This window comes from Arthrobacter sp. NPDC058192 (genome assembly GCF_042883665.1).
Taxonomy (GTDB): Bacteria; Actinomycetota; Actinomycetes; order Actinomycetales; family Micrococcaceae; genus Arthrobacter.
The window spans coordinates 128,076-175,297 of record NZ_JBHVVJ010000011.1 but is presented as its reverse complement, the minus strand read 5'-3'; the positions used below and the strand labels follow the sequence as shown (position 1 = coordinate 175,297).

At 67.2% G+C, this 47,222-nt stretch carries 46 protein-coding genes and 1 pseudogene (1 of these 47 only partly in view); 15 read left to right on the top strand and 32 right to left on the bottom strand.

Annotated elements, in window-relative coordinates:
- The 5 genes and pseudogenes from ACFVVK_RS12925 to ACFVVK_RS12905 all read right to left on the bottom strand — a co-directional run.
- Positions 1 to 668: pseudogene (locus tag ACFVVK_RS12925) on the bottom strand (hypothetical protein); the annotation flags it as partial.
- Between the two features lie 291 nt (positions 669 to 959).
- On the bottom strand, positions 960 to 1,721 hold the full coding sequence (locus ACFVVK_RS12920; protein WP_390267236.1) for a YqjF family protein: 762 nt from the start codon (positions 1,719 to 1,721) through the stop codon (positions 960 to 962).
- 19 nt (positions 1,722 to 1,740) lie between these two features.
- Positions 1,741 to 2,142 carry a DUF1622 domain-containing protein gene (locus ACFVVK_RS12915; RefSeq protein ID WP_390267233.1) on the bottom strand — a complete coding sequence of 134 codons (402 nt, stop codon included), beginning with the start codon at positions 2,140 to 2,142 and terminating at the stop codon, positions 1,741 to 1,743.
- Between the two features lie 42 nt (positions 2,143 to 2,184).
- On the bottom strand, positions 2,185 to 3,084 hold the full coding sequence (locus ACFVVK_RS12910) for an SDR family oxidoreductase (RefSeq protein ID WP_390267230.1): 900 nt from the start codon (positions 3,082 to 3,084) through the stop codon (positions 2,185 to 2,187).
- A 160-nt stretch (positions 3,085 to 3,244) separates the two neighbouring features.
- A complete protein-coding gene (locus ACFVVK_RS12905) occupies positions 3,245 to 4,144 on the bottom strand; it encodes an MSMEG_6728 family protein (protein ID WP_390267227.1) in 900 nt (299 codons plus the stop codon).
- Between the two features lie 232 nt (positions 4,145 to 4,376).
- Between ACFVVK_RS12905 and ACFVVK_RS12900 the strand changes: the two genes are divergently transcribed.
- Entirely contained in the window at positions 4,377 to 4,913 is a 537-nt protein-coding gene (locus ACFVVK_RS12900) for a hypothetical protein (RefSeq protein WP_390267224.1), read from the top strand.
- Positions 4,914 to 5,061: 148 nt separating this feature from the next.
- Here ACFVVK_RS12900 and ACFVVK_RS12895 read toward each other — a convergent pair whose 3' ends face one another.
- Positions 5,062 to 5,718, bottom strand: coding sequence for a transglycosylase family protein (locus tag ACFVVK_RS12895; RefSeq protein ID WP_390267221.1), 657 nt, complete (start codon positions 5,716 to 5,718; stop codon positions 5,062 to 5,064).
- Between the two features lie 317 nt (positions 5,719 to 6,035).
- Here ACFVVK_RS12895 and ACFVVK_RS12890 point away from each other — a divergent pair, with 317 nt between their 5' ends.
- Entirely contained in the window at positions 6,036 to 7,091 is a 1,056-nt protein-coding gene (locus tag ACFVVK_RS12890) for an adenosine deaminase (protein WP_390267218.1), read from the top strand.
- Between the two features lie 89 nt (positions 7,092 to 7,180).
- Here ACFVVK_RS12890 and ACFVVK_RS12885 read toward each other — a convergent pair whose 3' ends face one another.
- Positions 7,181 to 8,155, bottom strand: a complete 975-nt coding sequence (locus ACFVVK_RS12885) for an aldo/keto reductase (RefSeq protein WP_390267215.1) — start codon at positions 8,153 to 8,155, stop codon at positions 7,181 to 7,183.
- A gap of 186 nt (positions 8,156 to 8,341) precedes the next feature.
- Here ACFVVK_RS12885 and ACFVVK_RS12880 point away from each other — a divergent pair, with 186 nt between their 5' ends.
- Together ACFVVK_RS12880 and ACFVVK_RS12875 are read left to right on the top strand one after the other, a co-directional pair.
- Positions 8,342 to 10,075 carry a SulP family inorganic anion transporter gene (locus ACFVVK_RS12880; protein ID WP_390267212.1) on the top strand — a complete coding sequence of 578 codons (1,734 nt, stop codon included), beginning with the start codon at positions 8,342 to 8,344 and terminating at the stop codon, positions 10,073 to 10,075.
- A 189-nt stretch (positions 10,076 to 10,264) separates the two neighbouring features.
- Positions 10,265 to 11,185, top strand: coding sequence for a glycosidase (locus ACFVVK_RS12875; RefSeq protein ID WP_390267209.1), 921 nt, complete (start codon positions 10,265 to 10,267; stop codon positions 11,183 to 11,185).
- A 518-nt stretch (positions 11,186 to 11,703) separates the two neighbouring features.
- Here the strand turns inward: ACFVVK_RS12875 and ACFVVK_RS12870 are convergent.
- On the bottom strand, positions 11,704 to 12,954 hold the full coding sequence (locus ACFVVK_RS12870; protein WP_390267206.1) for a mechanosensitive ion channel family protein: 1,251 nt from the start codon (positions 12,952 to 12,954) through the stop codon (positions 11,704 to 11,706).
- 166 nt (positions 12,955 to 13,120) lie between these two features.
- Here ACFVVK_RS12870 and ACFVVK_RS12865 point away from each other — a divergent pair, with 166 nt between their 5' ends.
- Both ACFVVK_RS12865 and ACFVVK_RS12860 read left to right on the top strand, forming a co-directional pair.
- On the top strand, positions 13,121 to 13,876 hold the full coding sequence (locus ACFVVK_RS12865; RefSeq protein ID WP_390267203.1) for a hypothetical protein: 756 nt from the start codon (positions 13,121 to 13,123) through the stop codon (positions 13,874 to 13,876).
- A gap of 86 nt (positions 13,877 to 13,962) precedes the next feature.
- Positions 13,963 to 14,829 (top strand): hypothetical protein, encoded by an 867-nt coding sequence (locus tag ACFVVK_RS12860; protein WP_390267200.1) that lies wholly within the window; start codon positions 13,963 to 13,965, stop codon positions 14,827 to 14,829.
- A 118-nt stretch (positions 14,830 to 14,947) separates the two neighbouring features.
- Here ACFVVK_RS12860 and ACFVVK_RS12855 read toward each other — a convergent pair whose 3' ends face one another.
- Positions 14,948 to 15,211: a YegP family protein gene (locus tag ACFVVK_RS12855; protein ID WP_390267197.1), complete on the bottom strand. Its 264-nt coding sequence runs from the start codon at positions 15,209 to 15,211 to the stop codon at positions 14,948 to 14,950.
- A gap of 205 nt (positions 15,212 to 15,416) precedes the next feature.
- Here ACFVVK_RS12855 and ACFVVK_RS12850 point away from each other — a divergent pair, with 205 nt between their 5' ends.
- From ACFVVK_RS12850 to ACFVVK_RS12835, 4 genes are all read left to right on the top strand, one after another.
- Positions 15,417 to 15,734, top strand: coding sequence for an acylphosphatase (locus ACFVVK_RS12850; RefSeq protein WP_390267194.1), 318 nt, complete (start codon positions 15,417 to 15,419; stop codon positions 15,732 to 15,734).
- A 125-nt stretch (positions 15,735 to 15,859) separates the two neighbouring features.
- The gene (locus tag ACFVVK_RS12845) at positions 15,860 to 16,195 is read left to right on the top strand and encodes a cupin domain-containing protein (protein ID WP_390267191.1); all 336 of its coding nucleotides are present in this window, start codon (positions 15,860 to 15,862) and stop codon (positions 16,193 to 16,195) included.
- Positions 16,196 to 16,393: 198 nt separating this feature from the next.
- Positions 16,394 to 17,761 (top strand): diacylglycerol/lipid kinase family protein, encoded by a 1,368-nt coding sequence (locus ACFVVK_RS12840; RefSeq protein WP_390267188.1) that lies wholly within the window; start codon positions 16,394 to 16,396, stop codon positions 17,759 to 17,761.
- A gap of 87 nt (positions 17,762 to 17,848) precedes the next feature.
- Positions 17,849 to 19,207 (top strand): MFS transporter, encoded by a 1,359-nt coding sequence (locus ACFVVK_RS12835; RefSeq protein WP_390267185.1) that lies wholly within the window; start codon positions 17,849 to 17,851, stop codon positions 19,205 to 19,207.
- Positions 19,208 to 19,262: 55 nt separating this feature from the next.
- Here the strand turns inward: ACFVVK_RS12835 and ACFVVK_RS12830 are convergent, their stop codons facing one another.
- The 4 genes from ACFVVK_RS12830 to ACFVVK_RS12815 all read right to left on the bottom strand — a co-directional run bounded on the left by ACFVVK_RS12830 (position 19,263) and on the right by ACFVVK_RS12815 (position 21,590).
- Entirely contained in the window at positions 19,263 to 20,171 is a 909-nt protein-coding gene (locus ACFVVK_RS12830) for an SAM-dependent methyltransferase (protein WP_390267182.1), read from the bottom strand.
- Between the two features lie 114 nt (positions 20,172 to 20,285).
- Positions 20,286 to 20,684 (bottom strand): type II toxin-antitoxin system VapC family toxin, encoded by a 399-nt coding sequence (locus ACFVVK_RS12825; protein ID WP_390267179.1) that lies wholly within the window; start codon positions 20,682 to 20,684, stop codon positions 20,286 to 20,288.
- The gene (locus ACFVVK_RS12820) at positions 20,681 to 20,947 is read right to left on the bottom strand and encodes a type II toxin-antitoxin system Phd/YefM family antitoxin (RefSeq protein WP_390267176.1); all 267 of its coding nucleotides are present in this window, start codon (positions 20,945 to 20,947) and stop codon (positions 20,681 to 20,683) included. Before ACFVVK_RS12820 ends, ACFVVK_RS12825 begins: the two co-directional genes overlap by 4 nt.
- A 58-nt stretch (positions 20,948 to 21,005) precedes the next feature.
- Entirely contained in the window at positions 21,006 to 21,590 is a 585-nt protein-coding gene (locus ACFVVK_RS12815; RefSeq protein ID WP_390267173.1) for a histidine phosphatase family protein, read from the bottom strand.
- 278 nt (positions 21,591 to 21,868) lie between these two features.
- On the opposite strand from ACFVVK_RS12815, the gene ACFVVK_RS12810 reads away from it, so the two are divergent.
- Positions 21,869 to 22,288: an ester cyclase gene (locus ACFVVK_RS12810; protein WP_390267170.1), complete on the top strand. Its 420-nt coding sequence runs from the start codon at positions 21,869 to 21,871 to the stop codon at positions 22,286 to 22,288.
- Positions 22,289 to 22,376: 88 nt separating this feature from the next.
- On the opposite strand, the gene ACFVVK_RS12805 is transcribed toward ACFVVK_RS12810, so the two are convergent.
- The 10 genes from ACFVVK_RS12805 to ACFVVK_RS12760 all read right to left on the bottom strand — a co-directional run bounded on the left by ACFVVK_RS12805 (position 22,377) and on the right by ACFVVK_RS12760 (position 32,450).
- The gene (locus ACFVVK_RS12805; RefSeq protein WP_390267167.1) at positions 22,377 to 23,162 is read right to left on the bottom strand and encodes a DeoR/GlpR family DNA-binding transcription regulator; all 786 of its coding nucleotides are present in this window, start codon (positions 23,160 to 23,162) and stop codon (positions 22,377 to 22,379) included.
- Positions 23,163 to 23,286: 124 nt separating this feature from the next.
- Positions 23,287 to 23,982, bottom strand: coding sequence for an SDR family NAD(P)-dependent oxidoreductase (locus ACFVVK_RS12800; RefSeq protein WP_390267164.1), 696 nt, complete (start codon positions 23,980 to 23,982; stop codon positions 23,287 to 23,289).
- A gap of 16 nt (positions 23,983 to 23,998) precedes the next feature.
- Complete coding sequence (locus ACFVVK_RS12795) at positions 23,999 to 25,306, bottom strand: exo-alpha-sialidase (RefSeq protein ID WP_390267251.1); 1,308 nt, start codon at positions 25,304 to 25,306, stop codon at positions 23,999 to 24,001.
- A 33-nt stretch (positions 25,307 to 25,339) separates the two neighbouring features.
- Positions 25,340 to 26,116: an HpcH/HpaI aldolase/citrate lyase family protein gene (locus tag ACFVVK_RS12790; RefSeq protein ID WP_390267161.1), complete on the bottom strand. Its 777-nt coding sequence runs from the start codon at positions 26,114 to 26,116 to the stop codon at positions 25,340 to 25,342.
- 72 nt (positions 26,117 to 26,188) lie between these two features.
- On the bottom strand, positions 26,189 to 27,178 hold the full coding sequence (locus tag ACFVVK_RS12785; protein ID WP_390267158.1) for an aldo/keto reductase: 990 nt from the start codon (positions 27,176 to 27,178) through the stop codon (positions 26,189 to 26,191).
- 93 nt (positions 27,179 to 27,271) lie between these two features.
- Positions 27,272 to 28,102, bottom strand: a complete 831-nt coding sequence (locus ACFVVK_RS12780) for an ATP-binding cassette domain-containing protein (protein ID WP_390267155.1) — start codon at positions 28,100 to 28,102, stop codon at positions 27,272 to 27,274.
- The gene (locus tag ACFVVK_RS12775; protein WP_390267152.1) at positions 28,095 to 28,988 is read right to left on the bottom strand and encodes an ABC transporter ATP-binding protein; all 894 of its coding nucleotides are present in this window, start codon (positions 28,986 to 28,988) and stop codon (positions 28,095 to 28,097) included. The genes ACFVVK_RS12780 and ACFVVK_RS12775 overlap by 8 nt, the downstream gene beginning before the upstream one ends.
- A gap of 2 nt (positions 28,989 to 28,990) precedes the next feature.
- Positions 28,991 to 29,941 carry an ABC transporter permease gene (locus ACFVVK_RS12770; protein WP_390267149.1) on the bottom strand — a complete coding sequence of 317 codons (951 nt, stop codon included), beginning with the start codon at positions 29,939 to 29,941 and terminating at the stop codon, positions 28,991 to 28,993.
- The gene (locus ACFVVK_RS12765; RefSeq protein ID WP_390267146.1) at positions 29,938 to 30,873 is read right to left on the bottom strand and encodes an ABC transporter permease; all 936 of its coding nucleotides are present in this window, start codon (positions 30,871 to 30,873) and stop codon (positions 29,938 to 29,940) included. Before ACFVVK_RS12765 ends, ACFVVK_RS12770 begins: the two co-directional genes overlap by 4 nt.
- 2 nt (positions 30,874 to 30,875) lie before the next feature.
- A complete protein-coding gene (locus ACFVVK_RS12760) occupies positions 30,876 to 32,450 on the bottom strand; it encodes an ABC transporter substrate-binding protein (protein ID WP_390267143.1) in 1,575 nt (524 codons plus the stop codon).
- Between the two features lie 175 nt (positions 32,451 to 32,625).
- Here ACFVVK_RS12760 and pdxA point away from each other — a divergent pair, with 175 nt between their 5' ends.
- Complete coding sequence (gene pdxA, locus ACFVVK_RS12755) at positions 32,626 to 35,088, top strand: 4-hydroxythreonine-4-phosphate dehydrogenase PdxA (protein WP_390267140.1); 2,463 nt, start codon at positions 32,626 to 32,628, stop codon at positions 35,086 to 35,088.
- Between the two features lie 36 nt (positions 35,089 to 35,124).
- Here pdxA and ACFVVK_RS12750 read toward each other — a convergent pair whose 3' ends face one another.
- The 4 genes from ACFVVK_RS12750 to ACFVVK_RS12735 all read right to left on the bottom strand — a co-directional run bounded on the left by ACFVVK_RS12750 (position 35,125) and on the right by ACFVVK_RS12735 (position 38,999).
- Complete coding sequence (locus ACFVVK_RS12750; RefSeq protein WP_390267136.1) at positions 35,125 to 36,096, bottom strand: sigma-70 family RNA polymerase sigma factor; 972 nt, start codon at positions 36,094 to 36,096, stop codon at positions 35,125 to 35,127.
- A 286-nt stretch (positions 36,097 to 36,382) separates the two neighbouring features.
- Positions 36,383 to 37,462: a glycerophosphodiester phosphodiesterase family protein gene (locus ACFVVK_RS12745; RefSeq protein WP_390267133.1), complete on the bottom strand. Its 1,080-nt coding sequence runs from the start codon at positions 37,460 to 37,462 to the stop codon at positions 36,383 to 36,385.
- A 138-nt stretch (positions 37,463 to 37,600) separates the two neighbouring features.
- On the bottom strand, positions 37,601 to 38,530 hold the full coding sequence (locus tag ACFVVK_RS12740) for an alpha/beta hydrolase (RefSeq protein WP_390267131.1): 930 nt from the start codon (positions 38,528 to 38,530) through the stop codon (positions 37,601 to 37,603).
- A 16-nt stretch (positions 38,531 to 38,546) separates the two neighbouring features.
- Positions 38,547 to 38,999 (bottom strand): SRPBCC domain-containing protein, encoded by a 453-nt coding sequence (locus ACFVVK_RS12735; RefSeq protein WP_390267128.1) that lies wholly within the window; start codon positions 38,997 to 38,999, stop codon positions 38,547 to 38,549.
- Positions 39,000 to 39,219: 220 nt separating this feature from the next.
- Between ACFVVK_RS12735 and ACFVVK_RS12730 the strand changes: the two genes are divergently transcribed.
- Entirely contained in the window at positions 39,220 to 39,699 is a 480-nt protein-coding gene (locus ACFVVK_RS12730; protein WP_390267125.1) for a DUF6325 family protein, read from the top strand.
- A 1-nt stretch (position 39,700) separates the two neighbouring features.
- Positions 39,701 to 39,871, top strand: a complete 171-nt coding sequence (locus tag ACFVVK_RS12725) for a hypothetical protein (protein WP_390267122.1) — start codon at positions 39,701 to 39,703, stop codon at positions 39,869 to 39,871.
- Between the two features lie 86 nt (positions 39,872 to 39,957).
- Here ACFVVK_RS12725 and ACFVVK_RS12720 read toward each other — a convergent pair whose 3' ends face one another.
- Both ACFVVK_RS12720 and ACFVVK_RS12715 read right to left on the bottom strand, forming a co-directional pair.
- Positions 39,958 to 41,739, bottom strand: a complete 1,782-nt coding sequence (locus ACFVVK_RS12720; RefSeq protein WP_390267119.1) for a RecQ family ATP-dependent DNA helicase — start codon at positions 41,737 to 41,739, stop codon at positions 39,958 to 39,960.
- 89 nt (positions 41,740 to 41,828) lie between these two features.
- A complete protein-coding gene (locus ACFVVK_RS12715; RefSeq protein WP_390267116.1) occupies positions 41,829 to 42,686 on the bottom strand; it encodes a PhzF family phenazine biosynthesis protein in 858 nt (285 codons plus the stop codon).
- A gap of 279 nt (positions 42,687 to 42,965) precedes the next feature.
- Between ACFVVK_RS12715 and ACFVVK_RS12710 the strand changes: the two genes are divergently transcribed.
- Positions 42,966 to 43,328 (top strand): hypothetical protein, encoded by a 363-nt coding sequence (locus ACFVVK_RS12710; RefSeq protein WP_390267113.1) that lies wholly within the window; start codon positions 42,966 to 42,968, stop codon positions 43,326 to 43,328.
- Positions 43,329 to 43,429: 101 nt separating this feature from the next.
- On the opposite strand, the gene ACFVVK_RS12705 is transcribed toward ACFVVK_RS12710, so the two are convergent.
- The 3 genes in view from ACFVVK_RS12705 to ACFVVK_RS12695 are tightly spaced (at most 40 nt apart) and all read right to left on the bottom strand, a layout consistent with a single transcriptional unit that may run on beyond the window.
- Positions 43,430 to 44,803 carry an MFS transporter gene (locus tag ACFVVK_RS12705; RefSeq protein WP_390267110.1) on the bottom strand — a complete coding sequence of 458 codons (1,374 nt, stop codon included), beginning with the start codon at positions 44,801 to 44,803 and terminating at the stop codon, positions 43,430 to 43,432.
- Positions 44,804 to 44,843: 40 nt separating this feature from the next.
- Complete coding sequence (locus ACFVVK_RS12700; RefSeq protein ID WP_390267107.1) at positions 44,844 to 46,319, bottom strand: NAD-dependent succinate-semialdehyde dehydrogenase; 1,476 nt, start codon at positions 46,317 to 46,319, stop codon at positions 44,844 to 44,846.
- Between the two features lie 19 nt (positions 46,320 to 46,338).
- Positions 46,339 to 47,222, bottom strand: the 3' portion of a protein-coding gene (locus tag ACFVVK_RS12695) for an iron-containing alcohol dehydrogenase (protein ID WP_390267104.1). The gene runs 367 nt beyond the window's last position; the window shows 884 of its 1,251 coding nt (coding positions 368-1,251); its start codon lies beyond the right edge, outside the window — the gene reads right to left on this strand; its stop codon occupies positions 46,339 to 46,341.

The window sequence follows — 47,222 nt, the reverse complement described above, 5'->3', positions numbered from 1 at the left end:
GCGGCCCGGGAACCGACCTCCCCGGCGGCGACGGCGGCTCCGAGTTCTTCGTGCACGGGCGGTTCCTGCCGCCCGGCCAGGCCCTGGCGCGGCAGGAGCCGCCCGGCGAGGACGAGCCGGCGCCGGGCCTCCGGGGCGCCGATCCGCAAACTGGCCCGCAGGAACTCCACGGTGTTCCGGTACCCGTCATCGGCCGCCGCCACGTCCGCCGCGTCCGGCCCGCCACCACTTCCGGCCGCGGCCGCAACGCCACCGCCGGCGCCGGAACCCGCCCCGCCGGCAGTCCCGGCGCCGGAACCCGCCCCGCCGGCAGTCCCGGCGCCGGCGGCGGCGTCGTCGCGCCATCCGGTGGTCCAGCCCGTGGTCCCCGAAGTGCCGGCCGCGGCCGCGGCTACCGACTGCTTCCGGGCCCGGTCGGCGGCCGCCGCGGCAATCAGCTGCCCATACTCCACCGTGCGCGAAAGCTCCTCGACCTGCCCGGCGAACTCCGCCGCGGCCCGGAAACCCCACGAGCCGGGATCCACGGCAGCCGCCGACACCGCAGCCCGCAGCGTGGTCAGGGCAGCGTCCACACCGGCGAACCGGGCGGAACCGGTGCCGCGGTCTGCCCCGTGGCCCGTGCCCTGCCCGTCGTCCCCGAACGGTATGAAATCCCTGGCGGCTTCCATAAAAACAGTCTTCCAAAGGGGTCTGACAGTTTCAGAACCGGCATCCTGAGGCGCGGCCAGGGCAGCATCGACACCGGAGAACTGGGCCGGCCCCGCACCGGGAGCTGTATCCCGGCCCGTGCCGTGCCCGTCGTCCTCGAACGGTATGAAATCCCTGGCGGCTTCCATACCCCCAGTCTTCCAAAGGGGTCTGACAGTTAATGATGGAAGTGGCTGTCTTGCGGCGGGGCTCTCCGGCTGTCCGGCGCGTGCGCCAGCCAATGCCCGAGCGCGCCCGCCGTCGGGCAACCCTCAGTGAGCGCCATCCAGGACCCGGGGCCGGCCAAACTGCGTGTGGACCCCGGGCGAGAAAAGCACAGATTCGGGCGGCCCGGCGACTTCGATGCCTGCGGCGCGTACTAATTGATCGTCGAGTCGGGTCAGTTGCGCCCGGTATAGGGGCCATGCGCTGTGCGCATTGGGAATATAGACAGTCTTGCCCCTGAACCGGGAGTGCAAACCGAAGCGGGCCGTGAGGTGAACTGAGAGGGGATCGGCCAATTCGACGTCGAACTCCGGGACGACGGCGAAATCGCTCCGGGCGCCGCCACGGAATCGGCGGACAGAAAAGCCGGCGCCCGGCAGCCCGCCCGGCGTCCGCCCTGGCCCCGCCGGTTCCCCACCACTCACGAAGCTTGCGCGCGACCAAACATAGGGAATTCCGGCAGCCCGGGCAGCGAGCACCGGCGCCAACCGCGAGGCATCCAAAGTGAGGAAAACTACTCCGCGCGTGCCGTCCGGCTCCCGGGAGTAAAGGCGAACATTGACCTCTATGAAGCTTCCGAAATACGGCACAGCAGGGCCGCGTCCCAGACCCGCGTCTCGCATCCGGAAGCCGATCAGCCCCACCCACGCGGACCCATCAAAGTTGTCCGGTGCTACACCCCAAGGCATAAACGACGCCGCCACCGGTTCCGGAATGCGCCAGTGCAGGAAGACGGCGTCCATCCACCGCTGGTCCATGATGACCGGGGCCGGAAGTTCAGGCGCTTCGGGCCACGGATGCAGTTGCATGGGCCACGCCCTCCTCGGTTCAGCCGGCCGCAGAAGAGGCCGGAGAAGTGTCAGGTGCACCTTCGCGCTGGCTCTGCCAGGGCCAGCGTCCGGTGATTTCCAGCTCGAGCGAAAAGCTCAGGAAAGTCCGGATGAGCACGATGATGGCCAGCACCCCGACACTTTCGAACGTGGGAGTTACGGCGACGGTACGGATGATGTCGGCCGCGACCAGCAGTTCGAGCCCGAGAAGGATGGAGCGGCCCAGCAATTGCCGGTAGGAGCGGTAGACGGACAGCGGCGCGGAGTCGGCCCGCCGGCGTCTCGGCTGGAAGCCGCGCAGGGCAAGGGGGATGGATATGATGGCGCCGAACACCATGACGGCCACGCCGGCGAAGTCCATGAATGCGCCGACCGTTTCAATGATGTGCTGAAGATCCATGGTTCCCTTCGGAGAAGCGGGCAGTGACATTCAAAGCAAGCCTTACGGGTGCCGGACGCCGGTTCCGGCAAGCATGGCCCGGTAACCTTCCCGGAAGCTCGGGTACTGGAACTCGAAACCGGTGCCGCGAAGCAGCGCGTTGCTGACTCGCTTATTGCCGCCCCGTGACGGCCCGCCGCCCGGCGTCGGTCCGCCGCCCGGCGTCGAAACGCTCGTCGGCTCCAACGCCGGTTGGGGGAGTCCCAACTCGGCGGCCAGGAAACCCAGCACCTGGCCGAGTTCGGCCGGCTCGTTATCCACACCCGCATACAAGGGTCCGGGAATGGCGTCCATGGTGCACAGGTGGACGATTGCGGCGGCGGCGTCGTCGCGGTGGATCCGGTTGGTGAAGCGCGACGCGGCCGGAATCACAGCCGTTCCGCCGCGCACCTGGTCGATCAGCCTCGTCCGGCCTGGACCGTAAATCCCGCCAAGCCGCAGCACGACCGGCGCGATGCCCGTGCCATTTAGACGGCTGAAGAGGAGTTCCTCCGCCTCACGGATGATGCGGCCCGAAAACCCGCCGGGTTCCGGAGTCGTGCGTTCATCGATCCAGCCCCCGGCAGCGTCACCATACACCGCGGTCGAGGAGACAAAGAGGACCCGCCGGACGGCCGCCCCGGAATCCGTTACCGCGTCCAGCACATGTGCGAGGCCGTCAATATAGGCGGTCCGGTAGGCATTTTCCGTCGCGGAGTCTGCGGCTATGGCGACGACGACGGCGGTCGTGTCGGGCGGGAGGGGCGGCAGTTCGCTGGAGCTCAGGTCCGCGGCGACGCCCTCAATTGCAGCCGGAAGCTTCCCCGGCGAGCGGCGCCACCCCACCACGCGATGGCCGGCCGCCGCGAATCGCAGCCCGGCCTCCGTGCCCAGATCGCCGCAACCGGCCAGCAGTACAGTCATGAGCCAAGTCTGCCAGCCATCAGGAGGCGCCGCGGTCAGGTTTCAGTAAATCTTGAAGTGATCTTGACGGCCCGAGGGCGTCGGCCCTGCCGACGGCGGCAGCCGCTCGCCGCCGTCGTCGTCGGACCCGGCGCCAGGGCCCGCGTCGACGACGACCTGGCTACCTCGCCGGAATCGGGAAGAAGACCCGGGGGTCCTGCAGCAGGGCGGGGTAGTCGAAGGCTGCGCGGTCCACGACCTCGTCAACCTGGAAGTTGCGCGCGAACTGCCCCTCCACGGTGATCGGGCGGCCCAGGACCTTGCCGATGGCGAAGGAAGTCCCGCCCCCGACCGGGATGGCGACCACCGAGTTGCCGGGAAGAGTGGTGAACGCCTCTTCCTGCTGCTGGCGCTTGCGGGTGGGCTTCTTGACGAGCTGCTTGGGCGGCAGCTTGCGCTCCTTACCCGGGCGGCGGGATCCCGACTCGGCGTAGACGAACTGGTAGTCGTCGTCGTCGGCTGCCGGCCTTGCCCGTCCAACGGGCGGAAGGCTGATGGTCTTCAGCTGCTCGGGCTCGGTGTCGCCAAGGGGCAGGCGCAGCACCCACATGCGGTCCCCGGCAGGATCCTCCGGCAGAAGCTCGTGCCTCGGCTCGGGCCAGACGTACTCCAGATCCGGGTCCGTGCCCGGAAAGGCCTTGGTGTAGAAACGCGGGTCCTTGGCGATCAGGCGGGACCGGTGGCTGAGGTGGAAATCCGGCTCGCCCAGCCACGGCGGCATCTGAATCTTGGCTGCGTAGTCGGGGTGAGCCGCCTGCGGGGCGAACTCCACGATCTTCTCCCGCGTGCTGTCCTCACCGCCGCGGGCGGTCCATTCATCCACCATGGCCAGGCCGTACAACGTCAGTGCGGGAACATGGCCCATCCACATCCGGACCGCGGGATGCGACCGCCACCCGTACTCCGGAATCACCAGCGCCCGGAGAATCTGCAACGCTTCAACGCGCTGCTTGCCGAGCCGCACGCGGTCCAAGGCCGCAGCGCTCTGCTGGAAATCGGGGAAGGGGAGGAAAGTCTGCATCTCTCCAGTCTGAGGCCACCAGCCAAATGCACCAATTGCGGATGCACTGGGCGGATGCGCTGGTGAGAGTGCTCACATCCCGGAACAAGGCAGACAGGGGTGTTGAAAAGCGGATAAAATAGCATGAACCACGACCTTCGCCTCGGAAGACACGCCCATGCCACAGACAGCAGAACCCCAAACAGCAGAGCCTAAATCAACGGTAGTGCCGTTCGCGCCCCGTTATGGACAAATGCTGAGCCCCGACGCCAACGGAATCGTTGTGCTCGAAGAAGTCATCCTGGACCCGGTCGCAGCCCGCAATGAACAGCACAAGTTCCGCGCGGCAATGGCCGCGTTTGCACTGACGATGCGGCGCCTGATGGCCCTTCGCCTCTTCATCGCCGCTGTGGCAATCGCCAACCTGCCGTTGTTCCTGCTCAATACCGGCTGGGAGATCTACGCAATCTCGTTGGCACTAGTCCTCGGCGTCCACGCCGCAGTGTCCTGGCTGAACCGCCACGAACCAAAGCTCCGTCAGCGCCGCCTCCTGGAGCTGCACCTGCACCGGGAGCGCAGCGCGAATTACCGCAAAGTCCGCGACGCGGTGAAGTACGTGATCGATGCCCCCGCCCGCATGAACGAGAGCCTGTACCTCGAACTGCTGGCAGCCAAGCGGGTCGGCCTGCACCTGGCCATGGGTACCGTGGCCCTGCTGGACACGACTGACGACTCCGCGTGGAAACTCCAGATTGTCCGCGAAATCCCGCAGGTCGCCCTGGCGGCTTGAGTAGTTCGGCGGCTTGACCGGTCCCAGCAGTCAGCGCCTGCCCGGCCGAAATTAGCCGGACCGGCCTTAGCCGAAGCGACGCCGGAGCCCACCCGAAAGGGTGCGCTCCGGCGTCGTTCTTCTTTAATGCGTTTTTTACCCAGGAGCCCTAGGCGGGAAGCTGCAGCACCTGGCCCGGGTAGACCCGGTCGGGGTTGCCGATGGTCGCCGTGTTCGCATCAGCCAGCGAGTGCCAGCCTCCAGCGATGTTGAGTTTTTCGGCGATCTTGCTCAGCGTTTCGCCGCTCCGGATCGTGTAAGTCTGGCCACTCACGGCAACCGGTGCAACGTGCCGGGGTGCCGGGACGGCTGCCTTCGGGGCTACCTGCCGCACCGGCACGCTGGTCTGCGTGGCAACTGCGGCCGTCCGTTGTGGTGTTGTCGCGCTCTGCGGCGCCGCGCCACCGCCGCCGCTCAGGCCAAGCTTCGCGGCACAGGCTGGCCACGCGCCCCAACCCTGGCTGGCCTGCACTTTCTGGGCGACGGCGATCTGCTGTTCGCGGCTGGCGTTCGCCGCGGACCCGGTGCCGCCATGGGCCGCCCACGTACTCGGCGTGAACTGCAGCCCGCCCGAGAAGCCGTTTCCGGTGTTGGTGCCCCAGTTGCCGCTGCTTTCGCACTGGGCGAGCGAATCCCAGACCGAAGTTGTGGTGTTCGCAGGTGCAGCAGCGCTTGCGGCGGTCGCCGACAGTGCGACGGAGGCCATCGAAACAGCCGCCAGGGTGATGCCGCGGCGCGCGGCAGTGCTGTAGGTGGATTTCTTCATGGTTCAGAATGCTCCTGAGGGCCACCAGCGCTCGGTCCGTCCCCGGACGTTGTCGCGCCACTGCCCGCCCCCGACGATTGAGGTCATAGCGGTGTCTACCGGTCGGGCAGTATCTGGTGGTGGTAGCACCGGGCATGCAATACCCGGTTGCCGGGCATGCACACTAGGCTAAAGCAGGTCGTCTACGTTATCAAGCTGTTATTTTTGCGGCTTCTGCCGTTATCATTTCAGCGGCGTCCTCGGCTCGCCTCCCTGACCTCGGCTAGTCCGGAAGTCCGGGGGGTCTATCGGCGCATCACCGGGCATATCCTTACCGGATGGAAACGAACGACGCCGACGCCCAGTTGAATGCCGAAGAACCGGAATTCGCGGAGGTCCCCGAGGAAGTACTCGAACTCCCGGTTGCTGAGCTGCACTTGCACATCGAGGGAACGCTGGAACCGGAGCTGATCTTCGCCCTCGCGGAGCGCAACGGGATCCAACTGCCTTATGCGGACCTGGACGAGCTCCATTCCCGGTACGAGTTCACTGATCTGCAGTCCTTCCTGGACCTCTACTACGCCAATATGGCGGTGCTGCAGACGGAACAGGACTTCGCGGACATGACCCGGGCCTACCTGAGCCGGGCGGCGCTCGCCGGGGTGCGGCATGCCGAAATCATGCTGGACCCCCAGGCGCACCTGTCCCGTGGAATATCGCTGGAAACGTGTGTCAACGGCGTGGCCTCGGTGTTGGCGGGATCCTTCGAAGAGTTCGGCATCTCCACCCTGTTAATCGCGGCCTTCCTGCGCGACCTCTCCGAGGATTCCGCTTTGGAGGTGCTGGAGCAGCTGCTCGCCATGGGGGCCCCGATCGCCGGGATCGGCCTGGACTCGGCCGAAGTGGGCAACCCGCCGGAGAAGTTCCAGCGGCTCTTCGCCCGGGCCAGGGACGCCGGGCTGCACCGGATCGCGCACGCCGGCGAGGAGGGCCCGCCGTCGTACATCATCGACGCACTGGACATCCTGGGCGTGGAGCGGATCGACCATGGGATCCGGTGCATGGAGGATCCGGACCTCGTCGAACGGCTCGTCGATGAGTTCATGCCGCTGACCGTCTGCCCGCTGTCCAACGTCCGGCTCCGGGCAGTGGGGATGCTCGCTGAGCACCCGCTCCCGGCCATGCTCGCCGCGGGCCTGAACGTCAGCGTCAACTCGGACGATCCCGCGTATTTCGGCGGCTACGTGGACGACAACTTCGCCCAGCTGAAGTCCGTCATCGGCCTGTCCGAATTCGACTGCGTGCGGCTGGCGGCGAACTCGATCCGTTCCTCCTTCGCCAGCGAGGAGCGCAAAACCGAACTGCTGGCCGAACTGGCCGACTCCGGGCTCTGACACCACAGTTGCCCTATCGCTAATGGCTGCCAAAAGGGTCGGATAAAACGTCGCGGATAAGAGCCATAAGTGACAGGGCAACGGCCGGCTTAGACGTCGATTGAGTCCATGTGCGGGTAGCGCGCCCCGGCGGTCGTGCCGGCTGGAGCGAGTTCATCCAGCCGGGTGAGGTCCTCGGCGGAGAGTTCGACGTCGGTAGCGCCCAGGTTCTCCTGCAGACGGTCGCGCTTCTTGGTGCCGGGGATGGGAACGATGTGCTCGCCCTGGGCCAGCAGCCAGGCCAGTGCCAGTTGCGCCGGGGTGCACCCTTTTGCATCCGCCATTTCCTTCACCCGGTCCACGAGTTGCAGGTTCCTGGTGAAGTTCTCGCCCTGGAAACGCGGGGAGTGCCGGCGGAAATCGTCCGCCGGAAAGTCATCCGGGGTGCGGAATTGGCCCGTCAGGAAGCCCCGGCCCAGCGGGCTGTACGGGACAAAGCCGATGCCCAGCTCGGCCAGGACCGGGAAGACCTTGGTCTCGGGCTCGCGTTCCCACAGCGAGTATTCGGTCTGCAAGGCGGCGATGGGATGGACCGCATGGGCCCGGCGCACGGTTTCCGCGCTGGCCTCCGACAGGCCAAGGTGCCGGACCTTGCCCGCCTGGACCAGCTCAGCCATCGCTCCGACGGTGTCCTCGATCGGGACGGTCTTGTCCACCCGGTGCTGGTAATACAGGTCGATGTGGTCCACGCCCAGCCGCTGCAGGCTCGCGTCGCAGGCTGCGCGCACGTAGTCGGGGGAGCCGTTGATACCCACCCAGGATCCGTCGGGCCGCCGTTCGTTGCCGAATTTGGTGGCCAGGACCACGTCGTCCCGCCGGCCGGCAATGGCCCGGCCCACCAGCACTTCGTTCGTGAACGGGCCGTACATGTCCGCGGTGTCGAGCAGGCTTCCGCCCGCGTCGAGAAAGGCGTGGATGGTGGCGATGGACTCGTTGTCCTCGCCGTGACCATAAAACTCGCTCATGCCCATGCAGCCCAAACCCAGTGGGGAGACAGTGAGCGAGCCGAGCGTACGGGATTCCATAGGTATCTCCTCAATGTGAATGGCGGGCGGCGGCCTCGGCACCTTTTCCTGCAGCAGGCGGCGCGCAGTGGGCAGACCGCCACTTTAGGCCCATCCAGCCGGGGGCACAACGGGTGCGAGGAGAGTTGACGCGGTTCACCCTCGCCGGAGGATGCGGCGGGCGGCGTCGGGCGGCAGAGTGCACGTATGACGAAGACCGGACAGCGGCAGAGGAACCCGCTGCGCCAGGTGATGCCTGGGCTCGACGTCGCCGCTGCGTACCGGAAGGACTGGCTGGGCAAGGACATCGTCGCCGGGGTCGTCCTGTCCACGTTGCTGGTGCCCCAGGGCATGGCGTATGCGGAGCTGGCGGGGCTTCCGACGATCACAGGGCTGTACACCACGGTCCTGTGCCTGCTCGCCTACGCGGTCTTCGGCCCGTCCCGCATCCTCGTGCTGGGGCCGGACTCCTCGCTCGGCCCGATGATCGCCGCGACGGTCCTGCCCCTGGTCGCTTCCGACGGCGACCCCCAGAAGGCGGTCGCGCTCGCCTCGATGCTCGGGCTCATGGTCGGCGTCATCATGGTCCTGGCCTCGGTCGCCAAGCTCGGCTTCATTGCGGACCTCATCTCCAAGCCCACCATGATCGGCTACATGAACGGCCTCGCGCTCACCATCCTGGTGGGGCAGCTCCCCAAGCTCTTCGGGTTCAAGGTCGATGCCGAAGGGTTCATCGGGGACCTCGTCGGCTTCGTCCAGGGCGTGGCCAGCGGCGAGACCGTGCCTGCCGCGGCCGCCGTCGGGATCAGCGGGATCGTGGTGATCCTGGTCCTGCAACGCTGGCTGCCCAAAGTCCCGGCAGTGCTCATCATGGTGGTGCTCGCGATCGCGGCGGCCTCGCTCTTCGACCTGGCCGATCGCGGCGTCTCCCTGGTCGGGGAACTCCCGCAGGGCTTCCCGCCGTTCACTATCCCTCACGTGGAGTGGTCGGACATCGCGCTGATGATGGCCGGCGCCCTGGGCATTGCCCTTGTCTCGCTGACGGACACGATTTCGACGGCGTCATCGTTCGCAGCCCGGTCCGGCCAGGAAATCAATGGCAACCAGGAGATGATCGGCATCGGCGCCGCGAACCTCGCCGCAGGCCTGTTCCAGGGCTTCCCCGTGAGCACCAGCGGTTCCCGGACCGCCGTCGCGGAACGATCCGGGTCCAAGACGCAACTGACCGGCGTCACGGGCGCGGTGCTGATCATCCTCATGCTCGTCCTCCTGCCCGGCATGTTCCGGAACCTGCCCCAGCCGGCCCTCGCCGCCGTCGTCATCACCGCCTCTGTGTCCCTCGCCGACATTCCCGGCACCGTGCGCCTCTGGCAGCAGAGCAAGACGGAATTCGGACTGTCGCTCGCGGCTTTCCTCGGCGTGGTGTTACTGGGCGTACTGCCGGGCATCGGCATTGCGGTGGGCCTGTCCATCCTCAACGTCTTCCGCCGGTCCTGGTGGCCTTACCAGACCGTGATCGGACGGGTGCCGGGCCTCGAAGGTTTTCACGACGTCAACGTGCACCCGGACGCCAAGCATCTGCCCGGCCTGGTGATCTACCGGTTTGACGCGCCGGTGTTCTTCGCCAACGCCACGACCTTCCGGGACAACATTCGGCGGCTGGCGCGGGCCGAACCGAAGCCGCGGTGGATCCTGATCGCGGCTGAGCCGATCACGGACGTGGACACCACCGCCGCGGACATGTTGCTTGACCTGGACCGCGAGTTGAACAAGCAGGGCACCTCGCTGGTGTTCGCCGAGCTCAAGCACCGGGTCCGGGCCAAAGTGGAAAAATTCGAACTGACCCGCGAAATCGAGCCGCAGCACTTCTACCGCACCATCGAAGCTGCCGTTGCCGCCTATTCCGCCCAAACCGGCGCGCAATGGAGCGCCGGGGACTGAGCGGGGACCCCACCGGGAAGCGGTCCAGGAGCGCTTTTCTACTCGCGGGTAACGTCGAGTTGGTCCCGCCCGCGCCCCTCTCGGCCCTGTCATAGTGGGTCACGACACATAGAGTTAACCGATTCCACTCGCAAAAACCGCCCATTCCTTGGCAAAATGCAGGTGGATCAATTGCTTCTAAGGAGACCCATGGGCGCGAACACCGCGGAAAAGACCAACCTTCGGCTCAAGGCCGTGCTGGATGTCCTGTCAGAGGGGGTATGGACTGGCGAGAAATTGAACGCCGGAGCCGTCCTGGGCGAGGCTATCTCGCGGGTTCCCCTCGACGATCGTGAACGCGAACTCCTGAGCGGCGGCATTCCCCGCGGCCACAAGACCCTCACCACCGCCACGGCCAAGCTGGTCAAGGCCGGCTGGCTGGTCAAGGGCCGCTCCGGCTGGTCCATCACCGACGACGGCCAGCGCGCCACGGTTGCGTTCGCTGACCCCGATGCCTTCGCCGCAGCGCTCGACGCCGGCACCCCGGTTCCGGCGGACACCCCGCTGCCTGCCGCTCCCGCGGTCAAGCCGGCTCTGATCTCTGAAAAGGCTGCGGCCGCCGGCAACGCGCCGGCCGAAAAGGCGCCGTCGAAAGCAGGGAAGGTTGCCGAAAAGGCTGCCAAGCTCGTCGAGGAAGCTGTTGCCCCGGTCGCCAAGGTGGTGCGGAAGCGCAAGGTCGCCGGCCAGGCCGCGGCCGCAGAGGCCACGCCGGCCCAGGCCACGGCGGCGGCTCCGGGAGCCGACACTCCTGCCGTCAGCACCGAAACCATCCAGCAGCCGGAGGCCGTCGCGGTTGCCGGCGATTTCAACATCCTGCTGGGCGCGCCGGCCAACTGGGCGCCGCAGTATGACGAAGCCCAGATGGAACTGGATCAGGTGGACCAGATGTGGAAGATCGCCGCGGAGATTCCGGCCGGCTTCTACGCCTTCAAGATCGCCCTGAACCGTTCCTGGGAAGAGAACTACGGTGCGTTCGGCGTCTTCGACGGGCCGAACCACGAGGTCCACCACGGCGGCGGCCTGCTGGTCATCCACTACGATCACCGCACCAAGGACATCGTCCTGCCGTAGGCGCTGACACGGCTTCGTCGACACTCCTTCGCCCTGGCGACGCGCAGATGCCCCTGCGACACCCGAACTCGGGTGTAGCAGGGGCATCTGCGCGTCACGGGCCACTTGGCGCGTCCTGACCGCGTCCCTGACCCCCTAGAAACGGGTGGGATCCGGCCGGGGCGGCACCGGCCCCGGGTCGGGAATGGGGAGCGGCCCAGGAGCAGGACCGGGACCGGGTTCAGGGCCGGGTGCCGGAACCGGCCCGGGCGGGGCGACCGGGCCGGGCTCCGGCGGGAACGGATCCCCGGGCTCGGGCTGCGGCGTCGTGGGACCGGGTTCCGGCGGAAACGGATCTGGTCCGGGCGGCGGTGGAATGGTCATGGCGGGCTTCCTTCCCTGGCAGGCGTTGCCGATGCGGCGTTGCGGGTTACGCCGTTTCGGTTCCCGCGTCCGATTATCGGCCTCTTCCGGGAAGCTGGGAAGACCCCGACGACCCGTACGGGGAGGCCCGGGGCACTTCCGCGGGGGAGCCCAGCTCAGTTCTGCGAGGCGATGGCGTTGTCACGGTCCTCGAAGACTTCCTGGCCCGGACCGGTGAAGGCCCGGGAGCGCTGGATCGCCTCGATGGAACCGGTGAACAGCTGGGAGTCGTGGGGGTCCGGGTGATGCGGGTGCTCCACCACGGCAGAATCCTTGCGCGCTCGCTGGGACCGTTTCCCGGCGTCGGACGTGGCGTCGGCCGGAACGGATCCTCCCGACGGCAGCGATTCGAGGCGCACATGGGGGAGCGCCGTGGGGTGGTTCAGCTGCAGGAACACCACCAGTTCCTCGCGGATGAGGCAGCGGAGGTCGAAGAGGGAGGCGCTGTCCGCGGCGCTGACAAGGATGCGCACCCGGACAAAGCCGGCCGTGGCGTCCGTGATCTGCAGGACACCCACCCGGTTGTCCCACAGCGGGGTCTCGGCCAGGACCTTCTTCAGTTCAGCGCGCATGGCTTCCACCGGTGCACGCCAGTCGAGGTCGAACTCCACGGTGCCCATGACCTCGGACTGGCGCCGGGTCCAGTTCTCGAAGGGCGTGGTGGTGAAGTACGTCGAGGGCAGGATCAGGCGGCGGTCGTCCCAGATGTGGACCACCACATAGGTCAAGGTGATTTCCTCGATCCGGCCCCATTCCTTCTGGACCACCACGACGTCGTCCACCCGGATTGCGTCCGTGAAGGCCAGCTGGATGCCGGCGAAGACATTGACCAGCGAGGTCTGCGCGGCCAAGCCGGCAACGATTGAGATCAGGCCGGCGGAGGCCAGCAGGCCCGCGCCGAGGGCCTGGATGGCGGGGAACGTCAGCATCATGCTGCCCAGGGCCACCACAACGATCAGGGCGACGGCGATCCGCCGGGCCAGGATCACTTGGGTGCGCAGCCGCCGGGCGCGGCGGTTGTCCGCTACGTCCACCCGATAACGCGTCAGCACCATCAACTCGACGATGAGCAGCATGGCTATCGCCAGCCAGCCCAGGGAAACGATGAGGGCCAGCAGCAGCACGTGGTCCAGCGGACCGCGCCATTCGATGTCCCCCGGAGTGGTGGCCAGGGCCGTCCGCACGGCGATCAGGCAGAGGGAGAAGCGCAAGGGCAGCCGGGCCACGCGGGAGATCTCCCGCAGTTCAGGCTTGTTGCGGTTGAGCTGAAGCACAATCCGGCGGACCAGCCAAGACAGGATGAGCCCGGCCACCACGGCGAGCGCCATGGTCAGGAACGGCATTGCATTGGTGAGGAACTCTTGCATACCTAAGCTCTAGCAAGCTTTCGTTTCCAATTGAAATCGGCGGGATGTCAACATGGGGTCGGTCACGCCGTCGTCTGGCCCACCCAACTCGGGACTTTTGGCCCTTGATCCGGCGCCGGGTCAATCGACAATGATCGAACCAGTTGAGTCCTAGGGGGAGGATGACATGCGTCGACTCGGGGCGATCGGCACGGCAGCATCAGCCGGCCTTTTGGTCGCGGCACTTCTCGGCGCCTGCGGCGCGCCTGCTGCTCCGGTTTCGCCGTCGCCGTCGATGCCCACCGTGCCCCCGCTGACGTCCGCGCCCGCGACCGGCAACGTAAGCGGTATCCCGCCGACCGACCCGTCCTCGGGTCCGGGCACGCCGGCCCCGACGGCGGCGAACTGGAAGGTCGTCAAGACCCCGGACGGGAAGTTGCAGTTCGATTACCCGGCTGAGTGGACCGTCAAGGACCGGAGCGCCGAGGCCGCAGCCGGGGCGGTGTTCCTGGAGGTCCTCAATCCCCACGGAAAGTCGCTGGCCACGCTGCGGACCAATGTGGCCACCGGCGCCGAATGCACGCAACGCATCCCGTACTCGGTGCTCGATCTTGTCCCTGTTCCCGCCTTGGCGCAGCAGGGAGCCACACCGCACTTCATCTTTGAGTTGCGGCTCTACCCTGCGGAGAAGGACCCCATGAAGGCGAACGTCATGGCGTACGGCATCAGCTCGGCCCCCAAGCCGTCCGGGCCGGACGCCTGCCCGATCTTCCACTCCTTCACATGGCCGCCCAGCGGAGCGTCGTTCGGGGGCGTCTACAACCCCTTTGACACCACGCCGGGTAACGAGCCGAATGTGGACACGCCGGAGGCGTACATGAATACCTCCGAGTACCAGAACATCAAGAAGATGGTCACCTCGCTTCGGCCGGCGGGGCAGTAAGGCTGGCCGGGCGCATGAACCCGCGCGTGAAGCGGCAGAAGCCGGCGTTGGCATTGTTCCCCGCTCCGGTTCTCACAGTGCTCCCTGTGCTGACGCTCACGGCCCTGCTGCTGGCCGGGTGCGGCCCGGTACCGGGGCCCTCTGCGACGGGCGGCAGCGCCACGACGCCGGGTGCCACCACAGGAACGACGCCGGCAACCGTTCCGCCTGGGAACTCCACGGGAGCGGGGGCGGGCGCAGAGCCCGGAACCGCGTCGCCGGGACCATCGTCGGGCACCGCGGACAACTCGCCGGGAACATCGCCGGGAACCGCGACGGCGGCAAGCTCACCGCCTGCGGCGGGACCGACGTCGTCCGGGTGGAAGACCTTTACGACGTCGGACGGGACGCTAAGTTTCGACTATCCGGCCGCCTGGACCGTCAAAGACCCCGCCGGGGAAGCGCCCTTGGGCGGCGAGTTCGTGGACGTCCTGAACGCCGCCGGGAAGCAGATGGCGGCGCTGCGCACCAATGTGGTCACGGGCTCCGAATGCGGCGATCAACAGCCCTACCTGCTCATCGATTCGGAGCCGATGCAGGCGCTCACGGAGCCCGGCGCGGCGGACCAGAGCGGACCGCGCTACGTTTTCGAGGGCCGTGGCGATGACAAAGCGGCCAAGGCTTCACCGCCCACGTACGCGTCGTACGGGATCACCATGATGCCGGAGGTGACCGGGCCAACGTCGTGTCCCTTGTTCCAGCTCTTCCTCTGGCCGCCCAGCGGCGCGCTGTTTGGCCAGGCGTACGATCCGGCTAAAAACGCGACGCCGGGGGGTCCGGGGCTGCCGTATCTGGAGAAGGCGAAACTCTACGCAACCACCGCGGAGTACCAGGACGTCCGGAAGATGATCACGTCCCTCCGGCCCGCTGGTTCGGGCAGTGAGACCAGCACGGCGACGAAACCAGCGCCGTGACGAAACCAGCGCCGTGACGAGACCAGCGCCGTAACGAAGCCAGCGAAAGTAGCCGGCTGCCCGGCGCATTACCGGTAGGGAATGGGAAACGCGCGTGGGCAGCCGGCCAGAGGTGCTCTTAGACGGCAGGCAGGTGCCGGCGGCGCTGGCTCACCGGCGACGGCGGTGCGTTCCGGGCGGCGCGCTGCCCGGTCCAGGGATTGCTGCGGACCTCACGGATCAATCCGGTGCCGGCGCACTCGCGCACGGCCATGATGGCGTTCGCGGCCTGGCGTTTGTCGTCGAACGCTGTGGAAATGGCCAACACGGTCCCGTCGGCTGCGAGCAGCCGGAACCGGACGTTTGAATTCGCGTCGGTGAAGATTTCGAATTGTCCAGCCATGGTCTTATCCTTTCGGGCAGCTGTTGCCACCTGGGGCGAGAGCACTTCTTTGTGCCGCTGCCGGGTCTCGGCAGGCTCGCGCAGTGCAGTAACCAGCCTCGCCCGGACTGGAAAGGCCAAAAAAGGGCCAAAGGTCCTATTGTGTCTCGGCGGCGAGATCATCTGAGTTGGACCGGGCCGCCGGGCAGGGCGCTACATTAGGAGCATGACTGACAAGCGCCCCGCGCAGTTTCCGGCGGATTCCGGCGATCCCGTGCGGCTGAGCGCGCGGGTGTCCGGGGTGGTTCAGGCGGTCGGCTTCCGGTACTGGACGGTGCGGAAGGCCGAGGAGCTGGGTCTGACCGGCATGGTCAGAAACAACGACGACGGCTCGGTGGGCATTGTGGCGGAAGGGCCGCAGTCTGTGGTGCTGGAGCTACGGCGCTGGTTGCGCTCGCCGGACGCGCCGGGCCGGGTGGAGGACGTTCAGGAGTCCGTCTCGGCCGCGACGGGGGAGTACGGCGAGTTCCGGGTGGGGTACTGACAGCACGCCCATCCTTCGGGCAGCCGGACTTTTGGTGACTGGGTACTGACTTTCCCGTGATCCAGGACCGGGGTTCGGGGCGAAGGACCCTCGGCATCACGATCCGAGGCGAGTAGCGTGTGCCCATGCAGAAAATTTCGATCGAGGCCTTGGCCCGGCAGCAGATCGCGGCTGCCCTGGAGGCAGAGAGCGGACGGGCTGCCGACACGGTATTCGGTGGCCACGAGAAGGTCCTGCGCCAGACGGTCATGGCGTTCAAAGCCGGGACACAACTGAGCGAGCACCAGAACCCCGGCGAAGCGACCGTTTTTGTGCTCCGCGGCTGTGTGCGCCTGCGGTCCGGCGAAGAATCCTGGCAGGGCAAGACCGGCGATCTGCTGATTGTCCCGGACCGGCTGCACAGTTTGGAGGCCGAGGAAGACTCGGCGATCCTGATGACGGTGGCGAAGCTCAGGACCTGACCCGCCGTACCGGGTCTGCGGGGCCGGCAACCAACAGCCGGACGAGTAGGCGAAGGAGATGCCGAAAGTGAAATCCAAGGATGCCAGGGAGCTCGAGCCTCTGCACCGGGTGGGCGGAGGGAAAGGCCCGGCAAGCGGAAGGAAGGTCCCGGCAGCGGAGATGACCCCCGTCGGGTCAATGCGGAACGAGGGCGGGACATGAGTGCCGCAGCTCCCCTCGAGGAGGTTCCGGAAAGCCGGCGTTGGTGGGCGAGAGCCGCTTTCGCCGCAGTCCTTTGCGCCGCGGCCGTCCCGATTGCTGCTACGAGCTCGGGAGGTGCCATTGTCCTGCTCATCACCTGTATCGGCGGCGTGTTGGTCGCTGTTGCCGCTACCTATTGGTTCCTCATTAGCCGCGGTTTTCTGCGTTGGTGTGCTCTGGGACTGGCAGTGCTGGTCCCGTTGGTTGTGCTGTTCCTGTTGATCCAGGCCGGGCTGCTCTGGGTGGTGGTGGTCTCTGTTGCGTTGATAGTGCTTGCGGTGGCCTGTGCCCGGGCTGCCCTCCGTGAGCGGCGGGCCGACTCGGCGATGATCGAGCACCCGGCCCCCACCTGGCGACACCCCTTCTTGATCATGAATCCACGTTCCGGCGGGGGCAAGGTGGTGAAGTTCGACCTCCAGCGGAAGGCCGAGGAACTTGGCGCCGAGGTGGCGCTGCTGGAGGGGCCGGGGCCCGTGGATGTGGATGCCTTGGCCCGGCATGCAGTGGAGCGCGGGGCGGATCTTCTCGGCGTCGCCGGTGGTGACGGAACCCAGGCGCTGGTAGCTGGCATCGCGGCCGAGCACGACCTCCCGTTCCTCGTGATCAGCGCCGGAACCCGCAACCATTTCGCCTTGGATCTCGGACTGGACCGAGAGGACCCGACGGGCTGCCTGGACGCCCTGCGCGACGGCGTGGAACTCCACGTGGACCTAGGGAAGATCAACGGCCGCACCTTCGTCAACAACTCATCGTTCGGCGTGTACGCCGAGGTGGTGCAGAGCCCTGCGTACCGCGAAGACAAGGCCGGTACCGTGCTGGAGATGCTTCCGGACCTGATTAAGGGCGCCAAGGGCGCGCGGCTTCGGGCGCGGGTGGACGGTGCAACCGTGGACGGCCCGCAAGCGGTGCTGGTGAGCAACGGTCCGTATGGCAGCAACGACCTCGCGGGCCTCGGCCGCCGAACCCGGCTCGACCGCGGGGCTCTCGGTGCCGTGGCGATCTCTGCCGCCAGCACGCGTGAGGCTGTGGGGCTGCTGCGCCGGGCGACGAAGCAGGGGTTGATCCAACGCAACGCAGCGGAGGTGGTGGTCGACGCGGACGTGCCCGAGATCCCCGTCGGAGTGGACGGCGAGGCCCTGCTGATGAGCACCCCGGTGCGGTGCACCATCGAACCCCGCGCGCTTCGGGTAGTGGTGCCGCGGCATCGGCCGGGCGTTCCCCCGGCCCAGCCGGCGCTGGACCTGGTCCGGCTCCGTGAACTGGCCTGGGGGCACCGGGGCGCACCGCCCGTGACGGCGTCGGCGTCTACGCCCGCCGCGGAGTGATCGATTAGAGGCCCGTTCCCGGACCCGACACCCCGCATGTGTCGCCCGGTTCGGTTTCAGCGGGTGCAGTAGGACAGACTAGTTGCCGTGAGCAACTCTCCCCGGGCGGGCCTGGCCGTCGCCGGTCTCAGCCTCGGCACCGCACTGAACCCGCTGAACTCTTCGATGATCGCCGTCGCCCTCGTGGTGCTGCGGGCGGATTTCGGGCTCGACGTCGCCACGGTCACCTGGGTGATCACGGCCTTCTACCTCACCTCCGCGGCCGGCCAGCCGCTCATGGGCCGGTTCGCGGACCGGTTCGGCCCGCGCAAGCTGTTCATGCTCGGCATGGCACTGGTGGCGGTGACGTGCGCGCTTGCCCCCTTCGCGCCGAACTTCGCCTTGCTCTGCGTGGCCCGCGCCTTCATGGCCCTCGGCACCGCCACCGCCTACCCGAGCGCCGTCGTCATGGTCGGGGAACTGGCGCGGCAGGCGAACGTGAAATCCACCCGACCGCTGGGCCGGATCCAGATGGCCAACACCTCAGCCGCCGCCGTCGGACCTGTGGTGGGCGGGCTGCTGGTGAGCCTGATCGGCTGGCAGGCGCTGTTCCTGGTCAACGTCCCGCTCTCGCTCGTTGCCATCCTGCTGGTCCGGCGCTTCGCCCCCGCCGACGAGGGCCGCGAGCGCGGCCGGGTCTCCGAGTTGCTGCGGGACTCGGACATCCCCGGGATTCTGGCCTTCCTGGGCGCCATGGTGCTGGTGATGATGGCGCTGCTGAACGTGCTTCCCGGCTACCGCTGGTGGCTGCTGGGCGCCGGGACGCTGCTCACGGTGTTGTTCGTCTGGCGCGAGCTGAGGTTCAGCCCGCCGTTCCTGGACCTGCGGCTGCTGGGCCGCAACCGGCCGTTGCTGCTGGTCTACCTGGCGTTCGCGGTGTTTAGCGCCGTCTACTACTTCGCGTTCTTCGGCCTCCCGCAGCTGCTGCAAGAAGCTGGCGGGTACAACCCCGGCGTCGTCGGGGTGCTGATGCTGCCGCTGGCCGCAATGTCGGTGGTGGTGACCCCGTTCGCGGTCCGCGCGATCGACCGTTTCAGAGTCAAGCCGGTGCTGATCGCCGGCGTCGTGCTGCTCCTTGTCGCGTCGGGGGCGATGTGGCTGCTGACGGCGTCCTTTGCCATCCCGCTGGTGCTTGCCATGACCGCCCTGCTGGGCGTGCCGTACGGGGTGGTCGGCCTCGCCTCCAGCCAGGGCATGTACCTGTCCACCCGGCCGGAGGAGCGCGGCGTGGCGGCCGGGATCTACCAGACCTGCCGGTACGTCGGCGCGATCACGGCCACCGTGCTGATCGGCATCTTCTACGGCACCGGCGTCAACCAGGCCAACTGGGGCCTCATGGTGTTCGTGATGCTGGGGCTGGGTGCTGTGGTGTTGGTCGTGTCGCTGCTGTGGCGGGAACGGCAATAGCACGACGGCGGCGGGCGGCTGGCGAGCGTACGGTCCAGCTTGCGGCCGGCGGGCGCTACAGCCAGGCCAGCACGAAGCCGCCGCGCTGTGCCGCTGGTTGGGCGGTTGGCTGGGCTGCCGGCCGGGCTGCCGGCAGCTCGGCGTCGGGAGCCAGGGAGATGCGGCGGTCGTAGCGCGAGCACAACTCCTCGACCGGATGTTCGGTGCAGCGCCAGCCCGCCTGTCCAAGGACGCGGGAAGGGTCCGGCGGGTCCGCCCGTGCCAGCAGTTCGCTCATCGGCAGCCCGGTCTGGGCGCTGAACTCGCGCAGCTTGGCTTCGAAGTCCTGAGTGCGGGGCAAAGCCACAGCGCGCTCGATGACGGCCCTCGATCCGGGCGCGGACAACGCCGCGACCTCCTGCAGCGTCAGGAGCTGCGCGTCGGCGTCGAGGTAGGGGAGCAGCCCTTCGATGACCCAGGTGGTGGGCTGGGTGCGGTCGAAGCCAACTGCCTGGAGCAGCTCACCCCAGGAGTGGGAGAGGTCGGCCGGCACGGAGACAAGCTCGCATCCGGGCTCAGCCGACAGGCCGGCCAGCACTTGCGCCTTGAACTCCAATACCGTTGCCAGATCGAGCTCCAGCACGCGCGCGCCATCGGTCCAGGGGAGCCGGTACGCGCGGGTGTCCAACCCCGCTCCCAGGATGACGGTCTGGCGGGTCTGTTCGCCGGGCCGGAGGAAGTCATCGATAAAGCGGGTGCGCATGCCGATGTAGGTCGAAGCCAGCAGTATCGGTTGCTGCAGGGGAGCAGCGTCCAAGGGGTCCGGCCACGCGAGCGGCCAGTCCTGCGACGATTGCGCCCCCTCCACCAGGGCTGCAGCGAAGGGGTCGTCAATCAGCCTGTCCGGCCGTGACGCCTCCACTGCCCGTCCAGCCGCAACCGCCAAGGCCGTCATCGGCAGCCCGTCGCCCTCAAGACCTGTCACCTCTGGACCTCCCCGTTCCTTTTGCCGACCCTTTTGCCGACATCGTTACACACTGTCTCCACACACTCCGGACCCGGAAAAACCTTCTGCTGAAAGCGGATCGGTCGCAGGTGGCTAGCGGGTCCTGCCGGGTGACTGCGTCCGGAGCCCGGCTTCCGCCGCGGCGGCGACAAGTTCGACGTCGTACGCCACCAGAGCGTCCGCCTGCAGTCGAATTGCAGTCGCGAGGTGGATGGCGTCGGCGCTACGCAGCTTCCCGGGCATGGCGGCGGCGTACATGAGATCCGAACGGGCCACATCCACGAGGTTGATTCCGTCCAATACCGCGGTGATCAAATCAACCGGAAGGCCCCGACGATGACCCGCGCAATGCAGTTCGGTGTAGAGAAGCATGGAGGCCACCAGCTGGTCGCCTGCACGGGCTGCTGCCGAGAGATACTGTGCCGCGGCGGCCGAATCGGGTTCCTCCACGATCAACTTGAGGGCAGCGGACGTGTCGACGTAGACGATCAACGGTCACCGCGCAGCTCGGAGACAATCTCGGCAGTTTCAGCGTTGCTGCTGACGCGTCGCAGGACCTGAAAATCGACAACTTCCGAGGCCGCGCACCGCACGCTTCCGGAAAGCAGCAGCCGCTCGAACGGGGAGATGGCGGGCGGGATCAGTGTGGCTGCCACTTCGCCGTTGTTGGTAACGTCGATCGTTTCGCCGTTCTTCACGCGCTCAAGGATCTTACTGCTTTGATTGCGGAGCTCGCGGTGCGGGATAGTGGTCATGACTGCCTCCGTAGCAATCGTAGCACCGACCGGGGAAGATGAGCCGGCGGGAGCGCAATCAGACGACGGCGGTCTGGGACAGCCGCTCGCCGTTGAAGTACTCGAGCTGCCAGCCGTCGACGGGGTGGTGGTGCGCCAGGTTGAGCACGGCGTTGTCGATGCTCACCAGGGTGCGGCCGATCGCGCGGCTGAGGCTCACGCGGAGGAGGGTTCCGTGGGCTACGACGAGGAGGCGGCGGCCGCGGAACTCCTCCGCCAGGGCTTCGAGCGCGGCCAGGCCGCGGTCAGCTGCCTCGTCCTCGCTTTCGGCGCCGCGGAACCCGCCGGGCGTGCGCAAGGCGTCCAGTTCGGTGCCGTCCTGCATGCCCTCGGCCGGGCCGAAGTTCCGCTCGGTGAGCTCCGGGACGCGCCGTGCCACGGTGAGCCCGAGCCCCGCGGCGATCAGGTCGGCGGTTTCCGCGGCGCGGCTCAGCGGCGAGGACACAATCGCGTCCCACTCGTAACCGGACAGGGTGGCGACGGCGTCCCGCGCCTGGCCGCGGCCGACGTCGTTGAGCGGAATGTCGCTGGATCCCTGCAGCCGGCGCTGCGCATTCCAGTCGGTCTGGCCATGGCGGATGAGCGCGAACGTCGTTAGGGTCATGGGTTCCATTCTGCCCTGACCGCGGATTGGCACGGAAAACGGGTGAGTCACCAAGCCCGCAGCAGCGGTCCCGACCGACCGTAATCGCAGCATCTTGACACGATCAGGGACCGGGAATAGCTTCTGCCTTAACGAGGCGATTCGCCCGTTTCTCACTGGTTTTTCACACCGGTTTTTCACAAAACATACTCGGCGCTCGACGCGGGCCGCGGATACCAGGCGGCTGATACTACGCCGGGGGGATCCAATGTCGGTCTCGCGCCAACAAGGAGTCGGAAATGTCTGAAGGTGTTGGATTGATTGAGAGGTTTTACAAGGAAGTCATTGAGAGTGGAAACCTAGCGCTCATTGAAGAACTGGCCGCGGACAACCTCGTAAATCACGAGGCCGGCCTCCCGGGGCAGCCCCCGGGCAAGGAAGGTGTCCGTTACTTCGTCAGCGCCATGCGGTCGGCTTTCCCGGACATCAAGGTCAAAGAGTTCGAGCCCACGCTGTCCGACGGAAATCTGGAGGCGTGCCACGTGGTTCTCACTGGTACACATCGGGGGGACCTGGGCGGCATCCCGGCATCGGGCAAGAGCGTCGAATTCGACTGCACTGACATCATCCGTGTTGAAGACGGCAAAGTGGCCGAGCACTGGGGCACCACGGACAACTTAAGCCTCATGCAGCAGATTGGCGCTGTGGCCGTGGGCTAAACGCAGGCAGGCGCAGTTGTAACAACCACCAACGGCTGTCCACGTTCCCTGCGGAAGGTTGACAGCCGTTCAACGTCGCGAGGTCGCGTCAGGCGGCCTGCGCTGGCGGCAGGTCAACGAGCTGGACTGTCACGCCGGCTTTCCTGAAGAGCGCAACCTGCTCCGGATCCGCGCGGTCGTCGGTCACGAGAATCCAAGGGGCGGGAAGCCGGACCCAGGCATGGAAGGGGCGCTTTCCGAGCTTCGTGGAGTCTGCGAGTACGTAGACAGTGTCACCGCGGCGGGCCATCAGTTCTTTGAGGCGCGTCTGTGCCTGATCGGCCTCGCACAGACCGGCATCGGCGGTGACGGCGTCCGCGCCAAGGAACACCCGGTCGAAACTCATGCGCTCCAGGGTGGCCTCCGCAATGGGGCCCACGAACGTCTGGCTGACCCCGCGGAGGCGCCCGCCGAGGCAGTCCACCTGGATGCCGGGGGAGTCGGCCAGTTCCTGGAGTGTGTTGATGCCCGGCGTGGTGACGGACAGGTTGTCCCTGTCCCGCAGGGCGTGCGCCATGGCACCAACGGTTGAGCCGCCGTCGAGCAGGATGCTTTCGCCGTCCTTGACCTCGGCGGCCGCCCAGAGCGCGATGGCATGTTTTTGTTCAAAGGCCTCGCCGGTGCGCTGCCGCAGGGACGGTTCGGGGTGCGCGCCCAGCGCGACGGCGCCCCCGTAGGTCCTGGCGAGTTTCCCCTGTTCGTTCAACTGGGCGAGGTCGCGCCGGATCGTGGAGGCGGTCACGGCGAAATGCCGTGACAGTTCTTCCACGGAGGTCAGCCCCGTGGTCACGGCAAGGTGGTAGATCTCCTCGCGCCTGGCTTTGGCGGTGGTCATCGCTGGTCCTCCTTCACCTGCTGGTCTGGCATCCGTTGCTGTGCCGGTCGGTACATCGCTGTGCCCATGCTATTCGGAGCCGGCCCGCATGCGTTCACCGCGCAACTGTTCACTGCGGGTCGGTTCATAGCGACGCGCCGCCGCAGATCACGTAGTTCTGTCCCGTGATGGATTTCCCGTGCCGGCCCAGCAGGAAGCCTGCGAGCGCCGCCACATCCTCCGGGTCCACCAGTTGGCCCAGGGCGGGCAGCTTCGGGGGCGTGGCGGCCCGGCCCGGATCGGCGAGCATCGGGGTGTCCGTGGGGCCCGGGGACAGCACATTCACGGTGATGCCGCGGGGCGCCAGCTCCTGCGCCCAGGTCCGGCCCATCCCCAGCAGCGCAGCCTTGGTGGCCGCGTACTGGCTCTTGCCGGGGGAACCGGTGGAGGTCCGGCTGCCGACCAGGAGCACCCGGCCGCCGTCGGGCATCCGCGGAACCAGGGCGTTGGCCAGGCTGCTCGCGGCCGCCACATGGACGGTGAACATGCCGGCCAGGGCGTCGGGATCCAGCTCGCCCAGGACGGCGGTCCGCTGAAAGCCCGCGGCATGGACCAATGCATTCACCGGAGGCAGGTCCTCGACGACGGCGGCCAGCGATGCCGGATCTGCGAGGTCCGCCTGCCGCCACTGGAAGCCCGCCCCGAGCGCGGGCTCGCTCCGGCTCATCCCGGTCACCTGCCAGCCGTCCGCGAGCAGCCAGACCGTGATGGCCTTGCCGATGCCCGAACTGCAGCCGGTAACGACGGCGTGCGGCTTAGCACCCGCTGTTGGCTCGGTCATCGTTGTTCCCCGTTCCCTATTCGGCTTCGCCGGGCGTGCTCGTGCCCTCGTAGGCCCACCGGGAATCCACGCGGACGAACTTGATGGCCTGGCGGAAGTAGGTGTAGGCGATGTTGAGGGCGCCGTCCGGTCCCTGATGGATCGACGGGTAGGAGTATTCGCGGTTCAGCCCGTCGCGGGAGTTGTTGGACAGGCAGTAGCCGTCGCCCACGTCGAGGTTGCGCCGGATGGGCCAGCTGCGGCCCGAGTCTTCCGAGATGGCCAGGGTCATCGGGGACCGCGGCGTGCCCCAGAAGGCGCTCCGGCGGCCTTCCGATTCGGCGGTGGAGCCGGCGTCGGACCCCGGGTCGGACCCCGTGACCACCGGTTCCGGAAGCTGGGCCTGTTCGTCGGCGAGGCCCTCGTCGTCGATCTCGTCATAGAGCGAGAGCCGCCGCTCCGTCGACGCTTCAGCCTGGCTGTGGTTGTAGACCAGGGCCAGCCTTCCGTCCGCGAGGGCGGTGAACTGGATGGAGGAGTTGTTGTTGGGCAATTCGGTGGGGACGGGCTCGCTCCAGGTGGTCCCGCCGTCGCTGGAGCGGGACTCGTAGATCCAGTCCGCCCAGCGGCTCCGGAACAGGGCCAGCAGGGAACCGTCGGCCACCGGCTGGATGTTCATGTGCACGCAGCCCAAGCTGCCCGGCAGGACGTTCTCGCTCCAGGTGGTGCCGGCGTCATCGGAAATCATGACCGCGCTGTCGTCGCTGTTGCCCACCCACTTCTCACCGGGCGTGGTGATGCAGCGGAAAATCGGAATGATCCAGCGGCCGGACGGCAGCACCACGGGCAGCTGCCGGACGAACACGCCGCCGGTCTCGTTCGCGGGGAACAGGGTCTCCACCGGACCCCAGGTGCGGCCGCTGTCGGTGGAGATGCGACGGCGGACCTCGGCGGTGTCCTGGTTCCCGGCCTTCTGCGCCGTGTACAGCAGCCACAGCCGGCTGTCCGGGGCGGCGAACAGGATGGGGTTCTGCTCCGAACGGGTGGCATCGTCGGAGAGCTGCTCGGCCGGTGACCACTGGCGGCTGCCGGGCTCCAGCGTGGAGAACCAGATCGAGATGTCCGGCACGCCTTCTTGGGTGCCGCCGAACCACACGCAGCCGAGCCGGCCGTCCGGAAGCGTGAGGAGGTTCGCCGCGTGGCTCTGCACGGTGGGGGCCGGCAGGTACGAGTACAGGCTGCCGCCGGCCTCCTTCACCGCGCCGTCGGGAGTGATGGTGCTGTAGTCAGCGCGGAGTGAGTCAACTGCAGACGCGTCGGTTGCGGCGGCGTCAGTTGCGGGCATGTCGGTTGCAGGCACGTCGGTTGAAGGCACGGTTCAGTCCTTTGCGGTTGCGGCGGCCAGGTGGGCCTTGGCGGCCAGCTCAAGGTGGGTCAGGTCGGAGGCAATCGTGGTGAACGTGTAGCCCTGGCGCAGCCGCTGCGCGGCGACTTCGCCGGCCGGGGTGTGGATGCCCGCGGCCACTCCTGCGGCGGCTGCCGCGTCCGCGATCGTCTCCAGCGCGGCGTTGAATTCCGTTTCGACCGCGGGGTCGCCCGGGAAGGCGCCGCCCACGGCGATGGCGAGGTCGGACGGGCCGACGTAGATGCCGTCCAGCCCGGGTGTCTGGCAGATTTCCTTGACGTTGGCCAGGCCTTCGGGCGTCTCGATCATGGCGAAGACGAGGGTGGCGGCATTGGCTTCGGCGGGAACCGGGCCGATGCGCAGTGCCGAGCGCATGGGTCCGTAGGAGCGGCCGCCCAGCGGCGGGTACTTGGCCGCCGCGACGGCCGCGGCGGCGTCTTCCGCGGAGTTGACGAGGGGCACGATCACGCCGACGGCGCCGGCGTCGAGGGCCTTGCCGATGGCGGTGAAGTCGTTGGCCTCCACGCGCACCATGCCGACGGCGGTGTGCCCGGCGTCGATCGCCATGAGCCCGTTCAGCACGCCCGAGTAGCCGAGCAGACCGTGCTGCGCGTCGAGCGCGACGTAGTCGTAGCCGAGCCGGCTGATGCGCTCGGTGGCGACGGGCGCGTCCAGCACGGCCCAGTAGCCGACGGCCTGTTCGCGGGCGCGGACCTTGCGGGCGAATTCGGTAGCGAGTTCAGATGTCATGTTCGTCTTCTGCCTTCAGTTTCGGGAAATCAGCGGGGAATCAGTTGTGCGTCAGCGGGGAGCCAGGGCGCGTCAGCGGTTGTAGGCGGGCATCGGGCCGCGGAGCCCGGCGCCCACGGCATCGCACGCCGCAGTGACGTCGTCGGCCAGCGGGCCCTTGGCCACGGCGGCGATGTTGGCCTGCAGCTGCTCCACCTTTGAGCCGCCCAGCAGCATGGAGCCGACGCCGTCGCGGTAGGCGAGCCAGCGCAGGGAGAGCTCGGCGAGGGCGATCCCGGCGTCCGAAGCGATATCGGCCAGGGCGTTGACCGCCTCGAACAGCTGCTTGTCCCAGTACCGCTGGGTGTACATCGCGGCGAGCTTGGAGTCGCCGAAGCGGCCTTCGGAGGGCTTGGCGTCGAAGTTGTGCTTGCCGGTCAGCAGGCCGCCGCCGAGCGGGTTGTAGACCATGGTGTGGACCTGGTGGGTGGCGGCGAACTCGAGGTATTCCTCCTCTACCCGGCGCGCCACGAGGTTGTAGAGCTGCTGCGCCACCACCGGACGCGGGGCGCCAACTTCACGGGCCGTGTGGAGCACGTCTGCGATCTGCCAGGCTGCGAAGTTGGACACGCCCAGCGCACCGATTTTCCCTTCAGCGGCCAGCTCCGCCACCGTGCCCAGTGTCTCCTGCAGGGGAGTGGCCCGGTCCGGCTGGTGGAGGTAAAACAGGTCGATGCTGTCCGTGCCGAGCCGGCGGAGGCTGCCTTCCACGCTGCGGCGCAGCCCTTCCTTGGACAGCGGGGCGTGCTGCCCGTGGTCCGGATGCGGCATGCCCGCCTTGGACGCGAGGACGACCTCGGCCCGGCGGTCCTTCAGGAGGCGGGACAGCATCTCCTCGGTGGCTCCGCCCACATAGGCGTTGGCGGTGTCGATGGTGGTGATACCGGCGGCGAGCGCCTCGTCGATCATGCGTCCCGCGGTTGCCTCATCGGCGGTGTCGCCGAACGTCATGGTGCCCAGGACGAGCCTGGAGATCGGTAGCTTCAGGCCGTCCACTGGCGTACCTTCAGGCTGGATGCTCATTAGTTGATTCCTCGCGGTTGCTTTGGTTGGTTGCATTAGCTGGTTGCTGGAAAGAGTTGTGTTGGGTGGCTGGCTGGCTGAACGGTGGGCGGCTCAGGCGCTGTTCTTCAGCGCCAGCGATGAGACCACGTGCCGCGGCTTCAGCCCGGTCATGGTGGCAGGGTCGAGGGCCGCCCGGCGGAGCTTGCGGGTGTAGTCCTCCTTCGGCGCGGTCAGCACCTGCGCCGTCGTTCCGTGTTCCACGAGCTTGCCGCGGCGCATGACCATCACGGTATCGCTGATTTCCTGCACCACGCCGAGGTTGTGGGAAATGAACACGTAGGTGATGCCGGTTTCATCCTGGATGGACTTGAGCAGGCGCAGCACCTGGGCCTGGACGGAGACGTCGAGCGCGCTCGTGGCCTCGTCGCAGACCAGCAGTTCGGGCTTGGAGGCCAGCGCGCGGGCAATGCCGATCCGCTGCCGCTGGCCGCCGGAGAACTCGGACGGGTGCTTGTCCAGGGAGTTGGCCGGCAGGCCCACCTGGTCGATCAGGCTGGCCGCCGCCTTGTGCCGCTCGTGGCGGGACCGGACACCCTGGAGCTTCAGCGGCTCGGCCACGATCTCCTGCGCCGTGAGATGCGGATCCAGGGAACCGTACGGATCCTGGAAGACCATCTGGAACTTGGAGCGCAGGGGCCGCAGTTGGGCCTCGCTGAGCCGCGCCAGGTCCGTGCCGTCCAGATCGATCCGGCCGCTGCTGGGCGTCACCAGGCGCATGAGAGCCTTGGCGATGGTCGACTTGCCGCAGCCGGATTCACCGACGACGGCGATCGTCTTGCCCTTCTCGACCGAGAACGAGACGTCGTCCACCGCCCGGAAGGTTCCCTTCGAGACGTGGTAGTCCACCACGAGGTTTTCGACGGAAAGGAACGGCTTAGTCATTGCTGGCTCCAGTTCTGGTCAGGGAGGGTGCATCCGGCGTTTCGTCCCACGCGCCCAGGACGGGCACGGCGGCGAGCAGCTTCTGGGTGTATTCCGTGGCGGGGTTCTCCACGATCTGCTGGACCTCGCCGGACTCGACGAATGCGCCGTCCTTCATGACGTGGATCCGGTCCGAGATGAGCCGTGCCACCCCGAGGTCGTGCGTGATCATCAGGATGCCGATGCCGCGCTGTTCCTGCAGTTCGAGCAGCAGGTCCAGGATGCCCGCCTGGACGGTGACGTCCAGGGCGGAGGTGGGCTCATCGGCCACCAGCAGTTGCGGTTCGCTGGCGAGTGCGATGGCGATCAGGACGCGCTGGAGCATGCCGCCGGAGAGCTGGTGCGGGTATTTCTTCAGCTGCGCATCCGGGGTGGGGATGTGGACCTGTTCGAGCAGCCGGATGGCACGGGCACGGACGGCGCCCGGCTCCTTCGAGGCCGCCCCGGCGATCCTGATGGCTTCGGAGAGCTGGTTGCCGATCGAGTGCACCGGGCTCAGCGCCGTCATGGGGTCCTGCGGGATCAGCGCGAGCGTCTTGCCGCGGACCTTGTCGATGGCCCTGGGATCGGCGGTGACGTCGACGCCGTCGATCCTTACCGTGCCCGAGAGCACGGCGAGGTCCTCTGGCAGGAGCCTGAGGATGCCCATCGCCGTCGTCGATTTCCCGGAACCGGACTCACCGATGATGGTGACGGTTTCACCCCGGTGGATTGAGAAGCTGACGGCGTCGACGGCGCGGACGATGCCGGCGTCGGTGATCAGCTCCACCTGAAAGTCGCGGACCTCCAGCAGCGGCTGCTCGGCGTGTGCTGCGGGGTTTGCTGTGGCTGCAGTTTGTGCGCTCATTCTCAGGCACCCTTCTTCTTGCGGCGGGGACGGTCGCGGAGGCCGTCGCCCAGCAGGTTCACGCCCACTACCATGATCGCGATCACCAGGCCGGGCACAGTCACCAGCCACCAGGCGGTGGTGAGGTAGCCCTGGCCGTCGGAAATGATGCGTCCCCACGTGGCGAACGGCCGCTGCGGGCCGGCGCCGAGGAAGGCGAGCGCGCTTTCCAGCAGCACGGCCTGGGCCAGGAGGAGCAGCACCACCAGCGTGGCCTGCTTGATGACGTTCGGAATGACGTGCTGGATCAGGATCTGCACGCGGTGCAGGCCCAGGATCCGCGCGGCGGAGACGTAGGGCTTTTCGCGTTCCACGAGCACCATGGACCGGGTCAGGCGTGCCACCTCGGGCCATTGGGCGATGGCGATCACGAACGTGATGACCGGAATGGACGGGCCGAAGAGCGCCACCACCAGCAGCAGCATCATCAGCAGCGGGAGGGACATCTGCGCCTCGATCAGGCGGGAGACCACGGTGTCCAGCTTGCCGCCGAAGTAGCCGGCTGCCGCTCCTGCGATGATGCCGATGGTGCCGGAGACCACCACGGCCAGGACACCGATGGTGAGCGATACCTGGCCGCCGTGCAGCACCCGGGAAAGCAGGTCGCGGCCCAGCTGGTCGGTGCCGAACAGGTGTCCCTCGCTCAGCGGGGGAAGCAGGCGGTGGGCAAGGTCCTGGTGGTTGGGGTCCGCCAGCGGCAGGAGCCCGGCCAGCACGATGGGAACGACCACCAGCAGCGTGCAGATGACGCCGGTGCGGATCTTGAACTTCGCGCCAGCCCGGCGGCGGGTGGCGCCGGCCTTGGCGATCAGCTCCTTGGTGACGGCGCTGGGGGAGGACTTCCTGGCCGGGGCCTCGGTGGGTACGCTCGATGGATTTCCTGCCGGAGGGACTGCGGTGTCGCTGATGCTCATGCTGTGGCCGCCTTTCCAAGACGAATGCGGGGATCAAGTAGCGGGTAGGCGAGGTCGACGAGCAGCTGGACTCCAACCGCCAGCAGAGCCGTGATCAGGACCGTGGCCTGGATCAGCGGGTAGTCGCGGGTTTCGAGCGCCCGGACAATCAGGGAGCCGACGCCGGGCCACGCGAACACCACTTCCACCACCACCACGCCGTTGAGCATGGCCGCGAAGCGGGTGCCGAGGGCCGTGAAGACGGGGATGGCGGAGTTGCCCATGGCGTAGCGCCAGGTGAGCAGGGAATTCCGGACGCCACGGGAGCGGGCGACGGTCAGGTAGGGTGCGGCGAAGTTCGCCGTCATTTCCCGCCGGACCATCCGGGAGATCAGGGCGATCTGCAGGATGGCGATGGTGACGGTCGGCAGGACCAGGCTGCCCCAGGTGGCGAAACCGGAGGCCGGGAAAATCGGGATGAGGACGGCGAAGAAGGTGAGCAGCATGATGCCGGTCCAGAAGTCCGGCATGGACTGCCCGGCGATGGTCAGGACGTTGACGCCGAATTCCTTCTTGGTGTCCGGCCGGCGGGACATCCAGACGCCCAGCGGGATGGCGACCACTGTGGTGAGCAGGATCGCGGACGTGGCCAGGGTCAGCGTGTACGGCAACCGCTCCATGACCACCTGCACGGCCGGGGCCTGGAAGGAGTACGAGGTGCCGAGGTTGCCGGTGAACAGCTCCTGCAGGAAGATCCAGTACTGCTGGATCAAGGGCAGGTTGAGACCGAACTGCTCCCGGACCTTGGCGAGCTCTTCGGTGGTGGCCAGCGGTCCGGCGTAGGCAACTGCCGGATCGCCCGGAGCCAGACGGATCAGGATGAACACCGTGGAAACCGTGAGGAACACGGTCAGCAGGCCCTGGCCTATCCTCTTGAGGACGTACTTCGTCATGGTCAGGCCTCCAGGCGGACGTCAGCGAGCGGGTAGGAGTTGGTGGGTGCCAGCGAAAGGCCGCCCACCCGGTTGCGGTGGGCCAGCACGGACTTGGGCACGAACGCCCAGGCACAGGGCCAGGTCTCCCAGATGGCCTGCTGCGCCACTGCGAGCAGCTGCTGCCGCCGTACGGGATCAACTTCGGTGGCGGCGGCCTGGATCTTGGCGTGAACGGCGGGATTCACGTATCCCTGGTAGGTGTCGCGGGTCTTTTCCTTCTCCGCGGTGCCGGCGTACATGCCCTGCATCATGGTGATGGCGAGGCCGGTGGGGCTGCTGAAGCCATTGCCCAGCAGGTCCCAGTCGCCTTGCTTGCCCTGGCGCCAGGCCGAGATGTTGCCGCCGGCTTCGAACTGCTGGAGCTGGGCCTGGACGCCAATGTTGCCGAACATCTCCACCAGGGCTTCCATGACAGAGGTGTCGGAAGCGAATTCGCCGGTTTCCCAGATGATCTTCAGGCTGAGGTCGTTTACGCCGAGGCTCTTCAGGGTGGCCTTGGCCTTCTCGGGATCGTAGACGTAGGCGCCGGTCTTGGCGAAGCCGGTCAGGCTGGACGGGGTGACGCCCTCGGCCTGGCTGACGGAGTTCACCAGCACGTCCTTGACCAGCGCTTCGCCGTTGATGGCCCAGCTGAGGGCCTCTCGGACCCGGACGTCGGCCAGCGGATGGCCGGCGGGCTTGCGGAAGTTGTAGAAGATCTGGTTCAGCCGGAGGCTGGATGCCTCACTCAGTACGACGCCGGGAAGCCCGGCCAGCTGTTCGCGTGAGTCGGGCGTGATGGAGTCAATGACGTCCACCTCGCCGCTGCGCAGGGCAATGACGCGGCTGGATTCCTCGGGAAGGAACCGGACCTCGACGTTGTCCACCTTGGGAGCGGGACCCCAGTAGTTCTCGTTGCGCTTGAGGCTGTAGGTGCCGGCGCCGCGGTTGAACTTGGTCACAACGTATGGGCCGGTGCCCACGCCTTCCTGCAGCTCTTCGGGCTTGTTCTTGGCCGCGGGGCTGATCAGGATCATGCTCATGAGCGAATCCAGGATGGGGATGGGCTTCTTGGATTCCATCCGGAAGGTCCGGTCATCCACGGGCACCACGGTGGGGAACTCGGGGAAGAACCCGGCAACAAAGGAGCCCTGGACCTTCTGGTACATCTTCAGTGCCGTGGCGACGTCCTCGATCTGCAGCGGCGTGCCGTCGGAGTACTTGACGCCTTCGCGGAGCCGGACGGTCCATACGGTGGGGGAGGTCATCTTGAAGCTTTCGGCCAGGACCAGGACGGGCTTGGTTTCGGGGCCGATGGCGGTGAGGCCCTGGCGGACGGCACGCTGGACCGTGACGGCGGCGTCGAACTGGTTGAGCTTGTTGTCCAGGCTTACCAGGGACCGGTTGAGCGCCAGGGTCAAGGTGCTGGGTCCCGGCAGGCCCGTGGGGCCGGCGCATCCGGCCACTGTGCCTGTGCCAAAGAGAAGCCCGGCGGCTGCGCCGAACTGCAGCAGGCGACGCCGGGAAAACTCGGTTCCTTGAGGAAGAACGGTCATCGTTGACCTCTCGGTTAGAACGGGATGGCATGGGACCGGATGGCCGATGCCGTTGTTATGTGCATCACTCTGCCACCATTGCGCGTTTCGCGCAACCTCTCTAGCGCGATTCGCGCAGTTGTGTCATGATTGGTCCATCACCGGTCCAATTCATCGCTCAACGCAGGGAGGAGGAATGATGGCAGCAGTCCTCATACAGGCCGACGACTTTTCCGGCGCCGCCGAGGTGGCGCAGTGCTTCGCCCAGCATGGGTTCAGTACGCAGATCCTGCTCGAACCTTCTTCCGAAGAGTCCGAGGGGCCCGCGGTGACCGTGGTTGACACGCACTCCCGGCAGTCCTCTCCGCAGGATTCCGCAGCCGCCGTGGCCCGGGCCTTTTCGGGCCCGGAGGCGGCAGACTCGCAGGTGCTTTTCAAGAAGATCGACTCGCTCTGGCGGGGCAATGTCGGCGCGGAAGTAGGCGCCCTGACAGGCATTGGCTTCCACGTCCTCCTTGCCGGCGCGCTGCCCCAACTGCGTCGGACCGTCGTGGACGGGCGTCCCTACGCTGACGGCGTCCCGCTGGCCGAAACGGCACTCTGGCGGGCGGAGGCCACCGCTCCGCCGGCACATTTGTCGGACGTCCTGTCGCAGTCAGGGCAGTCAGGGCAGTCAGGGCAGTCGGCGCAGTCCGTGCAGATGCTGGAGCTTGCGGAGGTTCGCTCCCCAGACCTCGCGGCCAGGCTCGGCTCCCTGTTCTCCGACGATGCCCCCACCATGGTGATCGCGGACGGGGAAACCGGGGTGGACCTGGAAGCCGTGGTCGAAGCGCTCGCGCGGCTGGAATTTTCCGCCCACGGCCGGCGGATTGTCTTGGTTGGTACCGGCGGCATTGCCGATGTCGTCGCACGGGCATTGAGTTCTGCGCGAAACGCGCAGACTGCTACTGCAGAATCCAAAGCAGACTCCGCAACGAGCGCCAGCACCCCAGACTTTTCGGGACGTGGTGCCGGGCGGCCGGTGCTCGCCGTCGTCGGCTCCGCCTCCGAAGCCGCACGCAGGCAACTCGCCGAGCTCCAGCCGGGAGGCTTCCTCCTCGTCGGGGTGACTCCCGAGCAACTGCAAGAGGACGCCGCGGAGCCGCCCCTACAAGCCGTGCGCGAAGCCTTGGCCGCCGGTGAACCGGTGGCGCTGACGGTAACGGCCGACCACGTGGATCCGAGCGAGGCGGGCGCGATCGTCCGGAACCTGGCCCGCTTCGTTTCCAGCGCCTTGCACCCCCGGCAGCCGGCGCCCGACGGTGCTGGCACGGCCGGCGAGGGCTCCGCCGTCGTTCTTCCCGACCTCATCCTGACCGGCGGCGAGACGGCCCGCGAGGTGCTGGACATCCTCGGCATCCGCATGCTCGAGCCGCTGGACGCCGTCCAGCATGGGGCGGTGGTCAGTCTTGCCGATGACGGCAGGCTGGTCGGCACCAAACCTGGCAGTTTCGGCGATGACCAGGCGCTGCTGCAGCTCTTTTCCGCAATCCGCGGCCGCCGGACCAATGCTCCGGCCGGCCTGACCAAGCAAGAACCACTCGACCCTTCCGATCCATCTGGAGAAGCAATGAATTCAGCGTTGAATGCAACTGATTTGAATGCAACGGCACAGGACACCCGCCCCTTCATCGCCGTCACCATGGGCGACGGCGCCGGCGTCGGACCCGAGGTGACGGTGGGCGCGCTGCTCGCCGAGGACGCCTACCGGGACTGCCGTCCCGTGGTGATCGGGGATGTGTACCGGCTGGGCCTCGGCGCGAAGGCCCTGGGGCTGACGGCGGACATCGTGGAGATCCAGGACGTAGCCGAGGCCGTCTTTGAACCGGGCCGCATCAACGTGATCGATCCGAAGCTGCTTTCGCAGGACCTGCCGTTCGGCCAGGAGTCCGCCGAGGCCGGCAACGCCGCGTACCACTACATCCGGATCGCCTGCGAGCTCGGGATGAAAGGCGACGTGCAGGGGATCTGCACCGCGCCGCTGAACAAGGCCGCGCTGCACAAGGCCGGGCACGTCTACCCGGGCCACACCGAACTGCTGGCGCACTTCATGGGGATCGAGGAAGTGTCCATGATGCTCTCCACACCCAAGGTCAAGGTCATCCACGTCACCACGCACATCGGCCTGATCGACGCGGTCAACAAGATCGAACCCGGCCTGGTGGAACGGACGGTTCGGCGCGGGCACAGCGCCATGCAGCGCGCCGGCGTCGAGAATCCCAAGATCGGCGTCTGCGCCATCAACCCGCACGCGGGGGAGAACGGCCTGTTCGGCTACGGCGAGGAAGCCGAAAAGATCACCCCGGCCATCGAGAAGCTGCAAGCCGACGGCATCGACGCCCGCGGCCCGCTCCCGGCAGACACCGCCTTCTTCCTGGCCGGCCGCGGCGACTACGACCTCATCGTCGCGATGTACCACGACCAGGGCCACGGCCCCGTGAAGGTCCTGGGCATCGAGGCCGGCGTCAACATCACCGTGGGCCTGCCCGTGATCCGTACCTCCGTGGACCACGGCACCGCCTTCGACATTGCGGGCAAGGGCATCGTGGACGTCCGCAGCATGATCGAGGCCCTGCGCCAGGCCGCGGAAATGTCCCCGAGTCCGGCGCTGCAGAAGTAAAACCTGCACAGCGTCGCGGTGTCGCATCCGGCCCAATCAAACCGCATGATTGGGCCGAGGTGACGCCGCGTTGTTCCAGTCAAGCTGAAACGGCCGCAGGACGTCGGACCGGGACGGATGCCTGAGCTTTTTCATGGCCGTGAGTTCGAGCTGGCGCACTCGGTGGCGGCTCGTCCCGAACGCTGTCGCGACTTCGTCCAACGATTTCCCAGTGCCGTCTGTCATGCCGAAGCGCATCGCTATGACCTGGGCCTCCTGCTCCTCAAGCGTGTCGAGTACGACTTGCACCTGTGCCTTCAACTGCTGTCGGAAGATCAAATCGGCAGACTCGAGACTGGAAGGATCCAGCAACTGTTCGGTCAACGCTTCGGTTCCGCCCCTGCCGTCAGGCACGTGAACGTCCAGCGAACAGATCGGTTTGTCCACGGACAACAGACATTCGAGCTTCTCCACTGAATTGTTAGTCAGCTGTCCCAGGTCTTTCCTGCTGCAAACCGTGCCCGTCATTTCGGCCGCCTGTTGCACTGTTCGGACTCTCTGCACCTGGTCGAGGACGTTAACCGGCAGGCGGATAAGTCGTGCCTGATCAGCCAGCGCCCGGGTGATGGTGTTGCGGATGCACCACGATGCGTAGGTGGAGAATCGGCAACCCTTGGTGAAGTCGAACTTGCACACGGCCTTGTGCAGTCCTAGGTTGCCTTCCTGGATCAGGTCCAGAAAGTCGAGGCCCCGGTGGGTGTAGTGCTTGGCGATTGAAATCACTAGCCGGAGGTTGGCGTGGAGCAGGGCCTCGGTGGCGTGCTTGCCCAGGAGGGCGATAGCCCGAAGTTCCGTTAGGTCCTGATCGGGCCGGAGTGTCTTGTCGGCCAGGAGGTGTTCCGCGAAAAGCCCTGCCTCGATGTCTTGCGCCAGCTCCAATTCCTGCTCGGCAGTGAGTAACGCGTATTGGCTCAGCCGGTGCATGTAGTCCGCTGCTGCATCATCGGTAAGCAGATCCCCGGCCGCCATTGATTCCGGCCAGCCAGGGTCATCCAGCTCGGATGCTTCAGGGAGCGGGGCATCTGCGGCAGGCGGGGAAGGCGTCCTGCCTGCACCCGCGTGGATCCGGTCAGCCATGTCAGCCCCTGTCGGACGGTTCAAGCTTGTGACGGCAGACTACGGCGCCGGTGTGACAATTTTCGTTTCCGGTCTCCGGAAGGGAATACAGCAACGCGGGGTAGATATGGCCCATTCCGAGTGCATCTGGGCGATACCTGACCCCGCGTTGCGGTGTTCTTAGACCGTCGGCGTCCTGTTAGCTCTTGGCCGCGTAGGCTTTCGGGAGCTTCATGCCGCGGGCGTCCATGACCGAGCGCAGGCGGGTGGGGTAGTCACTGATGATGCCGTCGACGCCGAGGTCCATCAGCCGCTGCATGTCCGCCGTGGTGTTGACGGTCCAGGGGATGACGGGCAGGCCGGCCGTGTGGGCGTCGGCGATCATTCCCGGGGTTACCGAACTGAACGTGGGGGAGATCGCGTTGTAGCCCAGGGCCGCGGCGGCCTTGGCGAGGGAGCCGCCGTAGGTGTCGATGTCGATGCCGCCGAGGTTCGGGCTGGCACCCGGCTTGCCGACCTCGAGCCAGGCGTCGCCGCTGGACAGGGCGACGAGCGGCAGCTGCGGGGCGATCTTCTTGGCCAGGTTCAGCGAGGCCCAGTCGAAGGACTGCAGGGTGCTGCGCCCGGCCATGCCGGCCTTGTAGATCTCCGTGACGACGGCCTTGGTCAGGGCCACCATGCCCTCGCCGCCGGACTTGCCGTCCTCCACCTTGGTTTCGATGTTGAAGCGGACCTTCCGGGCGTCGGCGTCGCGCACCAGCTGGAAGACGTCCTTGAGCTCGGCGATCCGGTTGCCCTCGATGACGTCCTGTTCGGGGTACCCCTTGAGCTGGGTGAAGCCGCAGTCCAGGGTCTTGATCTGCGCCAGGGACAGGTCGGCGACCCGGTCGCCGACGTACGGGAAGTCCGGGTCGCCGGGGGTAACCGGTGCGGTGTCGCGGCACTTGTCGGCCTGGATGGTGTCGTCGTGCCAGACGATGATCTTGCTGTCGGAGGTCAGGTGCGTGTCCAGCTCCAGCGTGCTCACCCCCAGCTTGAGTGAGTTGCCGAACGCGGCCAGGGATTCCTCGGTCCACTGGCCGCGGCCTCCGCGGTGGGCCTGCAGGTCGAAGGAGCCGTTGCTTTCGTTCGTCTTGACGACAGTTGTTGTCTTTGCGGCGGCCGTTCCGGCAGCGTTCGACGACGGCGTCCCGGCTTCGGGCGTTGAAGCGGCGACGGCGGGGCTGGCCAACGAGGCGAGAAGCGCGGCGGCGGCCGCGGCAAGCAGGGGTGTGCGCATGGGAATGGTTCCTCCTGGAGTGACGTTCACCGGCGCTGCGCCGGCGACCCGACCAACCTAGGAAGGCCAGATGGACAGTTAGGTGCGGGCGGTTGGACCGCCGGTTAACACTCGGCTGGCTGGAAGCGTGGGCTTGTACTAGGACGGCACTTTCCGGAGCCAGTCCCGCAGCAGGGGCAGCACGACGCTGCTGTTCATGGCGCCGATATGGTCCAGGCCGGGAAGGCCCCGGACGTCCCAGCCGGCGGCCGTGAGCTCGCGTTCGTGAGCGGCGAGGGGCTCGCCGATTCTCACCTGCACGTTGTCCCAGGCCGGACCGTAGTCGATCGTGTCTTCCGCGCCGGCGAAAGCCAGCCGCGCAAGGCTCGGCGGCAGCGCCACCCGGGAGTCGTCAAAGTCCTGCAGTGCCTCATACAGGGTGACGAATTGCCGGGTCTGGGCCTCGGACGTTTGGACCGGAAAGGCGTCCCAGTCGCCTGGTTCAATGTCGCTGAAGTCAATCGTGGCAGCGCCAGTCCCGGCCGGGTCGGTCCCGGAAACCTCATCCCCGGCAGGCGCCACGTCGACGGCGGCCAGACCGCTTTGGGCCGCCGCTTCAATCGACATCCTGTGCGCCGAGCGCGTGACTGAGAGCATGCTCTGGTACGGGCCCTCGAGGGGCGGATACCCGCCCATGGCCAGCGCCCAGAGCCGGTCGGTGCGGATAGCAAGCTGCAGCCCGGCCAGCGCCAGCCACGAGTATCCGTAATAGGCGAAGGTATCGGCCCCGGCCGCGTCCGCGACGGCCAGCAGGTCGGCCGCGACATTGTCCGGGGTCAGGGTGTCCGGCGCGGGGTGCGCCATCCGGTGCCCCTCGTAATCGGCCGAGATGACGCGGTAGGAGCCGGAGAGTCCGCCGATCAGGTTTGGCCCGAGCTCCGGGTCCGCACCCCACCGCCGCATGGTCTCCGCTTCCGACGGCGGATAAGGCTCGATCCGAATGGGCAGCAGAACGGATCGCCCGGTCCCTTGGACTGAGACAGGAATGGCGGTGCCGTCGTGCAGGACAGCTTCAAGCGCAGGGGGCACGTTTCCTCCCGGATTCTCAGTCGCGGCTGCCCAGAACCGCCTGCAATTTCTCGAATGATTCCGTCCATCCGGCGCGGTGCAGGGCCAGCCGTTCTTCCGTTAGGAACGGTCCCTGCGAGAGGACCAAGCGCGCGGCTTCACCCGTACTCCCGAGTGAGAGGTCGACGACGGTTTCCCGGTCGTCTGGCGTCGGTTCCTCCCAGCGGAAGGTGTAGACGAGGCGCCAGGGAGGATCGATCTCCAGGAACTCGCCGGAGAGGTGGAACGGTTCGCCGTCCGGCGGCGTCATCCGCAAACGGTACCGGCCGCCTTCCGTGAGGTTCAGGTCGGCCGCAGGGATTGTGAAACCATGCGGACCCCACCACTTCACCAGCTCGCGCGATTCAGTCAGCATTCGAAAGATTTCTTCCGGGGGAGCATCGAGAGTGCACTCCAGGTTCAGGACCAGCCCGCCAGTTTCCTCATTCATCTTTCAACTCTGGCACCGTGCGCACGCTGACGGAAGCGGAAAAATGCCGCAGCCGCGGTCTCCACAGCACGGCTCACCCAGTCGGTACAGGACACTCGTGGAGCCGCGGCGTGAGCTCACCCGGCCCGGATGAGGCGCTGCACCTCACCGGGGGCACAGGATGGAACTGCGGCGGTCCGTCGGATCGCCATGAACCCAATGAGAAACGGAGGTCCTCAGCATGGCTGAGTCATTGGATGATCTAGGGCCGGTTGACTGGCTCGTGGTGGAGTTCCCCGGGCCAGACTTCGGCAAAGGTCAGATCGCCCCGTATTTGGAGGACCTGGTCAATCGTGACCTTGTCAGGGTGCTCGACATGGTGTTCCTGAGGAAGACCAAGGACGGCGAGCTCGAGATGGCGGAGATTTCCGACCTCGAGGAGAGCGAGCTCGGCCAGGTGCGCATGGCCGAGGCCGACCTGGCCATGGTGCTCTCTGAGCAGGACGTCATGGATTTGGCCGAGACGATCGAGCCCGGTCACTCGGCCGCGGTACTCGTCTGGGAGAACCAGTGGGCTGCCCCGTTCGGCGCGGCTGTCCGCAAGGCCGGCGGCCAGCTCGTGGCCAGCGGCCGGATCCCGACCCAGGCTGTCATCGCTGCCTTCCAGGCCGACGAAGAAGCCGAAGCCAACGCGTCCGAAGCAATGAAGGAAGGAGCCTGACATGCCACTGGCAGCACGACGCAGGCGCCGGACCGCAGCCGCCGTCGGCGGGGCCGTGGTTGTCGCCCACGGGATCAACCGCCGCCACGACCGGCGTGACGACCGGCGGGACGACCGGCGGGACGACCGGCAGGACGACCGCGGCGACCGTCGCGACGACCGCCGCGACTGACACCACCGAGCCGGCTCCCGGCTCCCGCAGGTGCGCATGACCCTTCTCGGGTCATGCGCACCCCACCGCGTTGCTGTTGCAGCCGGTCACGTCGCCAGCGTCAGCAGCTTGCCCTCCGTGACGGCCTGGCGGGACAGGGTCTTGTAGCCCTCCTGCTCGAACAGCACCGTGATCACGTCCTCCTCGTGCCGCATGACCACGCCCGGACCCCATTCCTTGTGGACGACGGCGGCCTGGAGCGGGAAAGGTTCCCCGCCCGCGGAGGCCGCGGCGCCGTCGTCGTAATTCTCCTCGTAGGCCGAACCGTCGGCGCAGGTATCGCAGTTGCCGCAGGGCTCGGGGAGGTCCTCGCCGAAGTAGCCCAGCAGGAACTGGCGCCGGCAGCCGTCGGTCTCGGCGTAGCCGCGCATCATCTCGATGCGGGAGCGGTCCACCCGCTGGCGTGCCTCGGCATGTTCGACGGCGCGTTCCACCACCGTTGGCAGCTTGGCTCCCGCTTCCAGCCGGACGCCGCGCTTGCCGGTCCGGACGGCCCGGGTTTCCTGCAGCTGGTTCAGCAGGCCGGTGAGCTTCCGCGGGGAGAAGCCGGTCTGCTCGGCGAGGGCCTTCTGCGTCACGGGCCCGTCGGCGGCGCGGAGCACCTGCAGGACGGCCAGGAGCGATTCCTCGTCCGGCATGTGCGTGCCGAAAAATTTCCGCAGACCCAGGTCCTCGGGCCGGTAGTGCAGGACGGCGGAGGCCGGTCCGCCGTCGCGCCCGGCGCGGCCGATCTCCTGGTAGTAGCTGTCGAGCGAGTCGGGGATGTCGGCGTGGACCACGAAGCGGACGTTGGGTTTGTCGATGCCCATGCCGAAGGCCGTGGTGGCCACCACCACGTCGAGGCCGTCGTCGAGGAACTGTTCGTGGACGCGGTCCCGCTCGCTCTGCTTCCGGCCGGCGTGGTAGGCCTCCGCGCGCAGGCCGCGTTCGGTGAGCTCGGCGGCGTAGGCCTCGGTGTCCTTGCGGGTGGCGGCGTACAGCAGGCCCGGGCCCCTGAGCTCGGCCGCCAGCTCCGTCACCTGCTCGGTCACGGCGCGGCGCTTGTCCCTGTCCTCGAGGTGGCGGACCACGTCCAGGCTGATGTTGGTCCGGTCGAAGCCGTGCACCAGCACCAGCGGGTCCGTCATGCGCAGGCGCTGCTGGATTTCGTCGCGGACCGGGGGAGAGGCGGTGGCGGTGAGCCCGACGGCGGGCGGGTTGCCCAGCTGCTCACGGACCTCGCCGAGGCGCAGATAGTCGGGCCGGAAATCGTGGCCCCAGGAAGAGACGCAGTGTGCCTCGTCCACCACGAACAGCGAGACGCCCAGGGCCGCGAGCCGTTCGACGGTTTCGGTCTTCGCGAGCTGCTCGGGGGCGAGGAAGATCAGGGCCGCGTCGCCGCGTTCGGCGGCGTCCCAGGCCTCGTTCACCTCGGAATCGCTGCGGCCGGAGTTGATGGCGACGGCGGCGTCCCCGCCCAGCGTCTCCAGGAGCCGGTCCAGCTGGTCCTCCTGGAGGGCGATCAGCGGGGAGACCACGACGGCGGGGCCGCGCCGTGCGCTGTTGGTTTCGTTGGGGGTTCCGTCCGCTTTATCAAGGCCCGGCTTCCCGTGCCGGTGCAGCGCGGCGACCTGGTAAATGGCCGACTTGCCGTAGCCGGTGGGCATCACGGCCAGCACGTCCCGGCCTGTGACGAGGGCCTTCATCCCCGCGAGCTGGCCGGCGCGGAGGTGGGGGAGCCCGAAGGTGCCGGCCGCGAGCTCGCGGAGGGCTGCGTCTGGATCGGGGCTGGTGTCGGTGCCAGCCGGGACTTCGTTTTTGGTGACTGTGGGGGAAATTAACTCGGTCATGATGGCAGCTCCGAAGGGGGTGCGATCCGATGGCCGGGTGGCTTCAGCCAAGTTTCCAGCATAGCCCTTGCCGTTCAGCCGGTTAGGGTTCAGCGGATCTCCACGGCTCCGCCGCTCACGACAATCCCGCCGGACGGCGGAATATCGACGGTGAGCACGCTCGGGCGGCCCACATGGCTGCCCTGGTGCACCAGCACGCGGCTTGGCGGCTCCACGAGGGAAAGCGAGCGGAGGTAGCCGCCCAAAGAGGCTGCGGCCGAGCCGGTCGCCGGATCTTCCGTGATGGTGCCCACCGGGAAGAGGTTGCGCGAGTCGAATTCGCCCGGTCCCATCTCATAGAGCGTCGTGACGGTTCCGGCCCAGTTCTGGGCATCCATCAGTGTGCGCATGGCGTCAGGGTCGAAAACGAACGAGTCAAAGGTGTTTCGTTCGGCGAAGACGAGGATGGGGTGCCAGTTTCCGGCAAAAGCGATCATCGGCGGGTACTTGGGGTTCAGCTCGTCCCGGCCGACGCCGAGCTGCCCGAGCAGGGTGCTCAGGACGCCGTCGGGGAACTCGGCCACTTGCGGTTCCACGCTGGTGAAAGATGCCGTCACCGCTGCGCCCTGGCCCGCAGTCTCGATCACCACAGGGCCCACCGGGGTATCGAAGATGAAGGTTCCCGCACCATCACGCCCGGACAACGCGACGGCCAAAGCAATCGTGGCATGGCCGCAAAACGGCACCTCGGCGATCGGGGAGAAGTACCGCACCCGGTTCCGGCGGGAGTCTCCGTCAACCCGCGCCTCGGTGACAAAGACCGATTCCGCATAGCCGACGTCGGCAGCGATGGCCTGCATCCGGGCATCGTCGAGTCGGGAGGCGTCCAGGACTACTCCCGCCGGATTTCCGCCGTCGGGCGTGGTGGTGAAGGCGGCATAGCGCAGTACTTCCGCGGTCTGTTCCATCCCGACATCCTCGCACAGCCACCGGCGCCCGTTCCTGCTGCTAGTAGCCGGCGCCGCCCTGGGGCTAGTGGCCGTGCCAGCCCGGTGACCTGCTGGAATTTGTCGAGGACTGACAAGTTCACAGGTAATTTTTCTAGTCGTCACCCTTCCAAATGCGTAGAATCCACAATGTCCCTACTGGATCCACTTGCGCTGGGCGTTGCTGGGACGCGATGGCCAGGATGATAGAGCGGTCAGCGAAAGCACTGACGAGCCTGATCGCAGAATCAGGAGCACGTGATGAAAACAGCTCGAAGCGTCGCAGCGGGTGCAGCAGTAACTGCCGCCCTCGTCGGCGGCGGCATGTATCTGGCAATGGCGGCTCCGGACGCAGCGACCTTCACAACACAGTCTGGTTCCCAGCAGAAGGGCAGCCACCAGGCCAACGGCATCACCGAGCAACTGCTGACAGGCGACAAGGCCGCCCGTGTAGAGGCGGCAGCGAAGGCGGCCAACCCCGGGGCGACCGTCGTCCGCGTCGAAACCGATGCGGAGGGGGCCGCCTACGAAGCACATATCCGGAAGGCCGACGGGACAGCAGCGACGGTGAAATTGGACGCCTCGTTCAACGTCACGGGCACCGAAGCGGGCAAGCACCGCTAAGTGCAGAGAAGAACTGCGGCGGATCGCGCTAAGCCCATAAAGAAGGGCGCCGTCCGGGTCTACTTTCGACCCGGACGGCGCCCGTCTTACTTCAGGGATGATCAGTTAGCGCTGACGCGCTCCTGCGCAATCGCCGCGTTTTTGTCGTCCAGCTCCTGGGCGGCGGTGAGGCGCCGGTCCAGCTTCGCGAGCGTTTCCGGTGCGAGGATGGTCGCCACAACCGTGATGACGCCGATGATGCTGAAGTACAGGATCACCCAGCCCGGCTTGCCGTTGCCTGCGGTAAGCAGTGCCACGGCGACGAGGGGTGCGATGCCGCCGGCCAGGACCGAGCCGAACTGGTAGCCCATGGACGCGCCGCTGTAGCGCAGCTTGGTGGAGAACAGTTCCGCAAAGAAGGCAGCCTGGGGGCCGTACATCGAGTTGTGGAAGACAGCGAGCCCGATGATGATGGCGAGCGTTGCCAGCAGTGCGCTGCCGGTGTCCGTCATGACGAAGTACAGCGGGAAGAACAGGAGCCCGCCGATGGAACCGAAGAGGTACAGCGGCTTGCGGCCGATCTTGTCGGAGAGGATTGCCCACAGCGGGACGGCGAAGACGCCGATGGCGGAGGCAATCAGAACCGACACGGTGCCCTGGTTGGCGCGTTCGGCGCCGAAGGTCTTCATGATGTAGACCACGGAGAAGGTGGTGTACAGGTAGAACGCGGAGTTCTCCGCCAGGCGCATGCCGACAACAAGCCAGATGCCCTTGGTTTCCTTCTTCATGGCCTCGCCCAGCGGCTTCTTGGCGGTCTCGTTTGCCGCCAGGAGTTCCTTGAAGTCGCTGGAGTCTTCGAGCTTGTTGCGGACGATCATGCCGGTCACGATCAGGATCACGCTGAGCAGGAACGGGAGGCGCCAGGCCCAGGCGTCGAACTCTGCTGCCGGGACGGCAGCCTTGACGGCAAGGACGCTGGAGTTGGCCAGCAGCATGCCGGCCGGCACGCCCATCTGGGTGAAGCTGCCGAAGAATCCGCTGCGTCCGGCAGGCGCGTGTTCGATGGAAATGACGGCCGCGCCGGCCCACTCGGCTCCGGCGCCGAAGCCCTGCAGCAGGCGCAGGACCGTCAGCAGGATGGGAGCCCAGACGCCGATCTGCGCGTAGGTGGGAAGCATTCCCATGGCCAGGGTGGCAAAGCCCATGATGAGCAGGGAGAGCACCAGCATGGGCTTGCGGCCGATCTTGTCCCCGTAGTGGCCGGCGAACATGCCGCCGAAGGGACGGGCCACGAAACCTACCGCGTAGGTGACAAATGCCATCAGCAGGCCGGTGGCCGGGTCCTGTTCCGGGAAGTACAGGCGGCTGAAGACGCCCGTGGCGGCGAGCAGGCCGAAGATGTAGTAGTCGTACCACTCGATGGTGGTACCGATGAAGCTTGCAGCCGGAACGCGCCAGGGCGCCTTCGACTTGGCTTTGGTGTTGGAGATCGTCATTGGTCTTTTCTTTCGGATGGAAACGAAGGGAGCGTCAGCGCTACCAGTCGAGGGCGATGTACTTGGTTTCGGTGAAGTCCAGCAGGCCCTGGTGGGCACCTTCGCGGCCGAGGCCGCTCTGCTTGACGCCGCCGAACGGCGCTGCCGGGTCGGACACCAGTCCACGGTTGAGGGCCACCATGCCGCTTTCGATGCGTTCGGAGACCCGGAGTCCGCGGCGCAGGTCCTCGGTAAACACGTAGGCGGCGAGGCCGTACTCGGAGTCGTTGGCGGCGGCGATGACTTCCTCTTCGGTGTCGAAGGGGATGACCGAGGCCACCGGCCCGAAGATTTCCTCACTGACCATGCGGGCCTGCAGCGGCACGTTGGTCACGACGGTGGGCGGGTAGTAGTACCCGTCGCCGTCGATGGCCTTGCCACCGGCGAGGAGCCTGGCGCCCTGGCTGACGGCGTCGCGGACCAGCGAGTCGACCTTACGGACACTGGCCTCATCCACGAGCGGGCCGACCTCGGTGCTGGCGTCGGTGCCGGGGCCCACGCGCATGGCACCCATTCGTTCGGCCAGCCGGCGCGCGAACTCGTCGTGGATGCCGCGCTGGACGTAGATCCGGTTGGCTGCGGTGCAGGCCTGGCCGCCGTTGCGCATCTTGGCGATCATGGCGCCGTCGAGGGCCAGATCGAGGTCCGCGTCATCGAAGACGAGGAACGGGGCGTTGCCGCCGAGTTCCATGGAGCACTTGAGCACGTTGTCGGCCGCCTGGCGCAGCAGGTGGCGTCCGACTCCGGTGGAACCGGTGAACGACAGCTTGCGGACGCGGGGGTCGGCAAGGATCGGGGTCATGACCTCGTTGGTCTTGCTGGTGGTGATGATGTTGACCACGCCGGCCGGGACCCCGGCGTCGATCATCAGCTGGGCGATCGCCAGGGTGGTCAGCGGCGTGAGGGTGGCGGGCTTCAGCACAGCGGTGCAGCCGGCGGCCAGCGCCGGGGCCAGCTTCCGGGTGGCCATGGCCGCCGGGAAGTTCCACGGGGTGATCAGGACGCAGACGCCGATGGGCATGTGCTGGACAAGGATCCGGTTGGAGCCCGACGGCGAGACGGACACATCGCCGATGATCCGGACCGCTTCTTCGGCGTACCAGCGGAAGAACTCGGCGGCGTACGCCACTTCTCCGCGGGCGTCGGCCAGGGCCTTGCCGTTTTCGAGGGAGATGAGGTGGGCGATTTCCTCGCTGCGCTCGGTCATCAGGTCGAAGCAGCGGCGCAGGATTTCGGCGCGGCGGCGCGGCGGCGTGGCGGCCCATTCCGGGAAGGCTGCGGCGGCGGCGTCGACGGCGGCGAGGCCGTCCTCGACGTCGGCGTCGGCGATGCCGGTGATGACGGTAGCGTCGGAGGGGTTGATCACGTCGACGGTGTTGCCGCCGCTGGCGTCCTGCCAGTTCCCGGCGATGAGGAGCTGGCGGGGCACCGCCAGCCCGTCGACGTCGAGCGGTTCAGAGGTTGAAAGAAGGGTCATCATTGGTCCTTATTGCTGATCAGCGGATGGTGCGGTCGCCGGCGTAGGCGGCGTTCACGATGGAGGTGACGGCGTCGAGATCAAGCGGCACGGGGTTGTTGTCGATGAGCCGCTTGGAGTTCAGCGACAGCTTGGCGATCTGGGCGAGGTCGCCTTCCTGGACGCCAAGGTCCTTCAGCGTCGGGGGCAGCTCGATGGCCGCGATGACCTCGTCGATGGCCTCGACGCCGGCGACGGCGGCGGCGCGCTCGTCCAGTCCGCTGATGTCGCGGCCCAAGGCTTCGGCGATCTGCGCCAGCTGCGGCTGGATGACGGGGAAGTTGTGGCGGACGACGTAGGGCAGCAGGAGGCCGACGCCCACACCGTGCGGGGTGTGGGTCAGGGCACCTACCGGGTACTGGATGGCGTGGGCAGCGGCGGTTCCGGCGTTGCTGAGGACCACGCCGCCGTAAAGTGCAGCGAGCATCATCCCGCCGCGGGCCTCGGTGTTTTCCGGGTCCTTGTAGGCGGTCACCAGGCTGCGGCCCACCAGCCCGATGCCGTTCAGGGCAATCGAGTCGGTCAGGATGTTCTTGCCGACGAAGACCCGCTCCGTGGCCAGGGTGGACGTGGGTTCCCGGGTGATGGCCGTGAAGGACTCGATCAGGTGCACGAACGTGTCCGCACCCGTGGCCGCCGTCAGGGGCGCGGGGCAGGAGTAGGTGAGCTCGGGATCGCACACCGCGGCGAACGGGATGATGTGGGGGCTCGAGATGCCCATCTTCATGCCCAGGTCAGGATCGGAGACGACGGCGATTGCGGTCGCCTCGGAGCCGGTGCCCGCTGTGGTGGGCAGTGCGATGACCGGCTTGGTGGGGCCGGGAACGGCGAACTCGCCGTAGTAGTCGCTGGGCTTGCCGCCGT

Bases quoted from the DNA above. Each gene is read 5' to 3' on its own strand.
- ACFVVK_RS12920 (WP_390267236.1), bottom strand. From the start codon at position 1,721: ATGCAACTGCATCCGTGGCCCGAAGCGCCTGAACTTCCGGCCCCGGTC.
- ACFVVK_RS12915 (WP_390267233.1), bottom strand. From the start codon at position 2,142: ATGGATCTTCAGCACATCATTGAAACGGTCGGCGCATTCATGGACTTC.
- ACFVVK_RS12910 (WP_390267230.1), bottom strand. From the start codon at position 3,084: ATGACTGTACTGCTGGCCGGTTGCGGCGATCTGGGCACGGAGGCCGGG.
- ACFVVK_RS12905 (WP_390267227.1), bottom strand. From the start codon at position 4,144: ATGCAGACTTTCCTCCCCTTCCCCGATTTCCAGCAGAGCGCTGCGGCC.
- ACFVVK_RS12900 (WP_390267224.1), top strand. From the start codon at position 4,377: ATGCTGAGCCCCGACGCCAACGGAATCGTTGTGCTCGAAGAAGTCATC.
- ACFVVK_RS12895 (WP_390267221.1), bottom strand. From the start codon at position 5,718: ATGAAGAAATCCACCTACAGCACTGCCGCGCGCCGCGGCATCACCCTG.
- ACFVVK_RS12890 (WP_390267218.1), top strand. From the start codon at position 6,036: ATGGAAACGAACGACGCCGACGCCCAGTTGAATGCCGAAGAACCGGAA.
- ACFVVK_RS12885 (WP_390267215.1), bottom strand. From the start codon at position 8,155: ATGGAATCCCGTACGCTCGGCTCGCTCACTGTCTCCCCACTGGGTTTG.
- ACFVVK_RS12880 (WP_390267212.1), top strand. From the start codon at position 8,342: ATGACGAAGACCGGACAGCGGCAGAGGAACCCGCTGCGCCAGGTGATG.
- ACFVVK_RS12875 (WP_390267209.1), top strand. From the start codon at position 10,265: ATGGGCGCGAACACCGCGGAAAAGACCAACCTTCGGCTCAAGGCCGTG.
- ACFVVK_RS12870 (WP_390267206.1), bottom strand. From the start codon at position 12,954: ATGCAAGAGTTCCTCACCAATGCAATGCCGTTCCTGACCATGGCGCTC.
- ACFVVK_RS12865 (WP_390267203.1), top strand. From the start codon at position 13,121: ATGCGTCGACTCGGGGCGATCGGCACGGCAGCATCAGCCGGCCTTTTG.
- ACFVVK_RS12855 (WP_390267197.1), bottom strand. From the start codon at position 15,211: ATGGCTGGACAATTCGAAATCTTCACCGACGCGAATTCAAACGTCCGG.
- ACFVVK_RS12850 (WP_390267194.1), top strand. From the start codon at position 15,417: ATGACTGACAAGCGCCCCGCGCAGTTTCCGGCGGATTCCGGCGATCCC.
- ACFVVK_RS12845 (WP_390267191.1), top strand. From the start codon at position 15,860: ATGCAGAAAATTTCGATCGAGGCCTTGGCCCGGCAGCAGATCGCGGCT.
- ACFVVK_RS12840 (WP_390267188.1), top strand. From the start codon at position 16,394: ATGAGTGCCGCAGCTCCCCTCGAGGAGGTTCCGGAAAGCCGGCGTTGG.
- ACFVVK_RS12820 (WP_390267176.1), bottom strand. From the start codon at position 20,947: ATGACCACTATCCCGCACCGCGAGCTCCGCAATCAAAGCAGTAAGATC.
- ACFVVK_RS12815 (WP_390267173.1), bottom strand. From the start codon at position 21,590: ATGACCCTAACGACGTTCGCGCTCATCCGCCATGGCCAGACCGACTGG.
- ACFVVK_RS12810 (WP_390267170.1), top strand. From the start codon at position 21,869: ATGTCTGAAGGTGTTGGATTGATTGAGAGGTTTTACAAGGAAGTCATT.
- ACFVVK_RS12805 (WP_390267167.1), bottom strand. From the start codon at position 23,162: ATGACCACCGCCAAAGCCAGGCGCGAGGAGATCTACCACCTTGCCGTG.
- ACFVVK_RS12800 (WP_390267164.1), bottom strand. From the start codon at position 23,982: ATGACCGAGCCAACAGCGGGTGCTAAGCCGCACGCCGTCGTTACCGGC.
- ACFVVK_RS12795 (WP_390267251.1), bottom strand. From the start codon at position 25,306: ATGCCCGCAACTGACGCCGCCGCAACCGACGCGTCTGCAGTTGACTCA.
- ACFVVK_RS12790 (WP_390267161.1), bottom strand. From the start codon at position 26,116: ATGACATCTGAACTCGCTACCGAATTCGCCCGCAAGGTCCGCGCCCGC.
- ACFVVK_RS12785 (WP_390267158.1), bottom strand. From the start codon at position 27,178: ATGAGCATCCAGCCTGAAGGTACGCCAGTGGACGGCCTGAAGCTACCG.
- ACFVVK_RS12780 (WP_390267155.1), bottom strand. From the start codon at position 28,102: ATGACTAAGCCGTTCCTTTCCGTCGAAAACCTCGTGGTGGACTACCAC.
- ACFVVK_RS12775 (WP_390267152.1), bottom strand. From the start codon at position 28,988: ATGAGCGCACAAACTGCAGCCACAGCAAACCCCGCAGCACACGCCGAG.
- ACFVVK_RS12770 (WP_390267149.1), bottom strand. From the start codon at position 29,941: ATGAGCATCAGCGACACCGCAGTCCCTCCGGCAGGAAATCCATCGAGC.
- ACFVVK_RS12765 (WP_390267146.1), bottom strand. From the start codon at position 30,873: ATGACGAAGTACGTCCTCAAGAGGATAGGCCAGGGCCTGCTGACCGTG.
- ACFVVK_RS12760 (WP_390267143.1), bottom strand. From the start codon at position 32,450: ATGACCGTTCTTCCTCAAGGAACCGAGTTTTCCCGGCGTCGCCTGCTG.
- pdxA (WP_390267140.1), top strand. From the start codon at position 32,626: ATGATGGCAGCAGTCCTCATACAGGCCGACGACTTTTCCGGCGCCGCC.
- ACFVVK_RS12750 (WP_390267136.1), bottom strand. From the start codon at position 36,096: ATGGCGGCCGGGGATCTGCTTACCGATGATGCAGCAGCGGACTACATG.
- ACFVVK_RS12745 (WP_390267133.1), bottom strand. From the start codon at position 37,462: ATGCGCACACCCCTGCTTGCCGCGGCCGCCGCCGCGCTTCTCGCCTCG.
- ACFVVK_RS12735 (WP_390267128.1), bottom strand. From the start codon at position 38,999: ATGAATGAGGAAACTGGCGGGCTGGTCCTGAACCTGGAGTGCACTCTC.
- ACFVVK_RS12730 (WP_390267125.1), top strand. From the start codon at position 39,220: ATGGCTGAGTCATTGGATGATCTAGGGCCGGTTGACTGGCTCGTGGTG.
- ACFVVK_RS12725 (WP_390267122.1), top strand. From the start codon at position 39,701: ATGCCACTGGCAGCACGACGCAGGCGCCGGACCGCAGCCGCCGTCGGC.
- ACFVVK_RS12720 (WP_390267119.1), bottom strand. From the start codon at position 41,739: ATGACCGAGTTAATTTCCCCCACAGTCACCAAAAACGAAGTCCCGGCT.
- ACFVVK_RS12715 (WP_390267116.1), bottom strand. From the start codon at position 42,686: ATGGAACAGACCGCGGAAGTACTGCGCTATGCCGCCTTCACCACCACG.
- ACFVVK_RS12710 (WP_390267113.1), top strand. From the start codon at position 42,966: ATGAAAACAGCTCGAAGCGTCGCAGCGGGTGCAGCAGTAACTGCCGCC.
- ACFVVK_RS12705 (WP_390267110.1), bottom strand. From the start codon at position 44,803: ATGACGATCTCCAACACCAAAGCCAAGTCGAAGGCGCCCTGGCGCGTT.
- ACFVVK_RS12700 (WP_390267107.1), bottom strand. From the start codon at position 46,319: ATGACCCTTCTTTCAACCTCTGAACCGCTCGACGTCGACGGGCTGGCG.